Raw genomic sequence first — 52,596 nt, 5'->3', positions numbered from 1 at the left:
TTTCCGCCGGCAGGCAATTACACGATCAGCTTCAATGGCGCGAACCTGACCATCACGCCTGCGGCGCTGAGCGTGACGGCGAATGCGCTTTCCAAGGTTTATGGTGCGGTGGACCCCGCGCTCACCTTCACCCATAGCGGGCTGACGGGCGGGGATGATGCCTCCATCTTCACCGGCGCCTTGGTGCGTGCGGCAGGGGAGACGGTGGCAGGCGGGCCTTACGCCATCACGCAAGGCTCCTTGGCGGCAACGAGCAATTATATTCTCAGCTTCAACGGCGCAAACTTCACCATCACGCCCGCGGCGCTGAGCGTGACGGCGGATGCGCTTTCCAAAATCTATGGTGATGCCGATCCGGCGCTGACCTTCGGCTTTACGGGGCTCACAAATGGGGATGATGCCTCCGTCTTCACCGGGGCGCTTTCCCGGGCGGCCGGCGAGACGGTGGCGGGCGGGCCATACGCCATTACGCAAGGCACGCTTTCCGCAGGCAGCAATTACACCATCAGCTTCAACGGCGCCAATCTCGTCATTACGCCGAAGGTGCTCAGCGTTTCTGTCTCCGCCGATGACAAGGTCTATGACGGAACGGTGGCGGCGACGGGCACGGTGGGCGGCTTGGGCGGCATTGTCGGCGGCGATGATGTTACGGCCTCGGGCTCGGGCAGCTTTGCCTTTAACGATGCCAATGTCGGGGCCGGGAAGGCGGTCAATGTGACGGGCCTCACGCTTTCCGGCGCCGATGCGGGCAACTATACGCTCTCGCCCAATGCGGCAACGAGCGCTTCCATCACGCCTGCGGCACTGTCGGTTTCGGCGGATGCGCTCTCCAAAACTTATGGTGAGGCCGATCCTTCCTTCACCTTCAACTTCGCCGGGTTTGTCGGCGGAGATAACGCCTCGCTCTTTACCGGCGCGCTTGCCCGCGCGGCGGGGGAGACCGTGGCAGGTGGACCTTACGCCATCGGCCAGGGCACGCTTTCGGCAGGCGGCAATTATACGATCAATTTCACCGGCGCCGACTTCACCATCACTCCGGCGGCACTGACCATTACCGCCAATGATGCCCAAAAGGATGAAGGCGATACGCTGCTGCTCAGCGGTTTCAGCGTGGCGGGGCTTGTGGCCGGGGACAGCGTAAGCGGCGTCAGCCTGACGAGCCCCGGGACAGTGGCAAGTGCGGCGCCCGGTACTTATGTCATCACGGCAAGCAATGCGGCAGGCACCGGCCTTTCCAACTACGCCATTACTTATGTGAACGGTCAGCTGACGGTGATCGAGATGCCGCTCGTGCCGTCCAATCCGCTGCCCGGCACGCCGCCGCTTCCCGGCGACATCACGCTGACCTCCTTCCAGCCGGGCACGCTGCAAAATGCTTGGCGGCCGGAAGATCAGCCCATCGGCAAGGGCGAGGGGGCAGGCGGTTTCTGGACGCTGCCGATCCTGCTGCAGCTTGGCGGCTTTGGCGGCGGCGCGGATGATGGCGGCCTCGTGACCGGCTCGATTGGCCAGGGAGACGGCCAGAGCGGCGGCCCGAATGACGGCAGTGACGAAGAGCGCTGGAACCTCTTTACAGGCCAGGCAGGCCGTTTCGGCTCTTACACGAATATCGGGGTGCAGGACCTGCGGCCTCTCCCCGTCACCGGTACCTTTTCCGCAACGACAGAATGATAGGACAGAGTGTGGGGGAGCAGTTGGAAGAAGCCCGCCGGCGGCGTTTGCGTTACATGGTGCCGGTGCTGGCGTTGCTGATGCCGGCCTTTGGCGGCATGGCGCAGGCAGCGGATGAAGATTTCGAGCGGATTGCCCCGCAAGAGGCCCCGCCGCTTGAAGGGGGCGGCACCCTCACGGTGCCCGATGCGCTGGAGGAACCGGATGGCGAGGCAGGCGATGTCATTCTGCCGGCGCTGAAAGGCATTGTGGTTCGTGCGGAGGGAGGCGCGATCGAGGCGGGCGGTGTGGACCGGCCGGGCATCGACGCGGCCTCGCTTGGGCGTGAAGAAGCGGAAGTGCGCACGGCGCTGGAGCCGTTTCTCGGGAAGCCTTTCCATCAAGGCGATATCGGCAAAATCTCGCGGGCTATCGTCACTGTTTACCGCGAAGCCGGGCGGCCTTTCGTCGATGTCTCTTTTCCCCCGCAGGATGTGACGGCGGGCACCGTGCAGGTGCTGGTGACGGAGTTCCGTCTCGGACAGATCGAAGTTGCGGGCAATACCTGGTTTTCGGAAGCGCAATACCGGGACGGGATCGGCATTCGCCCCGGCGCGCCGGTGGAAATCGAACGGCTGAAACAGGGCATCAATCAACTCAATGCCAATCCCTTCCGCCGGGTCGATGCGGTGCTGAAGCCGGGCGCAAGCCCCGGCGCGACGGATATCGCGCTGCAGGCCGAAGACCGCTTTCCCTTGCGTGTTTATGCAAGCTACGACAATACCGGCACGCCGCTGACCGACCGGGACCGCTGGAGCCTTGGCTTCAACTGGGGCAATGCCTTCTGGCTCGGTCATCAGCTTTCCTATCAGGTGACGACCAGCGGCGATCTCTTGCAGGAGCGGGACAGGGGCGCGGGGCAGAGCGACGATCTGCGTTTTGAAGCGCATTCCTTCACCTATACCGCGCCGCTGCCCTGGCTTGATACGCTGCAGCTGTTCGGTTCGCATGTGGAGCAGGTGCCCGATCTCGGTCCCTTTTTCGGGCAAGAGGGGCTTTCCTATCAGCTCAGCGCGCGCTACCGCCACGCGCTGCCGTCGCTTTCCTTTGCAAGCCACAGCGTGAGCCTCGGCTTCGATCATAAATCGACGAATAACAACCTGTCTTTCGGCGGCACACAGATTTTCGCCAATACGACGAATGTCGATCAGTTTCTGTTGAATTATGAAGCAAGCGCGGTGGACCCTTACGGGCAGACGACGCTGGTCAATTCACTCGTCTGGGGGCCGGGCGGTTTCAACAGCCATAACACGGACGATGCGTTTGCCGGGTCCGGCACTGCTTTTGCCGAGGCTTCTTATCTTTATGACACGCTGGAGCTGACCCGCGCGACGCGTCTTCCCAAAGAAGCAAGCTGGGTGCTGCGCGTGAAGGGGCAGATTTCCGATGGCAATCTCTTGCCGAGCGAGCAGCTTGGCGGCGGCGGCGTGGATAGCGTGCGCGGCTATGAAGAGCGGGCGGTGAACCGGGCGCAGGGCATTCTAGTGAGCAATGAGCTGCGCTCGCCGCCCTTTCCGGTTCTGGGCCAGGGGTTCGACTGGGCGGAAGTCCGGATGCAGCTCGTCGGCTTCTGGGATTATGCTTATCTTTCCGACAAAGACCGCCAGCCCAATCTCTCCAAAAGCGTGACGCTGCAAAGTGTGGGGGTGGGTGCGCGCTATGTGCTCGACCGTTATCTGTCGGTGCGTTTCGATTATGGCTGGCAGCTTCGAGAATTGCCGGGCGCGAGCGATGAGGGCCAGCTTGGCACGGTCTCGGTGACGCTAAGCTATTGATCTTCTTTCATCGGGTTTTGTCTTAAGGCGGTCTCCGGGCCGCCTTTTTCGTTTCAGAGGCGGGCTTGAGAAATTGACGGCTGGTGCCAAATCGACATAATGTATGTCATTAGTTTAAGCGCCACGGAAAACGGCCGGGCCTGGAGGGGATGGGATGCGGTTGCTCAATTGGAAAATTCTGGTGCCTGCCGCTTTGGTGGCCGTGCTGGCCGCCGTGGGCTACGCTGAGCGCAAGACCGTGCTGGTAAACGCGATCGGCTTTTACATGCAATGGAAGCGCGATGTGGAGCCGAACCGCACCGTGACATGGGCGCAGGCTGAAGGCGAGACGGCGGCGTCTTCCCGCCCCGCCGGCGAGCAGCCCAATATCGTTCTCATCGTGGCCGACGATCTGGGCTTTAACGATCTCAGCTTTTTCGGCGGCGGGGTAGCGGGCGGCAGCGTGCCGACGCCGCATATCGATTCCATCGCCCGGGAGGGGATGAAGCTTTCCAACGGCTATGCGGGCAATGCAGTCTGCGCGCCTTCGCGGGCCATGATCATGACGGGGCGCTATTCCACGCGCTTTGGCTTCGAGTTTACACCCGTGCCGGACGGCATGCAGCAAGTAATCCGGGTGCTCTCCAGCGGCGACGACAGGCTGCATCCCGTCATTGTGGATGCGGACGTGCCCGAAGCGGATATTCCCTTCGAGCAGCGCGGCATGCCGGCATCGGAAACGACGATCGCCGAAGTGCTGCACGAGGCCGGGTATCAAACGCTGCATATCGGCAAATGGCATTTGGGCCGGACGGAAGGTTTCCGTCCGCGCGATCAAGGTTTCGATGAAAGCTTGATGATGGAGGGCGGGCTTTACCTGCCCGAAGGATCGCCCGATGTCGTCAATTCCAAACAGCCTTTCGATTTCATCGACCAGGCGCTGTGGCAGGTGCTGAATTATTCCGTCAGTTTCAATGACAGCGCGCCTTTCGAGCCGGATGGCTATCTGACGGATTATTTTACCGAAGAAGCGGTCTCCGCGATCAAGGCCAACCGCGACCGGCCTTTCTTTCTCTATCTTGCGCATTGGGGCGTGCATACGCCGCTCCAAGCGGCCAAGGCCGATTATGATGCGCTCTCGCATATCGAGGATCACCGGCTGCGCGTTTATGCGGCGATGGTGCGCGCGCTCGACCGCAGTGTCGGTCAGGTTCTGCAAACCCTCAAAGAGGAGGGACTGGAGGAGAACACGCTCGTGATTTTCACCAGCGATAATGGCGGCGCCGATTATGTGGGCCTGCCGGACATCAACCAGCCCTATCGCGGCTGGAAGCTGACCATGTTCGAAGGGGGCACCCATGTGCCTTTCTTCGCCAAATGGCCGGGGCGGATCGAACCGGGCAGCACCTTGGAAAGCCCGGTCTCCCATCTCGATATTCTGCCGACATCGGCAAGCGTTGCCGGACTGTCCGGCTGGGAGGTGAAACCCATCGACGGGGTCGATCTGCTTCCCTATCTGACCGGCGAGAAAGAGGCGTTCGAGCGCCCGATCTTCTGGCGGGAGGGCTACTATCAGGCCGTCCTGCACCAAGGCTGGAAGATGCATGTCTCGGATAATCCGGACAAGGTCTGGCTGTTCAATCTGCGCGAAGACCCGACCGAACAGAACAATCTGGCGGAAGCGGAGCCTGAAAAAGTTGCCGAACTGAAAGAGATGCTCGCCGCGTTCAATGCGGAGCAGGCCGACCCTTCCTGGCCTTCCGTCAGCGAGCTGCCCGTGCTGATCGACAAGACCGGTGCGGAAAAAGCGGAGCCGGGAGACGAATATATCTATTGGCCGAACTGATCCGGCTTTAAGAGGCCGCGTCCGGCCGGGGTTTTAAGGAGAAATAGAGCGCTGCTGCAACGAGCGGCAGAAGCGCCAGCGTCGCATAGGCTTCGGGCGGGTGATGGCCGGTGCCGGAAGGCTTCAGTACCCAGCTATTGAGCGCGATCAGACTGCGCTCCATCAAGATAATGAGAAAGAAGAACGGCACTAGCGCGCGGTAGCGCAGCGCGACAAGCAGCATGAGCGTGCCATAAGCGATTTGCGTGGCGCCCGCCCAGGCAAAGGTGCCGATAATGACAGGCCCGCCCGCGCTCAGATCGAGCCCGGCAATGGTGCCTGCGCCGCCATCGGGCAAGAAAGCATGGATGAAGCCGGGCACGATCGTTCCTATCGCGAGGAGAGCGAGGAACAGCGGGCAGGCCTTGTGCCCAAGATAGGGAGTGGCGGGAGAGGGAAGGAGTGCGCTCATCTTGTGTTTGCCCTCATGTGCCCGGCTGGCGCAGAAGCAGCAGCGCCATGCTGCCCAGTGCGGCGATAAGGCCAAGCCCCAGCGCCGCCCAGATACGCGGACCGGCCATGAGACTGATCATGGGGGAGGTGGGCACGGAAAACGTGGCGGGAATGGCAGCGACCTTGAACATGTGTCCGTCTTTAAAGGCAGGGTCGGTGACAAGTTCCATCGCATCGCGCCGGCTGCGGTAACGCATCCATCCCATGATCGTCCAGCCGGGATTTTCAGCAACGTTCCAGCTATCCACATGCCCGCCCACAATGCGGGCGGCAATGGCGGGATGGCCCGCGCGCTTGAAAAGCGCTTTGAAGAAAGCGGACGTATAACCGCTCAAGATTTCCTGGGAGGATTTGAGTTCGCCCGTTTGCGGATCGGGGACTTTCCCTTCATGGAGCTTGACGAGATTGAGCATGAAAAACTCGCGCCCGTCATCCTTCTCCAGAAAGCGGCGTAAGACCGCCGGGTCCGTTGTGCCGTTCGGCGTTCCCTCGGTAAGGCGGGACATGTAGTGCTCGACTTCCTCCGGCGTGAGCGGGCCTTGCCAGTTCTGATACCAGCCCAGAAACCCGAGATAGATGAAAAGGGCGGCGGCCCAAAGCCAGAGAATATTCATGTGATCCCCGCGTTTGACGGACGCAATATAATGACATAAATTATGTCAATAAATTATTCCGGTCAAAGAAAACCTCGTTCCTCTCAGGCAAGGTCCGTCCATGAGCATTCGGGAAATCGTTTCTCCCTTTTTCGCCGCCCGCATTGTCAGTGAAAAAAGGCAGGAAGAGGCACGCGCCGCCGCTGAAAAGGCCCGCCGCAAAACAGGGGCGCCTCACGAGGTTTTCTATTTTCATCAGCCGGACGACCCCTATGCGGTGCTTGCCGCGCAGCTTCTGGAAAGCCTGACAGAACGCTTCGACATCAAGCTGACGCCCATGCTGGTGCCGCCGCCTGCCGATAATGACGCGCCGGAGCGTGAGGCATTGGTCAATTATTCGCGCAAGGACGGCGCGCTGCTGGGGCAAAAATACGGACTTTCTTTTGATGATCCGGGCCGCCAGCCGGATGGGGCGCTCACCGCGCTTGCGGGCCGTATTCTGGCCAGCGCTATTGCCAAGGGGCGCTTTCTGGAAGCGGTTTGCGCGACGGACCGCGCGCTTTGGCAGGAAGATACGGGCAAGATCGACGCGCTTGCCGCGACATTCGGCATGGCGGGGGAGGCGGAGACGGCCCGCGCGATGAGAAAAGGGGCCGAGATGCGGAGGCGCCTCGGGCATTATCTCGGCGGGGTGTTCTGCTATGCGGGCGAGCAATATTGGGGCGTGGACCGGCTGCATCATCTGGAAACGCGGCTGCATGGGCTTGGGGCTTATATTGGAGAGGAACCCTTTGCGCCGCTGAAGTCGCCGCCTGCGCTCATGGCTGGGCCGGGTGATGAAGCGGCAGGGCCCACGATCGATTTCTTTCTCTCCTTGCGCAGTCCTTATACGCATGTTGCCGCGCCGCAACTTTTCGCTCTTGCCCGGCATCATAATTGCCCGGTGCGGCTGCGTTTCGTTCTGCCGATGATGATGCGCGGTATTCCCGCTTCTTTTCAAAAGCAGACTTACATCATGCGCGACGCCAAGCGCGAGGCTAAACGGGCGGGGATCGATTTCGGCCGCATCGCCGATCCTTTCGGCAGGCCCTCCGAGCGGGGGCTTGCGCTCATTCCTTATGCGGTGCGGGAAGGAAAAGGCGAGGCTTTCGTTCTTTCCTTTCTCCGCGGTGTCTGGGCGGAGGCGATCCGCTCCGGTTTCAATCGGGGGCTGAAAAAGATCGTGACGCGTGCCGGCCTCGATTGGAAAGAAGCCAAAACCTTTCTTGAGGATGAAAGCTGGCGGGAAGAGGCGGAAGAAAACCGTGAAGAGCTCTTCGCGCACGGGCTTTGGGGCGTGCCGACCTTCGCGGTGGGCGATATTGCCGTGTGGGGGCAAGACAGGCTTTGGGCCGTGGAAGATGAAATCATTCGGCTGAAAGAGAAAACGCGCGTTCAAGGCTGAACGCGCGTTTTCTTGGTCAAGGCCGGGCCGGGGCTTAGCCTTCCCAGATTTCGATATTGTCTTTCCGGCCGACGCGGCGGTTGCTGCGCAGCGTCATGATCTCCGAAAGACCCGTTTCCTCGAGCAGCGCGCTGACGGATTTTCTGTCTTCATCTGCCAGCGCATTGAACGCGTCCTGAATACGCTGCAGCAAATAGAAGCGGTAGGGCATGACGCCGACATCGAATGTCTTGCCCCGCCACTCGAAAGAACATTTGCCGATGGCGCGCACAAGTTTCTCACCGCCCACCGGCGCATTCGCGGGCAAGTCCGGGTTCTCGGCCAGCCAGCCATTCGTAAAGGCGGTGAAGGCGCGGATTTCCGGCAGATAATCCGAGGCGACGCGCTTCAGCAAGGTTTTGAGCGTCGCTGGGATTTCATCGCCGGGCAGAAGTTCTTCCGGGTAATCCAGAAACTCGGACATATCCGCGCCCCAGGCATTCATGCGCTCGGTCCAGCGGAAGAGCGCGGGCGCGCGCCGCTTCATCATCTGGGCGGGGTAGGGATCGCGGCCGAGATGCGCAAAAAGGCTGGCAATGAGCCCGTAGTCTCCAATGGTGGGGGCGCCGCCGAGAAGATAAGGCGTTTGGGAAAAATGCGCGTTCAGTTCTCCCATCAGCTCTTCATAGGCTTCCTCGATGATGGGTATGGTTTCGGGCACAACCCCGAACATGACGGCGGCTGCGCGCATGCGTCCCGTCGATTTGCGGATGATCTCGAGCCGCTTTTCGCGCGGTGCGGAGGGCATGGCGAACAGGCCGAACTGGTCTTCGATGAAATCGAGATTGGTCTCGTCGAAATTCCAGCGGTAATGCATGGCCGGGCGCACCATGCCCTCGCCGCCGAACATCTCGAAGATCAGCGAGGTAATGCGCTGGCGCGGGCTTTCGGGATAGGCGGAATGACGCGCGAGGCCCCGCTTTTCGAACCAGTCGATAATATCCGTGCCGTCCTGAACGATTTCGCCGTCCGGCGTTTCGAGCACGGGAATGATCCAGCGGTGAATAGCGGGCATGATCTTCTCGCCATAGCGCGGATGGCCCGCCGTCAATTCCTCGAAATCGACATGCTGCTTGATCAGGTAGGAGCGGGCTTTGCCGGAATAAAGCGAATGCGGCATGCCGTAAAAGCGGAACTTGGTCATGGAAACTCTTCCGGAAATAAATTCTTTTCGGTCGTTCTAATGGCGTGACCATATGGCATAATATCTGCCAATAAAAGCATTCATCGAATTGAGAAGGACGGGCCGATGGCGGGCAGCGCCGCACAAAAGAGCGAGCCGAAACAGGACGGTCGGCTGAACCGGAGCGTGAAGACGAAAGCGGCGATTGCCGCTGCTTTTGTGGAAATGGTGGATGAAGGCAATCTTGCGCCCACCAGCGAGCAAGTGGCGCTCAGAGCCGGGGTGGGGCACCGGACGGTGTTTCGGCATTTCCAGGAAATGGAATCGCTGTACTCGGCAATAAGGGATGAGATTTTCAAACTGATCGAGCCGATCCTAACGGAGATTTCCACGGACCTGCCGCTCGAAGAACGGATCAAGCTTGTCGTGCGTCAACGCATCCGCTTTTTCAAACGCATCACCATGTTCCGCCGGGCGCTGATTGCGCGCTACTGGACCTCGCCCGCGTTGCAAGAGCTAACCCGGCAGGATGAGAAACTGATGCGCGCCTTACTGCTGAAGGCGCTGCCCGAATGCGCGGCGCTTCCCCAAAAGACCTTCGAGGCGGCGGATCTGCTTTTGTCTTTTGAAAGCTGGACGCGGCTGAAGGAATTGCAGCGCCTTTCCGACGCTAAGGCCCGGGCCGTGATCGAGGAAACGGTAACGGCGCTGATCACCGGCGCACGCTAATAGGGCGCGGAGATTTTTCTGGCTGCCGAGGTTTATAATGGCATAATATATGTCATTATATATGTGAGTGCCCGATATGACGATGAAACACAGGCAAGAGTGTGAAGCAGGCGGTGATGCAGCTGCCTTGCCCATCCTGCATGGCCTTTCCCTTTCTTATTTCACCGGCAAGCTCGAAGCCTATATGCGGGCAAAGGGGCTCGGCTACCGGTTCCGGGAAATGGATATGGCGGCGTTCCGCCGGGCGGCGCGGGCCACCGGCATCGCGCAGATGCCGCAGCTTGAATATCCGGACGGCACCTGGCTCAGTGATACGACACCGATCATCCGGCATTTCGAGGAAATGGGAGAGGGGCCGGCATTCAGCCCCGCCGATCCCGTCACGCGGTTCCTCAGTCTGGCGCTTGAAGATTACGGCGATGAATGGCTTTGGCGGCCTGCGCTTTATTACCGCTGGGCGTTTGATGAGGATGCGCGGCTGATGAGCAGCCAGATTGCGCGCACCATGCTGCGCGATCTGTCGCTGCCTTTCGCCTTGCGGCGGCAGTTTATCCTAAGGCGCCAGCGCAAGGTGTTCCTCAAAGAAGACGGGGTGAATGCGCAAACGGCACCCGCCATCGAAGCGCTCTACAAACGCACTTTGGCCGAGATGGACGGCCTGCTTCAAACGCGCCCCTTCCTTCTTGGCGCGCGCCCTTGCGAAGCGGATTTCGGCTTCTTCGGTTCGATGTTCCGGCATTTCTCGCATGACCCGACGCCCGCCGCGCTGATGCGGGAAAAGGCGCCTTATGTGTTTGCCTGGGTAGCCCGGCTTTGGGCCTACCGACCGGAAGATGCGGAAGGGACGGTTTTGCCCGAGGGTATTCCGGACGGACTGGAGGGCTTGATGGCGGATTTCCGCGATGAATACCTGCCCTATCTCGCAGCGAATAGTGCGGCCTTTGAACGCGGTGCGCGGGACTTGCGCTATGAAGCAGCAGGGACAAGCTGGGCCCTACCGGTCAATCCTTACAGGGTGCACTGTCTTGCAGCTCTTGCCGCGGCGTATCAAGCGCTTTCCGCCGGTGAGAAGGCACAGCTCGAACCGCTCTTACATGAGGGCGCGCGGATTTTGACGGAACATAAAGGCAAGGTGCCGAATGCGCCTGCCGCAAATGCCAAGCCGGCCGACCGGCAGTGGCGCTGAAGGGATGGAAGTCATGAACGGGGAAACGGGCATTGGGAACGTGCGGGCTTTTTGGAAAAAGGGCGCGCTTGCCGCTCTCCTCTGCGCAGCCATGGCAGGGCCGGTTTGGGCGCAGGAAAGCGCAAAGCGCCCGAACATCGTCGTGCTGGTTGCCGATGATGTGGGGTTTTCCGATTTCGGCGTCTATGGCAGCGAAATTGCCACGCCCAATATCGATGCGCTGGCTGGGCGGGGCGTCATGTTTTCCAATTTTCACGTTTCGCCCGTCTGCGCACCGACCCGCGCCATGCTGATGACCGGAGTGGAAAGCCACCGGGCAGGGATCGGCAATCTGCCCGAAACCCTGCCGGAAGCGCATCAAGGGCACCCGGCCTATCTCGGCAGGCTCCGGGACGATGTCGTCACGCTGGCGAGCCTGCTTAAGGAAGCGGGGTACAAAACCTATATGACCGGCAAGTGGCACCTTGGTCATGAGCCCGGTGCGCTGCCCAGCGCACGCGGGTTCGACCGGTCCTTCGCGCTCGATGCATCGGGGGCGGATAATTGGGAACAGAAAAGCTACTTACCACTTTACGATGAGGCGCCCTGGTTCGAGGATGGACGACCGGCCACGCTGCCGGAAGATTTCTATTCCTCGGAATTTTTCGTCGACAAAATGATTTCCTATCTGGAGAAAGACCGGCAGGAAGGCGAGCCATTCTTCTCCTATATCGGTTTTCAAGCCGTCCATATCCCCATTCAGGCGCCGCGTTCCTTTATCGAGAAATATGAAGGCGTCTATGCGGACGGATGGGATGCGCTGCGCGAGGCGCGGTTTCAAGCCGTGATGGAACGCGGCCTTCTGCCGCCCGGCACGAAAATGGGTCCCATGCCCGAAGGGCTTGACGAATGGGAGAGCTTGACGCCTGAAGAACAGCGTTATCTCGCCAAAAGCATGGCGGTGAACGCGGGTATGCTGGAGGCGATGGATTTTCACATCGGCCGGCTCATTGCGCATCTCAAAGAAACGGGCGAATACGAGAACACGATCTTCGTCGTCATGTCGGATAATGGTCCGGAACCGAACGAGCCGACCGAGCATTTCGGCTTCAAGGAATGGTTATGGAGCGCCGGCTATAGCCGGGATTATGAAACGCTGGGTGAGAAAGGTTCCTACGCCTTTATCGGGTCTGAGTTTGCCAGCGCGGCAGCGGCGCCCGGCGCTTTCTTCAAGCTCTATGCAGGCGAGGGCGGGCTGCGCGTACCGCTGATCATCGCGGGTGAAGGGGTGGGCGCTGGCATGTCGGACGCCTTTTCCTTCGTTACCGACCTGACGCCTACGCTGCTCGATCTGGCCGGGGTGGAACCTGCGGCGGAAGTCGGCGGTGTGCCGGTTCAGGAATTTACCGGCCGCTCGCTCGCCCCGCTTTTGAAAGGCGAGGCGCAAAACGTGCGCGGGCCAGGTGAAGCGGTCGGCATCGAGCTTGGCGGCAATGCCGCGCTCTTCCGCGGGGACTATAAGCTGACGCGCAACATGCCGCCGCTGGGCGACCGGGTTTGGCGGCTCTACAATATCAAGGCCGACCCCGGTGAGACGGTGGACCTTGCCGCGGCCGAGCCGCAGCTCTTTGATGCCATGATGCGGGACTATGAGGCCTATGCCGCCCGCGTCGGCGTGCTGGAAGTGCCCGAGGGTTATGAACAGATGAAACGTGTTGCCGAGCTCACCCGTGAAAAGCGGGTGGGGCGGATTTTGCCCTGGGCCGGGCTGGTTGTGCTGCTGCTGGCGGGTGCTGCCGGCGGGGCGGTGTATTATTGGCGCCGGAGGACCCGCAGCTAGAAGGGCCGAGCACACCCTTTTGATCCGCCGGGTTTTTGCTTTTCTGCCATACTGGCCGTCCGGCAAATCTGCTGGGCATGGGCCTTCAGGAGAGCTGAGTGAGAGACGGGGAGCAATGCGATGGCGGAGCGTGTCTTCTTGAAACGGGCCTATGAGGCCCCTGCCAAAAGTGACGGGACGCGGGTACTGGTCGACCGGCTCTGGCCGCGCGGTATTTCCAAAGAGGCGCTGAAAGCCGATCATTGGCTCAAAGAGGTCGCGCCGAGCACGGAGCTGCGCAAGTGGTTCGATCACGACCCGGAAAAATGGGCCGAGATGAAAAAGCGCTACAAGGCGGAGCTGGGCAAAGGCGCGCAGAAAGAAGCGCTTGGCGCGCTGAAGGCACTCGCTAAGGAAGGCCCGCTCACCCTCGTTTATGGCGCCAAGGACGAGCGGTACAATCAAGCGGTCGTTCTGAAAGAACTGTTGACCGGCAAAGCGGACTAATTCGCGTCATTACCGGCTAATCCGCACCATTAAAAGACTGCGGTAGAACGACGCAGCCCCGGCGCACGCGCGCCGCCATTCATCTCCCATACACCCTCATTTTGCCATGTTTGTATGACTTACTCCCTGGGCGGACGAAACGCGTCTTCTTGCTTTTGCCCGCTTTTTTGGCGAATTCGCAGATTGCGCAATTCAGGGATCTTTTCCGGGGCGGCGGCGTTCACTGAAAGCCGGCTCCGGGTATGTTGAAACAATTGTTTCAATTTTAACTGAAATTGATGAGGATAAGGCGTGGTTTTTTAAGACGCTGCCTCTATGCCTGAAAAGGCAAGTTCATGGATTGGTCAGGGTGATGCGTACACAAGCATCTTACAACACCCCGGACTATCTGGATGTACCAGAGAAGCCCTCCGCATCGTCCAAAAGGGACCGGCCCGAACCTCCGGCCCTGGAAGAGGATGAAGGTTACATGCCCGGTCTGATGGCCGGCGGGGTGGTCCTGTGGGGCCTCCTCATTTCGGGCGGCGCAGGTATCTGGCTCTGGATGGCGGGCGCTGAAACGCAAATGGAAGCCGGCTTCGCTCTGGCTGCGACCATTGCCGTGGGCGCCAGCTTGATGGGGCTCTTGTGTTTTCTCTCGGCGATCTGGCTTTTTGCCGGGCAGCGCCGGACACGGGCCCGGCTGGCGGAACTTGAGCGTGACTATAAATCGGCCTCGGCCAGCCTTGCCTCGACCGAAGAATCGCTCTCGATGGAACGGCGCGATCACGAAATGACCTTGCGGGCGGCCCGGCGATTGGCAATGCGGCACGATGCGCTTTTCCATGTCGCGCCTTATCCGGTGCTTGTCGTCGAACCGGGCGCGCGGCGCGTGCTTTTTGCCAATAGGCGGGCAGGCGCTCTTTTCGGGTTGACGCCGACCGAGCTTTCCAAGCGCCGCTTCTCCGTTTTCGTGCCGCAGCCGGCGGACTATGACCGGCTTATGGCATTGCTTGCCAATGGCGGCGATGAGGATGACGGCACTGAGATTGCCATGTGCGATTCAGCTGGCCGCAGCTTCCGCGTGCATGTTTATGCCGTGAATATCGACTATGACGGCCAGCAGGCCATCTACCTGATGATGGAAGATCTGGCCGAAAAACAGCGTCTGGAACAAGCTTTGGAGCGGTCCACCGGCCAGATGCGGGCGCAGCAAGCTGAGCTTTCGGAACTGCGCGAAGAGGTTGACAGTCAGCGGGCTATAATCGACTCGCTCGGCAAGCAAGTGCGCACCCATTCTGCATCGAAATAAATCCGTCGTGCCGCCAGGCGCCGCCGGAGCGCAGGCTCATGCCGCGTTTTGCTGCTCGTCCTGCTTCAGGCTGGCATCGAAACGGTAAAGCGTGGAGCAGTAGGGGCAAACGATATGATCGTCCGAACCCATGTCCAGATAGACATGCGGATGATCGAAGGGGGCGGAAGCGCCCATACATTCGAACTCCCGCGCGCCGATGCGAATTTCGGCAACACCTTCATCATTGGCGAATTTCGGTACGGAGTGGTCGCTGGCCATGGTCGATCCCGTCTTTACGTAAATACAGCCGCAATAAAGCCGCTGGGGGCAGAAGCCGCGCGGCAGCTTCGGTGCGGAGCCCTGCAACGCGTTTCTTGCGGGGCATGAAACGGGCGTAACCTACCGGCCTAAGAGGCGGCTGCCTAGCCCTAAACTGGTGTCCCGCCGGGCGCTTCGGGCGCTTGGGTGCGCGGGGCAGGGCGGCTGTCTGTCTGTTACGCTTCGTTACCCTAAAAACGTTGATGGGAGCCGTGACATTCTGTCATACTTCGCTTCGGCAATATGCCCCGCCAGAAGGGCGCTGCCGGGTGGAGGACCATAGGGAGGAGAGGCATGGCCGAGGCTGCCAGCCGTGAGCGTTCTGATGCGCTGAAAAACTTTACGCTGTTTTCCTATTCTCTGCCGGCAATTCCCATTTCCGCTCTCGGGCTGCCGCTCGTGGTGCACCTGCCGCCTTTCTATGCGAAGGAAATGGGCCTCGGGCTTGCGCTGGTCGGCTTTCTTTTCATGATCGCCCGGTTCTGGGATGTCTTTACCGACCCCGTGCTCGGCATTCTGTCCGACAAATTCGAAACGCGCTGGGGGCGGCGCCGGCACTGGATCGTGCTCTCCGTGCCGATCCTCATGCTTTCCGCCTATATGATCTTCCTGCCGAGCGGGGAGGTGAACGGCGTCTATCTCATGTTCTGGATGTTCATTCTTTATGTGGGATGGACATTGCTGACGATCTCGCACCTATCCTGGGGCGCGGAGCTGACGCCGGCCTATTACGAGCGCAGCCGTGTGCACGGCGCGCGCGAGATCGCGCTTATTCTGGGCATGGTCTTCGTGCTCACCCTGCCGGTCTTTGCGCATCTCATTTTCCCGGAAGAGTCCGAACCCCACGCAGTCACGCTGATGGGGCTTTTTATTATCATCATGCTGCCCCTGACCGTGGCGGTTGCCGTGTTCGGCGTGAAGGAGCGCAAGACGCCGCCGCCCCAGCATGTGCCGTGGAAGCAGGCCGTCAAACTTCTGGCGACGTCCAAGCCGCTGCAGATCATTCTGGCGGTGGATCTCATTTCCGGTATTTCCGGCGGTATCGTGGCCTCGCTTTTCATCTTCCTGGCAAGCGATGCCTTGAAGCTCGGCAGCGCGTCGGATGCGATGCTGCTCGTCTATTTCATTTCGGGTGTGACCTTCATTCCGCTGATCATGATTTTGTCGCGCAAATTCGGTAAGCACAAGTCCGTTGCCTTCTCCGCGCTTTTCAGCGGCGCGACGCTGCCGCTCATTCTGCTTATTCCCGAAGGCAATGTGCCTATGGCCATGGCTTGCTGGATCGCGCTTGGCGTGAACATGGGGGCAGGGCCGTTCCTCTTCCGCTCCATCATGGCCGATGTTGCCGACCATGATGCGGTACAGAGCGGGCAGCAACGCACGGGGCTTTTCTATTCGCTCCTGACCATGACGAACAAAGTGGGCCATGCGGTGGCGATCGGTATCGCCTATGCCGCGCTCGATTTGATCGGTTTTCAGGCGGGCGGGGAAAACTCACCGGAAGTCATTGCCGGCCTTAAAGCCGTTTATGTATGGCCTGCCTTTATCATCGCGCTGGCCTGTGCCTATCTCATCTGGCGTTTTCCCATCGACGAGACGAAGCAATTGGAAAACCGCCGTATCCTGGAAGCGCGGGCGCTCGATGTCGCGGAAGCGGCTATCGGATCGCGTACCGCCGCCACCGTCGATCCGCGGCCGACAGGTGCGCCAGCGGACTAACCCCCAACCAATAAGAAAATGAGTTTTGCGGATGAATGAAGGCCGTCTGTCCAACTGGCGTTTGCTGCTTTATGCAGGTCCCGCCGTTCCCATTGCGGCGCTCGGTGTGCCGATTTCGGTGTTCTTGCCTCAGTTCTATGCAGGTGAAATGGGGCTCGGCCTTGCCACGGTCGGCACGATCTTTCTGATCTGCCGCCTTTGGGATGTGGTGACGGACCCGGTCATGGGCTTCCTGTCCGACAAGTACCCCTCGCGCTGGGGGCGGCGGCGGCACTGGATCGCGCTTTCGGTACCGATCCTTATGCTCTCCGCCTATATGGTCTTCCTGCCTTCAAAGCCCGTCACGCCCTATTATCTCGCGGGCTGGATGATCTTTCTTTATATCGGCTGGACGATGCTCACCATTTCCCACATGTCCTGGGGAGCGGAGCTCGACCGCGACTATAATGAGCGCTCGCGCATTCAAGGTTTCCGCGAAGGGGCGCAGATTGCCGGTGTGCCCATCGTGCTGGTGCTCGTGGCGCTGGTGCAGATCTATCTAAGCACGCCCGACACGGTGGATGCGGACAGGGTGAATTCCATCGGCTGGTTCGTTATCGTGATGCTGCCCATCGCGGTTTTCTTTGCCGTCACCATCACGCCGGAGCGCAACATCAAGCTGCCCGGCGTTCTGTCCGTCAAACAGATGCTGGAGCCGCTTTTGCGCAATGCGCCGCTGCGGCGCGTCACGGCGGCGGATTTCGCTTCCGGCGTTTCCGGCGCCTCGCTCGGCTCGCTCTTCGTTTACATCGTGGAATATGACTGGCGGCTGAAAGAATATATCCCGCTGCTTCTGCTGCTCTATTTCACGGCAGGCGTGCTTTTCGTGCCGGTCGTGGTGCGTCTTGCCCGCGCGCTCGGCAAGCACCGCGCGGCGGTGGCGTCCGGCACGTTCAATGCCTGCCTCGTGCCCCTGGTCTTCCTCATTCCCGACGGCAATATCTGGATTGCGGGTGGCATGCTCTTTTTCCTCGGGGTGAATGCCGGGGCGATGAACCTGCTTTACCGCTCGATCATGGCCGATATCGGCGATCTCGATGAAATCGAAACGGGGGAGCGGCGCACGGGGCTTTTCTATTCGCTCCTCACCCTGACGCAGAAGACCGGCGCGGCGATCGCCGTCGGCGTTGTCTTCTGGCTTCTGGCGCTCGTCGGTTTCGATCCGCAAGGCGACAATCCGCCGGAAGTCGTGAACCGTCTTTCCTATATTTTCGTCGGCATTCCGATGCTGGCCAATGCCAGCGTCGCCTTCTTGATGTGGGGTTTTCCCATCGACGAGAAAAAGCAGAAGGAAATGCGTAAGATCCTGGAAGAGCGCTATCTGGAAGAAGTGGAAAGCGCCCAGCGGCCCATTCCTTGATCGGGCCTATGATCGGGCCTGTGATCGGACTTCGGCGGCAGCGGCTTAACAGCAGCCGCAGCCGCCGATTTCCTGCACGCCGTCCGGGTTGAAGGCGGCGGCGACGGAGCGGGCGGAAAATTCCGCGCTCTTGGCAAAACCTTCTTTCGCTTCTGCCTGCATGGCCTGATCGCTCAAAAAGTCGATGGCGGTCATGGCCAGAGCCTTTGCCCCGTCGATGCAGGCTTTGTCGCCGAGGTCCGAGGCCGCCCAGCGGGCAAACTCCGGATTGTGGATGACGACATGGGCGGGCGCCGAGGCGATCATGGGATGGATGGAGGGTACGCGGTGGCTGACATTGCCCATATCCGTGCTGCCGGCTGAGCCGGTGGGGAGTTTTTCCAGCGGAAAGAAATCCCGCCCCAACATGCGGCTGTTTTCTTCATAGGCCTTGGCGAGCGGCCAGCTCGTTTTCATGTCGAGATAATCCGCCTTCGCCCAGCGGATCTGAACCCCAGCGCCCGACGCCATGCCGCCTGCCTCGAAACAGCCGGTGACGCGCTTTTTCAGCGCGGCAAGTTCCTCGGCATTCGCCGCGCGCACATAGAAGACGGCCTGGGCCACTTCCGGCACGATATTGGGCGCATCGCCCCCTTTGGTGATGATGCCGTGAATGCGCTCGGTCGGGCGGATGTGCTGGCGCAATTGCGCGATTGCCTGATAGGCGGTGATCAGCGCATCGAGCGCGTTGATTCCGGCATGGGGCATGGCGGAGGCATGGGCGCTCTTGCCGTGATAGGTGACCTCCACTTCCGAAATGCAGATGCAGGGCATGGTGGCAAGGTTGATGCCCGCCGGATGCACCATCATGGCGGCATCCAGCCCGTCAAAGGCGCCGAACTGGGCCATCAGTTCCTTGCCGCCGCCTTTTTCCTCCGCCGGCGTGCCGAGATAGCGCACGCGGCCGGGCAGGGCACCGTTCAGCTTGGAAAGGGCAAGCGCCGCGCCAAGGCCGGTGGTGGCGATGATATTATGGCCGCAGGCATGGCCGATGCCGGGCAGAGCGTCATATTCGGAAAGAATGGCGACTTCCGCCCCGCCATTGCCGAAGGCGGAGGCATAGGCGGTTTCAAGGCCGAAGGCTTCCCGCGTCACGGGCAGGCCGTTTTTCTCCAGCGCGCCGGTCAAGGTCTTGGCCGCGTGATGTTCGTGAAAGGCAAGCTCCGGGCGGGCGTGAATGGCATGGCTGATGTCGATCAGCTCCCCGGACATGGCGTCGATCATGTCGCAGACTTGCTTTTTCAGCGCTTTCGTATCAGCCATATGGGTCTCCCTTTTCTTTATCCTAGCGGGAGGCGGCAGCTCTTGCCAGCGGCAGCACAGCGGGCGGTTTCAAGGAGGCGTGATGGAGTATTTTCAATCGGACGGCGTGCGGATCGCCTATCGGGACGAGGGGGCGGGCCCGGCCATCATTCTCGTGCACGGGTTTGCCTCGACGCATCTGGCCAATTGGGTGGAGCCCGGCTGGACGAGCGCGCTTCAGGAAGCCGGCTACCGCACCATCCTTTTCGATCTGCGCGGCCATGGGAGGAGCGGCAAGCTCTACGATCCGGCGGATTACAGCCCCGCGCTCCTTGCCCGCGACCTTGCCGGGCTGATCGAGCATCTGGGCCTCAAACGGCCCCATGTCATGGGCTATTCGCTGGGCGCGATGATCGGCCTGCGCCTTGCCTGCGACGCGCCGCGCCTTTTCGGCTCGCTCATCGCAGGCGGGGTGGGCGCGCGGCTCTTCGAGCCGCCGTCCCATGTCGAGCCCGTTATTGCGGCGATGGAAGCGAATGATCCGGCCAGCATCACGGACCCGGCGGCGCGGGCCTTCCGGATTTTTGCCGATCACAACAAACAGGACCGTAAGGCGCTGGCTGCATGTTTTGCGCGGGCGCGGGAGCCTTTCACGCGCCAGGAACTTTCCCGCGTCGCCGCGCCCGTTCTCGTCATTGCCGGGGAACGGGACGATCTCGCCGGACCGCCCGGCCCGCTGGCGGATGCCATTCCCGGCGGCCAGGCGCATATCGTGCCCCGGCGCGATCATATGCGCACCGTCGGCGATGCGCAGACCAAACGCGCCGTGCTTGGCTTTCTGGAGAAAGCCGTGCGCACTTAACGGGCGGCGAGCGGTGCAAAGCCCAGATGCAGCCCGGCATCGGTGATCAGCGTTTCGCCGGTAATGTGCTCGCCCCCTTCATCGGCAAAGAAGATCACGGCTTTGGCGATGTCTTCGGCCATGCCGGCGCGCTGCAGGGGCGTCGTTTCTTCCTGCTGTTTGACGATGCTGTTGAACTGATTTTCCCCGAAGCGGTCCGAGAACCAGCGTGTGCCGATGAAACCGGGGCAAACCGCATTCACCCGGATTTCCGGGGCGAGCGAGCGGGCAAGCGACAGCGTCATGGTATTGAGCGCGCCTTTGGAGGCGGCATAGGCAACGGACGACCCGATGCCGGTGACCCCTGCGATGGAAGAAATGTTCACCACGCGGCCCATGCCCTGTTTTTTCATGGCAGGCGCGCAGGCGCGGATCATCTGATAGGGCCCCACCACATTGATGCGGTAGATGCTGAGAAAATCATCTGCGTCCAGTGCATCGAGTTTCGCGTGATCGGCAAATTGCGTCGTGCCCGCATTGTTGACGAGCACATCGATGCGGCCCCATTTATCGAGCGCGGCTTTTGCGATGCGCTGGCAGTCTTCGTCATTGCCCACATCGCCCTGGGCGAGAATGGCTTCCGCGCCCTTGGCCTTGCAGGCCTCTACCGTTTCCTTCGCTTCCTTTTCGCTCTTGGTGTAATTGATGACGAGCTTGGAGCCCCGCTCGGCAAGGCCGATGGCGACGGCAGCGCCAAGCCCTGTTGCAGAGCCGGTGACGATGGAAACGGTATTTTCGAGCGACATGGATTTCTCCCCGGATTTTGACTGTGGTTGGCGGCAGTCTAACGGCAAAAGCGGCGCGGCCCTAGCCCTCGCCCGGCTGCAATCCTTTCTGGATGTTGCCGCCATCTACGCTAAACTGCCGGTAAAGAGGGGTGGGGCATGAGAAAGCAGATTTCGGCCATTGCGGCCATCATTGCTGGATGTCTTATCTCGGGCGGCGGGCTTCAGGCCGCGCCCTCAAGCGCTTATTCCGACATCGCGCTCGATAAATGCGCGCTTTTGGAAGCAGAGCCGGAATTCGGCTCCGCGCTTTGGCGCTGCGACGGCATTGCCGGATATGACATTTTCCTGCGCGAGGGAGATTTGCGGTTCTATATCGCCTTCGGACGGGACGGAGCGTTTCCCGGCACACATGGCCAGACGCTTGCCCCCTTCAACCGCCTTGGCGCCAAGCTGGAATGGCGGCTTGATGAGGAGGGGCAGCCTTTTGCCACCATCGTGCGCTATTTCGTCGATCGCGGTTCTCACCAGGCGGCGATCGAGCCCTTGCCAGACGGGCAGGTGCTGGTCGTCTCGAAATTCGAGGAAGGCGAAAGCTGCCATATGGCCTTTATCGATGCGCTGGAAACACCGGACGCTAATATGGTGGCGCGGAACGTGGCCGATGAACGCTCGGCGCATTTCGTTTGCCGGAGCGATGCGCCCGATCTTGAAGGGGTGGTGGGCGAGGATCTGGGGATCCGCTAAGCGGTCCCCAGAGTTTCACCGGAGTTTCATCCTGCAACCGGTCAGGACTGCTCTGCGCCCTGCACGGAATTCATGAATTCCGCCACCGCTTCTTCCATGTTCAAGCTGGCGCCGATCCCATGCATCGGGCCGGACGTCAACCCGCCATCGACGGCAATGGCCTGGCCGGTCACGAATTCGGAGGCATCAGAGGCGAGAAAGAGCGCCGTTTCGGCGATATGCCGGCCGAGCCCCGCCTTCGGAATGGGCTGAATCTTGGCCAGGCGCGGCTTGATGAATTCACCGAACTTGTCGGCCACTTGCGAGCCGAGCCCCATGGCCGAGCCGAAGATGGACGTGGCGATGCCGCCGGGGCAAATGGCATTCGAGCGGATGTTATGCGGCCCCAGCTCGAGCGCTGCCGTGCGGGCAAGATGCGCGACGGCTGCCTTGCAGGCCGAATAAGGCTGCGGCCCGAACCCGGCCTGCAGCCCTGCGACGGAGGCGGTGGAGATGATCGAGCCCGATCCTTGCACCTTCATCACTGGCACGGCGTATTTATAGCCGAGGAACACGCCTTTCAGCAGCACACCTACCGTTTCGTCGAACTCGTCCATATCGATTTGGAAAAGCTCGCCGCGCGCGCCGACATAGCCGGCATTGTTGAACATGCAATCGAGCCGTCCGAATTTCTTCACGGTCTCATTGACGAGATGTTTCATATCCGCTTCGACGGAGACATCCGTGTGGATATAGAGAAAGTCCGGGCCCAGAATTTGGGCCATTTCCTCGCCCAGATGGTCCGTCACATCGGCGGCGACGACCTTCGCGCCTTCTTCGAGGAAAAGCTCCACGGTGCTTTTGCCCATGCCGCTCGCGCCGCCCGTCACGATGGCGACTTTGCCTTTCAGCCGACCTGCCATGTCAAACTCCCTGTCCGTTGTTTCTTGTTTGGACGGGACTCTAGCCGGTCTGGCAACGCTTCTCTAGCGCGATCTCGGAAATGAGGGCTTACTTACCGCGAAAGCGGGGGCGGCGTTTTTCCATGAAGGCGGTGCGCCCTTCCGCATAATCTTCGCTGGCAAAGCAGCGCCCGATCAGCCTGTTGCAATAGGCTACATCGAAATTGCCCGGCGCTTTGCCGATCTCATCGACAATCTGCTTTTCGCTTGCCACGGTCAGCGGCGCATTGTCGGCAATGGAAGCGCAGGTGGCGAGCACATGCTCGCGCAAATCTTCTTTGGAAAAGAGCTGGTTGATGAGGCCCATGGCGAGCGCTTCTTCTGCGCCATAACGTTTGGCGGTGAAGAAGATTTCCTTCGCGCGGGCGGGGCCCACCAGATTGACGAGGCGGCGCGTCTGACCGAGCGGATAGGCAAGGCCGAGGCGCGCGGCGGGAATGCCGAAGGTCGAGCCTTCCGCCGCATAGCGCAGATCGCAGGACAGTGCGATGCCGAGCCCGCCGCCGATGCAATAGCCGTCGATCATGGCGATGGTGGGCTTGGTGCAGACGGCAATGCGCTCGAAAGCGCTTGCCGTCATATCTTCATATTCCTGCACTTTTTCAGGCGAAGAGCGCGTTTCCTCGAACTGGGAAATGTCGGCGCCGGCAACGAAGGCTTTTTCCCCGGCGCCGGTCAGCACGATTACGCGGATGGCGTCATCTTTTTCGAAGGTATCCAGAATTTCCGGCACGGCCTGCCACATATCGGTGCTGACCGCGTTGTGGCGGAGCGGATTGTTGAACACCATCCAGCCGATGGCGCCGTCTTTTTCCGCGATCATACGTTCCGTGCTGCTCGTCATTTCCGCCTCCGCTCCGGGTCACACCATGGCCACCCAGTCCAGACGCGGTTCACGCACCGGCGGGAGAGCCGCCTTCAGGTCGTCCAAGAGCCCGGCTTTGATGTCTTTATAAGCCGGGTCGTCCCAAAGGTTCCGCCATTGATAGGGATCTTCCTTGAGGTCGTAAAGCTCTCCCTCGGTGCCCTCATAGATATTGGTCTTGTTATAAGCGGTGATGATGTAGTGATCGCGGGTGAGTGTGCGGATGGAAACTTCCGTGCCGTCTTTATAAACCGAATCCCATTCGGTGAAGACACGGTCCCGGTTTTGCCGCTCCGCTTCTTCTTCGTTTTTAGGCAGGGTCTTGCCTTGCATCCAGTCCGGCGCGGGCAAGCCGGCGATCTCGCAGAAGGTGGGCGCAAGATCGATCTGGCCGACGGGGCGGTTAACTTGTGCCGGGGCGATGCCCGCCGATTTTGCCGGCTTCCAGATGAAGGGCAGGCGCATCAGGCTTTCCACATGATACGGCCCTTTGAAGAGGAGGCCATAGTCGCCCTGGAATTCGCCGTGATCGGTGGTGAAGATAATGTCGGTATCGTCCGCCCAGCCGCGCTCTTCCAGTTTTGCAAAAACCTTTGCGCAGGCTTCGTCGATCAGCTCGTTTTCGATATGGGTCATGGCGTTAATCTCGCGCACTTGGTCCGGTGTCATATCGCGGGCGGCGAATTCCGGCGGCGCTTCGACATTGGTCACGCGCTCGCCCGTCCAGTACCACATCCAATGCTTGGGCTTGCCTTCTAGAATTTCGCGCATCTTCTCCTTCGAGCCCGGATAGGCCTCGGGCAGGGCAAGATCGCGCCAGTCCACACGGCTGAGCTCACTTTGCGGCGGGTCCCAGGGATGGTGGGGGTCGGGGAAGCTCATCCAGCAGAAAAAATCTTCGTCCGCCTCCAGACTGTCGAGCCAGGCCATGGTGCGCTCGGCCACCCAGTCTGTGTGGTAATGCTCGCGGGAGACGGGGTTATGATGCACCTGGCAAGCGCCGGTGTCGCCGCCGCCTGCCGCATTCACTTCGAATTTTTCATTCAGGTTGCGGTAGAAGCCGCCGATTTCGTCCGGCGCGTTTTTCTTCATCCATTCATTGTAATGGAGAATGAGCGGCGTATGGCTTGAAAGCTCCATATGGTCGAAGCCCCTGTGGGGCCCGTACTCGCCGACCCGCGCCATGCGGTTTTCATAGAATTTCAGATCGAAATCCACGAAGGGTTCGAAATGCGCCTTGCCGATCAGCGCGGTGGCGTAGTTGGCGTTCTCTTTCAGATAGGCGGCGACGGAGGGCGCATCTTCGGGCAGCGGTACGCCGTTCATCCACACGCCGTGCGTGCTGACATATTGACCGGTCAGCATGGTGGAGCGGGCGGGCATGCAGACGACGGACTGGCCATGAGCGCGGGTGTAATTGACGCCCTCTTTGGCGAGTGCGTCGATGGCAGGGGTGCGCGCGACCTTACCGCCATTGCAGCCCAGCGCATCGAAACGCATCTGGTCGGTCGTGATGAAAAGAATTTTGCGGCCCATCTTGTCCTCCCGAAGTCCCGAATTTCCGCCGGGGAGCCTAGCCCCCCAGGGGCTTTCTGGGGACTGCCCGAATTGGGCAGTCAGTCTTTCAGAAAGGCGATGATCTCTTTAAAAGCCCGCCTGTCCTGAAGTAGAAAAAGGTGCCCGCCTTCGAACATTTGAAGCTTTGCTCCGGCAATCCGGCTTTGCATCTTTTCCTGGGTTTCAGGCAGGGCGATGCCGTCATATGTGCCGCCGCAAATAAGCGTCTGGGCGCTGATGGCGCCAAGCCGGTCCCAGGTGTCATGGGCGGCGCGGGCCTCAAGCTGGGCCAGCGCGCCCTCGCCATGGCCGGGCTCGCCTGCATAAGGATCGTCGGCGGCCATGCGCACGAGCTCTTCATATTGTTCGGGATGGGCCTTTGCCCAATTGTCGTCGTGGCGGGTGTCGGAAATGGGGATCATGTGCCGGGCGCGTTCTTCCCCGCTCATGTGAGTGAGCGTGTGGAGAGGGTAGGAGGCGCCGCCGTCCCCGCCCGGCGAGGTGCAGGCAAGGACGAGCTTGTCCACTTTTTCAGGGAAGCGGATGGCAAGTTCCTGGGCCACCATGCCGCCGAAGGAAACACCTATGACATGTGCGCGCTCCCAGCCAGCCGCTTCCATGAGCGCGGCGGCATCCTCGGCATAGTCTTTCATCGAGTAAGGCGCGCGTTGCGATGCTTGCGGTTTCTCGCTCTGGCCGAGGCCGCGCTGGTCATAGGAAAGGGTGGTGAAGGTTTTGGGCAAGGGGCCGTCGAAGAGGTTCGGCTTTTTGCGCAAATCGCCTCCCGTGCCGGAGATGAAGAGGAGGGGCGGTCCTTCACCCTGCCATTCGGCATAGAGCCGAATCGCCTCAAGGGACACGAAACCTGCCGGTGCGATCATCATGAAACCTCCCGAAATGCGCGCTTTTCCGCCCGCTTTTGGGGCAAGTCTAGCACAGGTGCGCCGGTGAGCATTCACGTCCCGTTGACCACGCTGCCTAGTTGAATTCGCGCAGGCGCTGGCCTATGTGATAAACTGATTTATCTTTCAGGCCGCGCGCGGCCACTTGAAGAGAGGGACGGCCATGTCCAGACCTATCGAGCAGGTCGAGAGCTGCGATCCGATTTGGCAGCGCCTTCAGGAAGAAGCCCGCGAAATGGCGGCCAGCGAACCGGTGCTGGCAAGTTACATTTACGGCACCGTGCTCAACCACGATTCCTTCGATGAAATGCTGTCCTTTCATGTGGCGCGGAAACTTTCCAGCGAGGAAGTCTCGGCCATGGTGCTGCGGGAAGTCTTCGAGGATGTGCTGAAGGCTAATCCCGATATTGCGGCAGCTTGCCGGGCGGACATGTCGGCGGTTTTCGACCGGGACCCGGCCTGCCACGCCTATATCCAGCCGCTCTTGTTCTTCAAAGGCTTCAACGCCATTCAGGCGCATCGTTTCGCCCATGAGCTTTGGACGGGCGGGCGCAAGGCCATGGCGCTTTTCATTCAAAGCCGGGTGTCGGAACTTTTCGCGGTGGATATTCACCCTGCCGCCCGTTTCGGCCGCGGCATCATGATGGACCATGCGACGGGTGTCGTCATCGGTGAGACCGCTGTCGTGGGCGATGATGTTTCCATGCTGCATGGGGTCAATCTCGGCGGCACGGGCAAGGAATCCGGCGACCGCCATCCCAAGGTCGGTAACGGTGTGCTGCTCGGCGCGGATGCGAAAATTCTCGGCAACCTCACGATCGGCGACTGCGCGCGCGTCGGCGCAGGCAGCGTCGTGCTGCAGGACGTGCCGGCCAATTGCACGGTAGCAGGCATCCCGGCCAAAGTCGTTGGCTGCGCTGGCTGCGAGCGGCCGTCGCGGGCGATGGATCATGTGATCCGCGAGGAAGACAAGCCGAAAGAAAAATAGGCATGGGCTGAAAGAGCGGGCGGCTTAAGGCAGCCTGTCTTTCATCGCATAAAAGAGCATGCCGGCAACAAGACCCGGGTAGCGCAGCAACGTGCCGCCCGGGAATTTTTGTGTCTTCATACCGGCCAAAAGATCGAAGCGCTCCGCCGTGCCGCTTACGGTTTCGGCAATCAGTTTGCCCGCGAGCGTTGCCACATTGATGCCCTGGCCGGAATAGCCATGGGCAAAAATCCGGTTGGGCGCGAGGCGGCCGAATTGCGGCATGCGGCTCAAGGTAATGGCGAGCGTGCCGCCCCAGGCATAATCGATGCGCACGTCTTTAAGCTGCGGAAAAACGCGCAGCATCGGCTTGCGCACGAAAGCGGCAATGTCTTTGGGAAAATTCGGCGAGTAGTTTTCTCCGCCGCCGAAAAGCAGCCGCCCGTCGGGGGAGAGGCGGTAATAGTCGATTACGAATTTCGTATCCGCCACGGCGACATTGTCGCGGATCAGCGCCTTCGCGCCCTCTGCGCCGAGCGGCTCCGTTGCGATGATGAAATTGTTGATCGGCATGATGTAGCCGTTCACCCGGCTTTCCAGTTTGCCGAGATAACCGTTGCAGGCGATGACGACATGGGAGGCCGTCACCGTGCCATGGGCAGTGCGGATGCGGGCCGGGTCGCTCTCGCTGATGTCGAGCACGCGGCTGTCCTCAAAAATCCGCGCGCCTTTTTCCTTTGCCGCCGCTGCCATGCCCAAAGCGAAATTCAGGGGGTGAAGGTGGGCTGCGCCTTCATCAAGCGCGCCGCCCCAATAGCGCGTGCTCGCCACCATCTCGCGCATTTCCTCGCGCGGCACATAGCGCAGTTTTTCATAGCCATAGGCCTCGCGCATATGCGCGGCTTCTTCTTCGAGATCACCGGCATCCTTGCGTTTCCAGGCGGCGTGCAAAATGCTGGGTGTCAGGTCGCAGTCGATCTTGTAGCGCTCGATGATGGATTTGACGGTGGCAACGGAATCTTGGGCAAGCGCCCAGAGGCGCTGCGCCATGTCCGTGCCGTAGCGTGCCTCAAGCTCGCTTTGATCCTTGCGCAAAGTGGTGCCGAGCTGGCCGCCATTGCGCCCCGACGCGCCCCAGCCGATGCGCTCGGCTTCAAGGACGATGGGCTTATATCCCTTTTCCGCCAAATGCAGCGCGGCGGAAAGGCCGGTATAGCCCGCCCCGATGATGCAGACATCGCAGGTGATGTCCTCTTCAAGGCGGGTAAGCGCCGGCACGCCCTTGGCCGTCGCCGCGTAATAGGAATTGGGATAGGTGCTGGTCATGGGTAAATGATAGACGCGCCGGTGGGTCTCAGGCCAGCGCGCCGGAGGGAGCGGCTGCCGCTCAGCTTATCATTTTAAACGTCAGCGCCTTGTTGCTGTCCGAAAAGGTCTCGTTGAGGTCCATACAGGCTTCCCAAGGCGCGCTGTCGCGGGTGTCTTCAAGCTTCTCTTCGCTTTCCCACTCGGTCAGGAAGGTGACGGTCTTGCCGTCCGTGCCTTCCAGAATGCGCGCGCCGAGATAGCCTTTGGGGGGCGAGCGGTCGAGCTCGCGTTCCTTATAGGCCTTGAGCTGCTGCACGATCGTATCCGGGTCCGATGCTTCATAGGTGATGAGATAGGCGATCGCCATGGGGCACTCCCTGATTTTACCGTTTTGCCTGCCGCGCGCCGCTGCCGGGCGCGGACCAATGTTTGCGCCAGCCTATAGCATGGGCGGGCGTCTCTGTCCTCTTTGAAGCGCTCTAGGGTGCGGCGTTTAAGGGCTGGCCATTGCCTCGTCGCGGCGGCAAGATGCCGCAAAACAACACGAGATAACGGGGAGCTTCCTATGGGACGGTTGAGCGGCAAGGTCGCCATTGTGACGGGCGCGGCAAAAGGCATCGGCGCGGCGACGGCCGAACTTCTGGCCAGCGAAGGCGCCAAGGTTATGTGCACGGATGTGGATGAGGCGGCGGGCCAGGCGCTTGCCGACAAAATCCAGAATGCCGGTCACCTTGCTTCCTTCATGACCCATGACGTGACGAGCGAAGAGGCCTGGGAGAAAGTCACCGCCGAAACGGTGCGCGCCTTCGGCGGGCTGCATGTGCTCGTCAATAATGCGGGCATTGCGCCCGAAGGCCATCCCATCGAGGACATGCCGCTTGAAAGCTGGCGGCGCACGCTCGCCGTCGATCTCGACAGCGTTTTTCTCGGCTGCAAATACGCAATCCGCGCCATGAAGAATTCGGGCGGCGGCTCAATCATCAATATTTCCTCGATCATGGGCCTTGTCGGCACGCCGCGCTCATCCGATTACAATGCCGCGAAGGGCGGGGTGCGGCTGCTCACCAAAGTCGCCGCGCTGGAATGCGCGGAGGCCGGGTACAATATCCGCGTCAATTCCGTGCATCCGGGCTATATCGACACCCCGCTCGTGCGCGGCGTTGTAGAGCGCTCGGAAGAGGCAAGTCCCAATGAAATGCTGGGTCTTCTCTCGATGCTGCATCCCATCGGGCGGCTCGGCACGGCCATGGAAATCGGCAAGGCGATCCTCTTCCTCGCCTCGGATGACTCCTCGTTCGTCACGGGCTCGGAGCTTGTCGTCGATGGCGGCTATACGGCCCGCTAAGCCGAGACATCTCAGCGTAGAAAATTCGCAGCGGCGTTTTTCAGCAGCGCTTCGGCATCGCCTGCAATCTTCCGGGTGATCTCCTCGGCAGGCCGGCTTTGGGTCACAAGGTCCACGGCCTCGCCGATGATAATGGCGGCGGTGTCGAAATCGCCCTTTGCGGCTGCCTCCGCGTAGCGTTCGCCTTCCTGCGCGGCTGCCTTTTCAAGGCCTGCCATGTTGCCGATCCATTTTTCCGAGAAGCTGTTTTTCAGCGTCCGCATGGTCCATTCGCGCGGCCAGGCAATGCCGCGGGCAATGTCGAAAACGGAGCTGCGCTGCGTGTCATCGCCGCTCGCGCCAAGCGCCTGCTCTTTTGCCTTGGCGTGGGAGAGCGCTTCGGGCGCGGCGTAAAAAGCGCTGCCGCACACCGCGCCGCAGGCTCCCAGCATCAAGGCGGCGGCAAGTCCGCGCCCGTCGCCGATACCGCCCGCCGCAATAACGGGCACGTCCACCGCATCGGCAATGGCGGGCACGAGCGGAAAAGTGGCGCGCTTGGCGCCGTGCCCGCCCGCTTCCGTTCCCTGCGCGACGATGAAGTCCGCCCCGGCCTTGGCGGCGCGTTTGGCCTGAGCCAGCGTTTGCACCTGGGCAATGAGCGGGATGCCGCGCTCTTTCACTTGCGGGGCAAAAGGTTCGATCTCTCCGAAGGACAGGAAGATGGCTTTCGGCGCATGATCGAGCGCAAGGGGCAGGAGATGCGGTTTCTGCGCCAGCACCCAAGTGATGAAGCCGACACCGACTTTCTCGTTTCCTGCCTTGGCAAGTTCCCCGCGCAGCCAGTCTTCTTCCATATAGCCCACGCCGATAAACCCAAGCCCGCCCGCCCGGCTGACGGCGGCGGCAAGTTCCCCGCCGCTTACCCCGGCCATCGGGGCAAGCAGCAGCGGAATGTCGATGCCGAACTTTTCAGTAAGCGCGCTGACAAGGGCCATGGGATTTATCCTTTTAAGAGGAAGTTAGGGTCTTGCGGTATTCTTCCACCGGCAGGCCGCCGATGCCCCAATCTTCCATCTCCACTTCATTGATGACGACGACCGTCGTTGCCGGGTTCTTGTTCAGCACTTTGACGAGCAGATCCGTCGCGCCTTTGATCAGTTCTGCTTTCTGCGCCGGGGTCACGCCTTCGCGGGTGATTTTGATATTCACATAGGGCATGGGTGTTCCTCTCTTCAAGCTTCTGCCGTTTCGGGCAGGATATCGTAATGGAAAATCTTCGAGATGATCTGCCATTTCCCGTCGGTGCGGATCAATGTCAGAAAATCGGTGAAATATTTGGGGCCGATCGCGCATTTTACATGCGCAAAGGCGGTATAAGGACCGGCAAACTCGATGGCTTCGATACTGTCGCGCCGCGGCTCGCCCCCGCTTGCAGGTGACGGGCGCTTTGCGACGATGGGCAGATATTCATCCATCCGCAAGTAAAGAAGCGGGGCCTCGGTGGCGCAGGCATAATGCGCCTTGGTGTGAAACACACCGGCCAGCTTTTCCGCGTCGCTGTAATAAAGACCGTCGAAATAATCCTGCAGCGTCTGAACGATGTCGCCAAAGGCTGCCGTGGCATGCGCGGGATGCATGGGATGCCTCTTTAGTAAAGGAGAGGGAAGGGGCCGGCCGGTTTGCGCCGGCCAGCCAGCCGTTTCGTGCTCAAGCGGCGAGAAGGCCTTCCGCCTTCAATGCGTCCTGTACGGCAGGAAGTGCCGAAACGCGGCTCATATAGCCAGCGATATGCGGCCATTTGCCAAGATCGAGACCGATGAAGTTGCTCCAATTGGTCACGACGAAGAAATAGCTGTCGGCCACGGTAAATGTGCCGCCCGTAAGGTAAGCGCGGCCATCGCTCAGCACCGTCTCGAAATAATTCAGCTTCTTTTCGATATTGGCGAGCGCGGCGGGCTTGACTTCATCGGAAATTGGCGCCGCGGCGAAGAAGGGGCCGTAAGCCTTGTGAAGTTCGGAGGCGACATAGTTCAGGTGTTCTTGAACACGCAGCCGCTCCAGCGTGCCGGGCCGCGGGGCAAGGCCGCTCTCCGGCTTCTGATCGCCGATGAACTGCAGAACGGCGGGGGCTTCGGTCAGCACTTCGCCGCCTGCGATTTCCAGCGCCGGGACATACCCTTTCGGCGTCACGGCGAGATAATCGGCGCCGCTTTCCGTGATCTTTTTCTGGGTGTCGACTTTTTCCAGGGTGAAGTCGAGTCCTGCCATCCGCAGAGCGATATGAGGGGCGAGCGAGCAGGCGCCGGGTTTGTAGTAGAGCTTCATCTTGTGTCCCTTGCATTGGGGTGAGCGATGCGCTCTAGCTAGGCAGTAGGCTTTCTATTGTAAATGTACTATCCTTTGGAAACTTTCAGAATCGAGTTTCCATTGGGTAACGAGTTTCCGGCAGCCGATCCTCTGCAGACAGCTTGAAAGCGCGCCCATGCCCCTGAAAATCCGTAAGAACAAAAGCCCGCAGCCGCCCGAAGCCTGTCCGCTTACGGAATGCATGTCGATCATCGGCGGCGCTTGGACGGTGAATGTGATCTGGAGCCTGCGCGCAGGTCCGCGCCGGTTCAGCGAGCTTAGGCTCGACATTCCTCCTGTCTCTCCCAAAGTGCTCACCACAAGGCTGCGCGAGCTTGAAGCGCGCGGGGTGGTGCGCCGCGACGTGAAACCGACCTCGCCGCCTTCGGTGGAATATGAACTGACAGAACTTGGCGCCGAACTGGTGCCGGCGATCGAGGCGATTGTCGATGTCGGCCATAAACTCAAGCAGCAAGCTTGAAGCGATTCGCGTCCGCGCGGTTTAATGGCGCTTCTTTATGGGCGGCGGCGTTTGTGCAATGCGCGAATGGATGCCGGCAGAGAGTAAAAAAACTCACTCATGCGCTTGAATGGCCGTGTGCTGCGGCACTCTTTGCTCACGGCTCGGTGATAAGTCTCAACAGACGGTTGTTCCGGCTGCGTCAATATGGTCTTCTTTGGCGCCGGTTCCTGCGGTTACTCCCAAAGGTTGCATCGGCGGCGCAGGCTCGTTAGAACCTGCGCCTTGCCTTTGATAGGCGGGTGTTTTCATTTGTTTCAGTGAGTTGGGGATCGTTTTGGACAAGCAAGAAGTTAAACGTCTCGAGAAATATTTGCGCGATACGTTCCGCCTGGACACGATCCATGTGTCGGCTCGCCCGCAGAAATCCGACTCTGTGGAAGTGAGCATCGGCGATGAATTTATCGGCGTGATCTTTCGTGACGAAGATGAAGGCGAAGTTTCCTACGCCTTTCAAATGGCGATCCTCGATATCGACCTGCCCGAAAATATTTAAGAATGCATCTGAGCCTGCGCTCCGCTTAAGAAGCGGGCGCCGCTTGGCGGGGCTTTTCAGAAAAGCTGTCCACCAGCGTCTGGATGTTCCGGTCGATCGCCGCCCAGTTTTTTAACCGGGCGCGCTTGTAGCGGTAGGTCAGCACGAGCCCGCTCGGCAGCACTTTCGTGCGTGAGCAGGAGGGGCTGAAAATCACCGGTGTTTCACGGAAGCAGAGCAGCAGCAGCATTTCTCCCTGCTCGTCCGTGGCGAGGAAAAGATCCTGGTCGCGGTAGCCCGAGCCTTCGGCAAAGGCGTAATGCTCCCGCCCGTTCATCACTTCCTTGGGCTCTTCCCCGGAAAAATAGCGGCTATAGACGGCGGCAAAGCGCTGGTCTTCGGGCAGCGTCATGTCGCCGGCTTTCAGGCTGAAAAGGACGACGCGGGAATTCGGGCTGTTATCCTCGAAAAGGGCGCGCTCTTCAGGGCTGAAGGGCGTGAGATCCGGCAGGAGGGCGTGGAGGGCCAGCTCTTCCTGCGTGCCGCCGCGCTGGGCCGGGTAGCGGGTGAAGTGCGAGGGCACATAGAGCGTCTTGCCGCCCACGCTCACCTCGACAATCTCGTCGCTCGCCGTCGCCTTGGGGCTGAGGCCGAGCAACTCGTTGGCGGAGGGGCCGAAATAGTAATAGAGGAAGATTACCGACAGGCCGAGAATGGCAAGGGCGGCAACAAGCGGAATGAGCCAGGCGGGGCGTTCCTTTACGGCTGCATCCATGTGACCACTCGCTTCCTTCCTTGAACGGGCTGACTTTCTGGCGGGCAGGCTGTCCGGCGAGGCCGGACCCTCGATCCCTTAAAGCCGGCGCATCTTAGCCGTCCCTCCGGGCAACTTGAAGGGAGCCCGGCGTTCCCTTTTGAGACAGATTGGCCGCGTTTGGCCCGCCTGCTGCGCAGAACGGCACAATGAGGCGGGGCCGGGATCGGCCGCTGTCTCTCCTCCGTTCCGGCGCATTTCACTATAACTGCCTGATTTTTCTTAATTTTTCGTCGCCAGATCCCTGTTTCCGCGAAAATGGGGACCGCGGACGCGTGTTGGTACGCGCCTTGCGCCCGCGTTGGCATGATCACGTTCGTTCTCAAAGTGATGATGTTGCTGGGGTTTGTCGCCTATGCGGGCGGGCCTACGGATGCTGTTTTGGTCTGGTCTGGGGCCAGCACGGCGCCGGTTTCCCCTTGCATCGCCGATTCTGCGCGCTGCGCCATGGCCAAGGCGGAAGTTTTGCCGCTCGACGGCCGGATCATGGCGCCGCCCGGGGCCGATCTGGCGCAACTGGAAGGTGCGGGCCACCCGCTTCGGCCGGCGCTGGCCGATGAGTTTGCGGTGGTGAACCGGGGGGCAGAGTGGGATGGCGGCCAAAGTGCCGGCCAGAATTCCGGTCAGAATTCCGGTCAGGGCGGCCCGCTCTTTGAGAACGCGGCGGAAAACGAGGCAAAGCCGTAAGGCGCTGGCTGCGGGGCAGCCATGGGAGCAGGGATAATGCACGAGTTGATGGTGTTCTTTTTGACGTTGGTAACCGGCTATGTGGCTGCCGGGTTGACGGGCAGTTTCTACCGGCTGGTAACCAATAAGCCGGCCAGCTTTCAGATGTGGCAGGAATCGACGGCGGGGCTCGTCATGGGGGTGTGCACCCTGGTTTTCGCCGGACCGACGGTCATCCTGCGTAATGCGATGCGCGCTCAGGTCATCGAAAACCGCCCGCCGTTCTGGCTCCTTCTGAGCACGCTGATCGCGTCTTTCTGGAGCTTTCTGGTCGGTATTTTCATTCTGTCCCTGGTGTTGGCTTAAGAAATCAGGGTGACGTAAGTATCTGTTTTTATTATGTGTTTCTTTTGTAGGGGGGGTCGGCAAGCCTTTGGTAAACATGCCGAATCTGACTACTTGACTATTTGTCAGTAAGTTCCTATCTATAACATGTGCAATGCAGCACGGATGCTGCGATGCAAAACAAAGATAGGACGCCCCCCATGCGCTCAACGCTTTGGAACATTCTTTCTGTCACCGCTATCGTGCTGATCGCGGCCGGGTTTGAATTCGGTCTTCTGGCTGCGCGCGACGCGTTTTTCTGTGCCTTTGCTGTGCTGGCCATTTATACCGGCCATCAGCTGATCGCATTTGAGAACCAGCCTTTCGGCAATGCCGTTGCGGCGCTTTTCACGAAACCGGAAGGGCGCCGTGCCCGGACCGATTATCTTTCCTTCGTGGGATCGGCTGCGCTGGGCACGCTCGTTGTGGTTCAGGCGTTGACTTATCTCTGATTTTTGAGGAATTGCGTCTTCTTCATGTGAAGGAAGACGGAACAAGTAGTGGGGACAGCTCCCGGTATATGCCGGTGGAGCCTTCTTGAAAAAGAGGTGGTCCCGAACTGACCAAGCCCGCGGCATTCGTGCCGCGGGCTTTTGTTTTAGGGGGGGGCCCCGTGTTGCCCGTCAGGCCTCGCGCGTGATGGCCCGCCGGTTGCGGATCCCCCGCACGCCGCGGCGCAGCCCCATGCCGCCCAGCCAAGTTGCAATGCCCGCGACAAGCGCCCAGGCCCAGGAGAGCAGCCAGAGCACGAAATTCGCCAATGTCTTGAAGGCGCGCAGGCTTGTCTTGCCCGTCAGCTCGATGATACCGCGCGTCTTCGGCCCGAGCGTCTTGCTCATGCGGGTGATGCGGGCAAGGTCGCCGCTGTTTTCCACATAGCGCATCAGACGGATGGTTTCGGCGGGACCTGCCGCGCGCTGCAGCGCGCTGACGTCGCTGACAACGGGCGTGAGCTTGGCGAAGGAAACATTGTCCGCATACTCCCCAACCGCCCGCCGCGTGGCGGAAAGATCGCCAAGGCTTGTCGTTTGCAGCGTTTCCTTCAGCTTCTTGAAATTGACCGCTTCGGAAAGCAGCCGGCGCAGCTCGCTTGCAAAGCTCGCGGTGAGCGTACCGGCTTTCTTGGCGACCTTTAAAAGCGAGAGCCCGGCCTTTGCAGGCAAAGCGGCGCCGCCCGAGCCGACAGTCGCAGCCGTTGCCGCAACGCCTGCAACCGAGAGCCCGAGAATGAGGGTCGAATAGTCTTCACCGCGCACCATTTTTTCGCCTTCCCCCGCAATGTCGCGCACATCGCCGATGACCGTGAGATCCGAGGTGAGCGCGCCCATGAAGCTCGCCGTATCGCTGCCGCGTCCATAGACGAAACCTTCGAAGAAGGAACCGCCGGTGCGGCGGATATTGTTCGTCAGCGAATTGGCGTCATCGAGCGCGGCGCGTGTTTCATCGGAAAGGGGAATGGAGGCGTAATCGGCGATCTCCGCATAAAGCTGCGCATCGGCGTAGTCGTCTTCTTCAAGCGCAGCGGCGATGCGTGCCTCGATCTCTTCGGGGCTCACCGTCGCGCGAAGTTCGGCCTGGATAAGCGGGCCTGCCGGGATCCAGTCTTCCTCGACATATGGATCGAGCCAGCCTTGCTGGTATGCAAAGAAGAACGCTGCCGGTAAGCCGATGAAAAGCAGAACGACCGTATTGAAGAGCCGCATGGAACCCCCGTTTCCCTTTGGCTGGGCGCGTGCCTAAGGGCGCGCGCAAGCAGACACATAGAGTGCTTGAGCGCCCGCCCCGATGCAACCGGCATGGTTAATGCGCGGGGCTTAGCCGACTTTGCCGCCGCCTTTGCGCGTAATGACGACAATGGACGGGCGGGGCGGCATTGCCGGGTCGAAATCCGGCCAGCGCGTTGCCGGGTCCGCATAAGTCGACGGGCGGCCATGGGGCGCATAATCCTCCGCACCGTCGGCGCCTGGATGCTGCACGGCAAGGAAAAGCGCTTCGCCGTCCGCGGTAAAGCGGGGCCCGCACATTTCAGCGCCCACCGGCACGCGGAAGAACATGCGCCCGAGCCCGCGCGTTTCGCCTTCCGTGCTGAGCGCCCAGAGCCCGTCGGCGCTGCCGGAGGCTTTTGGCCAGCCTTTGCCCTGATCGGTCGCGACCCAGAGGCGGCCCTGCGGATCGACTTCCAGATTGTCCGGGCAGGCGAACCAGCCATTGGCGCTGGTCTTTTCGTTGAAGGCGGCGCCTATCTCAGGTTTGGCTGGATTGCCCGCTTTCACTAGCAGGTCCCAGGTGAACTTTCGTGCGCTGTGATCGCCGCCCTCCGGCGTGATTTCGACGATCTGGCCCCAGATATTGTGGGCGCGTGGATTGACGGCGTCCGTTGCTTCTTCCCCGCGTTTGGAATTATTGGTGAGCGCGGCATAGACGCGGCCCGTCTTCGGGTTGGGCTGCACGTCTTCGGGCCGGTCGAGCGGTGTTGCATCCAAAATGTCGGCGGCACGGCGCGTTTCGATCAGCACATCCGCCTGGCTCTCAAAACCGTTCGAGGCGTCGAGGCCGTTCTCACCGAAGACAAGCGGCAACCATTCGCCGCTGCCATCTTCTGCAAAGCGGGCGACATAGAGCGTGCCCTCGCTCAGCAGGTTCATGTTTGCCCGTCTGTTGCCGGGATCGACTGCCGCAGCGCTGATGAATTTATAAAGATATTCAAAGCGCTGATCGTCGCCGGAATAGATGACGACGCGGCCATCTTCCGCAAGCACGGTTTCGCAGCCTTCATGTTTGAAGCGCCCAAGGGCGGTGTGTTTAACAGGTGTGGAGGCCGGGTCATAAGGATCGACTTCGACGATCCAGCCGAAGCGGTTCGCTTCGTTCGGTTCCTTGTTGATGTCGAAGCGCTCATCGGCAATGAACCAGGGATAAAACCCGCCCGGTATGCCGACGCGTTCGTAATTGCGTTTTTCGGGATGCTCATCGAGGCTGCCTGCGAAATAGCCGTGGAAATTTTCTTCGGCCATCAGATAGGTTCCCCAGGGCGTCATGCCGCCGGCGCAATTGTTGAGCGTGCCGGTGACTTTGCGCCCGCTTGGATCGGCAGATGTCTTCAGGCGCGCATGGCCTGCGGCAGGGCCGTCCAGCATCATTTCCGTTTTAAGCGCGCTGATGCGGCGGTTGAAAGGGCTATCGGTGACGGGCGCCCATTTGCCGTCCGTCTTTTTCACCTCGACGATCGTGCCGCCATGCGCTGCCATGGAAATGCGCGCCATCTGCGGCGTATAGGCAAGGCGCGGGTCGGCCGCTTCGCTGAGCGCGCGGTGCATCAGCGGATCGTTCGTGAACTCGTGATTGACGCAGAGCAGGGCATGGGGGCTTTCTTCATCGCCGAAAGGCAGCGGGGTCAGGCCCAGAAAGTCGTTATTATAACCGAACTGTTTAAGCTGAGCGGCGGGGCTCTGGTTTTCCGGATCGAAGGGCGGGGAATCGGCAAAGAGCGGATCACCCCAGCGCAAAAGAATATCCGCGTCATGACCCGGCGCGACGTGATGGGTTTCATCGACACCGTGGGCGATTTCGTCGAAATTGAAACCGGGAATGCCCGCTTCCCCTTCCTCGCTGCAGCCGGCAAGCGCGCCCGAGACGCCGAGCGCCAGCACCGCGCTCGATGTGCCTTGCAGGAAAGACCGGCGGCTGAAACGCGCCGCTGCGATGTCGCTAAAGGGGCGCGCCATGGGGCGCGGAACGGGCCGGTCCTCACTGCGTTCATATTTTTCCAAGGCAAGAAAATTTTCGTTGCTGGCGCGGGTGCGGGAAGTGTCGCTCATGGCCTCGGTTCTGCCTCTCAAATCTGACGGGTGCGTTTCTTCCATCCTATTGCGCGCAGACGGCAAATCCATGACAGATTTATCTTTTCCGTGGCATAGTCCGGCCAGCAAGAAGAACCGGCAACGGCAAAAGCACGGCGCGCTCCGCGCGGCGTTTCAAGGAGGCATTCATGGCGATTTATAAGCTGGGAGACGTCACCCCCATCCTGCCCGGAGAGGGACAATACTGGGTCGCGCCCGATGCGCAGGTGATGGGCAATATCGAACTCAAGCATCAGGCGAGTGTCTGGTTCGGCGCGGTGCTGCGCGGGGATAATGAGCGCATCACCATTGGCGAGAATTCCAACGTGCAGGATGCTTCCGTGCTGCACACGGATATGGGCTATCCGCTGACGCTCGGCAAGAACGTCACGATCGGCCATAAAGTGATGCTGCATGGCTGTACGATCGGCGACAATTCGCTGATCGGCATCGGCTCGATTATTTTGAACGGCGCGAAGATCGGTAAGAACTGCCTGATCGGCGCGAACTCTCTCATCACCGAGAACAAGGAAATTCCGGACAACTCCGTCGTCATGGGCTCGCCGGGCAAGATCGTGCGGCAATTGTCCGAAGAAGAAGGCGGCGCATTGAAACTGTCCGCCGATCATTATGTGGAAAACTGGAAGCGCTATGCGGCGGGGCTGAAGCCGGCCCGATGACCGGTTAACGGGTTCTTTCGCCCGCTGCCTTATAATGGATAGTGGAAGCGGCCCGGTCTTTCTTGTGCCGGTCCAAAAGTGATGCGTTGGGGAGTGGGGACGTGCAAGCTCGTGGCTGTGATTTTGCCTGGCAGGGGCGCTGGGGGCGGATTCTGACCTGTCTCATCCTCCCGGTTTTCGTGCTGTTTTCCGCCGAAGCCGAGGCCCGCTCTTTCAGCGGTGTTTATACGGGCCTTGCCGAAGCTGAAGGCTACCGCCTCACGGTGACGGAGGTAGATGCCCGCATTGCAGGGCAATTGCGTCCGCCCGGTCAATCCGCTTTCGCATTAAACGGGCATAGAACCGGCGCCGCCGCCCAAGGGCTTTTGAAGCGCGGCGCGGAGACCTTCTATTTTCATATGGAAGAGCGCCCGCTCGGGCTGCAATTCCTGCTTATCCCGGCGGGACCCGATGACGAGCCTGACATCGCTGAGGCGGTGGAAATGTCTTTTTTGAAAGAGGGACTGCGCCTGCCGGATGCGCCGGAGGAAAAGCAGAAAGAAGAAGAGGTGCCGGCGCCCGTTACCTCCCAGCCATTGCCCAAGGACATTCTCGGATTTCTGGAAGCCTTCCGCCGTCTTGAGCCGAAGGAACTCGCGCAAGTTTATGGCGGCCTGTCGGGGGGCGAGCGCGATCTCGTGCAGCTTTTCGATCATGTGGCCGCCGAGCTTTTATGGCGTATCTGTACGGGCGCGCCCCCGCATGAAGGGTTCTCCGCGCGTCAATTGGAGGTACTTTTGGAGCGCCAGCAGACAGGCTGCGAAGAGTATCTTGTGCTGGTCGGCAAGGTGCGCGATGCGGGGCTGACCGGCGAGTTTGTGCGCAAGGTGAATTTCCAGCTCGATATTCTGCGTGAGACGGTGCGCTGCGACAGGGGCGAGGAAGCTGGCCCGCGCTGCATCGATATCGGCGCCATGCGCGCACCGCTGATTGCCCGCTGGCGCCCGGCCAAATCCATCATGGAGCGTCTGGCTGGCGATGCGCCCCCGGTGCGCAGCGAAGGGAACGGGCCTCATGCCGCGCCGGTTGCCGTCCTGCCGCAGGAAAATCCGGCCCGTGAGGCGGGAGAAGAAAATGCGCTGCTGCCGCTTGCCCGGCCCGGCGCGGAAGAGGCATCGGAACCCGCGCCTGCGCCGCTGCCATTGACGGCAGGCGGGCTCAGGCTGCCCTTGGCGCGCCCTTGAAGCCGCAGCAAAAATAAGAAGAAATCAGGTTGGTTTGCGCCAGACGCGGCGGACCTTGGCGTCCATCTCCGGCCCGAAATTGAACCAGGCGATCCGGTCCGATGTGGCATCGGAAATGAAAAGCTGATCCATGCGGCCGATATGCTGGCTGAGCTGGTTGAGCAGGCCGGGCGCGGATGTCTTGGCGCTCAGCACCCAGGCATTGCTGGCGATCTTCATGGCGGGACCCGCGGACATCAGTGCCCGTTCGAGTTCCGGTCCATGGTGCGATTTGATTTCGGCGATGATGACGAAATTATTCGTCTCGGGCCGTTTGCGCCGGTCGACCTGGCCTTTGGCAGGACCGTAGGCGGGGCGGTCATCGCCGGTATCGGCGGCTCTGCGGTTCGCGCGCCGGTCGGGCTGTGTGCTGGCCTGAAGGCCAGCTTCCGCACCAGTCTGCGCACCCGGCTGCGCGGGCGCGCTGCCGAAGTGAACGGCGAAGACGCTCACATCCTTGGCGAATTTCCAGTCCTCGCTGCCTGCAGGCGCGATAACGCTTTGCGCCACGATCCGGCCTTCGCCGATATACCGCTCCATGGCGTCTTGCGAATAGGGACCGTAGATCTGGTCGCCATATTTCAGTGTCCAGAAGGTCTTTGTTTCGCTCGCCGCTTGCGGCTGCCCGGATTGTTCTTCGGCGGCCGGAGCGGCGGCTTCCGCAGAAGCTGGGCTTGCGGTGCCGGTTTCGCCTGCAGCCTCCGGCCGGACATCGCCAGCGGGCGCGGCCGTCTCTGCCATGTCGGGTTCTGCCTGGTTGATCTGGGCGCTCATCCCCTGTGTGCCTTGATTCGAAACGGATTTGTGGCGGCTTTTCACCACAAGGCAACTTAACGGCAGAATGCTTAATGGAGGCTTACCCCGGGCTGCCGCAGCGTCCGATTACGAGAATTTGAAGTCTTGGGCGCGGGACAGGCCCCTGGCTTGTTCTTGGGCGCCGCGCGCGGCAAATTGGAAGAAATAAAGCGCTGTTCGGGTAAGGCGGGCGGCTAACAGGGAGCAACAGATGGCTGATTATGAATTCTGCTCGGTGGAGCGCGAGGGGCACCTTTTGATCGTGACGATGAACCGTCCCGACCGCATGAACTCGCTGCACCCGCCGGCCAATTTCGAGCTGGAAAAAGTCTTCAACGATTTTGCCGCCGATCCCGACCTTTGGGTGGCGATCATCACCGGGGCAGGCGAGCGCGCTTTTTCGGCAGGCAACGATCTGAAATACCAGGCCGAAGGCAACAAGCTGGAAGTGCCGGCCACGGGCTTTGCCGGGCTCACCGCGCGCTATGATCTCAACAAGCCGGTCATTGCCGCGGTAAACGGCGTTGCCATGGGTGGCGGCTTTGAAATCGCGCTGGCCTGCGATCTCATCATCGCCTCCGACAAGGCGAACTTCGCACTGCCCGAGCCCAAAGTTGGCCTCGCTGCGCTGGCGGGCGGTCTCCACCGGCTGCCGCGCCAGATCGGCCTGAAGCAGGCCATGGGTATGATTCTGACGGGGCGCGTTGTGGGCGCGGAAGAAGGGCGCCAGCTCGGTTTCGTCAATGAAGTCGTGCCCGCCGATCAGCTTCTTGAGGCGGCCAAGCGCTGGGCCGGGCTGATCATGGAATGCTCGCCCATGTCGATCAAAGCCTCGAAAGAGAGCGTTTATAAAGGGCTCGACGAAGCCAATCTTGAAAAGGCGGTGAACGGAAAATATCCCGCCGTCGCGGCTCTTTTCAAAAGCGAAGATCTTATCGAAGGCCCGCGCGCCTTTGCCGAAAAGCGCAAACCCCAATGGAAGGGCCGGTAACAGCCGGTTCCTTCCGCTTTCACTTTCTCAGGGCTTGAAACTGTGCCAGCCGGCCCCGCCTCGCGACGGGACCGGCCTCGACAGGACCAGGCCCAAGGGGGGTGAAAGGGCCTGATCGGGGGGATCGTGGGGCAGGCGGAGCCTGCCCGATCTCCTAATTCACGCTCTGCTTCAAGACGCCTTCTTCAAGCGGCTTTTGCAGGTTTGAGGTGCCTTCCGGCGCTGCGGCAGGCTTTTGCAGAGCCGGGCGCTTCGGCACCTCGGCGCTGGCAAGGCGGATTTCCGCTTCCCGTTCGGGGTCGAGATTGACCCACATGTAAGGATGGGTGCGGGACTGGCGTTTCACCCAGCTATAGGGCGTGTCTTTCCAGAGCACGATATTGGCGGCCTGATTGTCGAGCGCGTAATCGCCCTTGTCGGTGACGGCGGTGAGGACGGCATGACCGGCCCCGTTCCATTCCTTCACCACCGAGAGCAGCAGCGCATCCGCAGGCCAGCCGCGCTCGATCAGCAATTTACGCTTGAGCAGGGCGTAGTCTTCGCAGTCGCCGCCTTCTTCACCCGGATAGGCCCACCATTCGGCACGGCTATAAAGGTCGATATCTTCGACCGGCCGGATGGCTTTGTTGACGTAATCGTTCACCTCGTTGAGCTCGCGCCATTTTTCGGGCGTCAGCTCGACGCTGGAGGGCGTCTGGGTGCCGGTTTCGCACTCCGCGGCATGGCGCAGGCAAAATCCGATATAGCCGAAGGGGGGAACGACCTGAGAGCCCGCTTCCATGGAAACGGGTTGAAGGGCTCCGGCCGGCGCCAAAGGCTTACCGGCTTTGAGCCCGGACGTCGCATCCGGCGCAATAGTCTGGCACCCCACCAGATACAGCACCAATGCGACGCTGATAACTAAACGCATCAAGAACATTGTACTTACCCCGATCTTTCGATCCTGTATTGGGTAAGTTACACGTCTCGAGTTTCTATATTTCCAAAATTGGAGTATGTATTTGAGATAAGTTCAGCGAGTATTTATATATACTTTTATTATCTCTTATTTTTATTTGTATTCAATTTTCAGATTTCTTTTCGAATAATTTGAGGCAATTTCGTCTGGTCCTCCCGGGCGGGCGCAAAGAAAAACGGGAGACGGCGGTGCCATCTCCCGTTTCAAACCGCTTCAGCGTGCGCTCTTATCCGCCGATGATTTTCCAGGTGCCGTCACCCTGGCGGCAGGCCGTGCCGGTCGCCTGTTCCGGCTGGCCGTCGATATAGATCGTCTGCTCGAACTCGCGGCAATTGCGCCCGCCCTCACCTTGGTAGGTGCTGACCGGCGTCACCGTGCCCCAATGTCCGCTATCGGGGTTGCGCCAGGTGGCGCTCTGGCCTGAAGGGTAGCGCTCCAGCGAAGACTGGGTGGTGTCGTACATATAGGACTGGTCCTGGCAGGTCAGATTGCGCGCGGCCTGATTGCCCGCAAAGCCGCCCAGCAAGGCGCCGCCGATCGTGGCGGCTGTCTTGCCCGAACCGCTGCCGATTTTCGAGCCGAGAAAACCGCCGAGCGCCGCCCCGGCAAGCCCGCCGAGTACGCCTTCGGTGCTGTCCACGGCGCACTCGGCCCGCGCCGGCGCGGCTTGGGCAAAAGCCAGGCCCGCGGCAAGCAGGCCGATGGTCAGAAAGCGAAAATGCATGAACCGCCTCATTTTCCGTTCTCCTGCGAACAGAGGCTAATGCGCCCCATCAAAGCTCGAAGAATCGGCGCTGAGTGTGTCTTCAATATGGCGAACGGTGGGGCCATGGGCTTTGCGTTTGGAGCCTGAAAAAGCAGCCCGGGGCAGCGCGCCCATGGCTTCGGCCTTTGCGGCGGCGGTGCTCATTAGCGCGTCCGGGGCAGCGGTTTCATCAAGGAAACCGGCGGCAACCGCGCTTTCAGGATCGAAGATGCGCGCATGGACGGTGGCCTGGTCGAACAGCGGCGCGGGCACGCGGTCGCGGGCGAAATGCAGCAGGAAAAGCGGTGTTGTCATGCCGATCGCCACTTCATTGAGCCCGATCTTGAATGTGCCTTCCGCCCCGATCCGGTAATCGGAGGCAAGCAGCAAAAGCCCGCCCGCGGCCAGCGCATGGCCGGTGCAGGCGGTGATGACGGGCAGAGGGTACATATAAAGGCGGGTGAGAAGTTTGGCGCCGGAGCCCACCAGTTCCTGCACGGCTAGCGGCCCGCCGCTCATGACCGACAGATCGAAGCCCGCGCAGAAGCGGCCTTCACGCCCGGAGAGCAGAATGGCGCTTGCTTCTTTTTCGGCTTTGTCGAGCGCGCCGTTCAGCGCGCCGATCATCTCATGGCCAAGCGCGTTGGCGCGCCCGTCATCCATGCGGATTTCGGCAACGCCGTTCCTCACTTCGTAGCTCAGCAGATTGTCTGACATGGGTTCCGCCCCGTTTTTGATTCTCTGACGGGGCAGTTTAACGGCCACCGCGCAGGGCGGATAGCGGGGCGTCCCTGCATCCTTGCGGCCTGTTTTGCTAATTTGGCGCGATTATTCGGTCAGATGCGAGGCGTCGGTCGGCAGCTCGGTTGCCAGATTGTCGAAATGCACGCCGATCCCTTCCGGCGTGTGACGCACGACGCGGCCGGTCATGCGGCCCACCTGCACACGCGAATCGATGGGCGGGCGCAGATCGGTTTTCAAATGCGCCCCGCTCAGCGACATGTCGAGCACGCGGCATTCGGTGCGCTCACCATTGGGCAGGATCAGGCGGGAAGCTGCGCCAAGGCCCGATTCCTTCGGCGTGATGCGCGGGAACTGGCGTTGGCTTTCGGCAGAGGCGGCAGGCAGGCGCTGGTTTTCGAACAGCCAGCGGATACGTTCGGCAACCCGTTCGCGCCGCGGCGTCACCAGATGGATTTCGACGCAAAACCCGCCATTGATCATCCGCACGACCTTGCCTTCAAAACGGCCCAGATCGTTGAGATAGATGATGACCTTGTCGTCGAGATTCGCCGGAGCGGGGGTTGAAAGCGCGATGCCGACCAAAGAGATGTCGAGCACGCTGCAGGTGAACTCCTCGCCAGCCGGCGTCATCAGCCGGCCGTCGACGGAAAGCTCTTTACGCTCCGCACGGCGGCGATCTTCGTTCAATTTCTTCTCCTGCATGACAGGCGCGCCCCTTTGAACTGCCGATTCTGCATGGTGTTCTTTGCCGTTTATCCTAGGACAGGAAAGTTAATGAGTTGCTTCAGTTCCGCGCGGCATTGCTGGCCTAAACACTTCTTTTCGCGCTATAAGACTAAAGCGGTTAACCTTACTTAGGACAACCCAGGACCAAAGAACAAGCCGTTTCGAGCGGCGCAATGGGGCCGCAGGGCGCGGCCGAAGATGAGGGCATGATGCGGGGCACGGCACAAAACACGGTGAAAAACGGTTTCCGGGGGAAGGCAATCTATTCGGTGCTCGCTTCATCAGGAGCGGCGCTTAAATATGCCGCGTTTCTTTTTCTCGGTCTGGCCGTCGCGGCTTGTTCCTCGAGCCTTTATGACGATGCGCTGGAGACGGTGCCGGGCGGCACCGCTTTTCAGCAGGCGCTTTATCGTTCCTATCTCAATCTGGCGACGGCCCGTGACGGGCAAGGCGCGGATGAGCAGGCCGAGTTCTATGCCGCCAAGGCGCTGGAAGCGGCGGGCGGCGTCGATGTCGAGCCTTTGGCGGCGATTGCCAGCGTGGCCGAGACGGCCGATGCGCGCCAGCGCCTGACGGCGGCCTTCAATCTCGGCGCCAAGGAAGCCGAGCCCGACATGGCTGCGGTGGCGCAGACCGCTTATGATTGCTGGGTGCATGAGATCGCCATGGATTCGGGCGCCGCGCCTGCCTTTGAATGCCGGGGCCGCTTCCTTTCCTATATCAGCCGCCTTGAAACGGCCCTTGCTCCGGCCCCCGCGCCGGTCGCGCAGGCGCCTCAGCCGGCGAATTTCACCGTCTATTTCGGCTTCGATGAATGGTCGCTTTCCGCCGAGGCGCTGGAAGTGCTCAACACCGTCATCGAGACGGCGCGCGCGGGCGGCCATGGCCTTATCCGTGCGGAAGGGCATACGGACACTTCGGGCCCGGCCTCATATAATGACGGGCTTTCCGTGCGCCGTGCGGAAATCGTGAAAACGGTGCTGGTGGAAATGGGCGCGCTGCCCGAAGCGATCGAGACGATCGGCTATGGGGAAACCCGGCCGGCCGTCGCGACAGGGGACGGGGTCCGCGAGCCCTTGAACCGGCGCACCCTGGTCACGCTGATCCCATAAAAGCTTAAAAGGGCCATCGCGCCCGCTTTGGCAAAGATGACGCTTGCGTCATCTTTGCTGACATATCACAATTCGGCAAAATCAGAACAAAGGCCAAATGGCCGAGCCTAAATGGCTGCGCAGGGAGTGAGTTGCCGGAACAAGGCCGCCGCATCTGCCTTTGCCAGGGAAGCTGTGGAGAAGGGAAGCTTATGACACGTTACGATTACATCATTGTCGGGGCCGGCAGCGCCGGCTGCGTTCTGGCCAACCGCCTGTCCGCCGATCCGAGCAAGAAAGTGCTGCTTCTGGAAGCTGGCGGCAAGGACAAGAGCGTCCTCTTTCATATGCCTGCAGGCGTGGGCAAGCTGATCGGCAATGAATTCGCCAATTGGTATTACTGGACCGAAGGCCAGCCTCATCTGAACAACCGCAAGCTTTACTGGCCGCGCGGCAAGGTGCTGGGCGGTTCGTCCTCCATCAACGGCATGATCTATATCCGCGGCCATGCGCGCGACTATGACATGTGGCGCCAGATGGGCCTTGAGGGCTGGGGCTTTTCCGATGTGCTGCCCTATTTCCGCCGCTCGGAAGGCAATGAGAACGGCAATGACACGTTCCATGGCGGCGACGGGCCGCTCGGCGTTTCCAATGGGCGCAGCCCCAACGTGCTTTTCGATGCCTTCGTCGAGGCGGGCAAGCAGGCGGGCCATCCTTATACGGATGACTTCAACGGCCCGCAGCAGGAAGGCGTCGGTCCCTACCAGCACACGATCAAGAACGGCCAGCGCTGCAGCGCGGCCAAGGGCTATCTTGTGCCTGCGCTCGGCCGTCCCAATCTGACGGTGGAAGTGGAAGCGCTGACCTCGCGCATCCTCTTTGAAGGCAACAAGGCCGTCGGCGTTGAATATGTGCAGAAGAAGCAGACGCAGAAAGCTTATGCCGATGCGGAAGTCATTCTGTGCGGCGGCGCAATCAACTCGCCTCAGACGCTCATGCTCTCAGGCATCGGCAAGGCCGATTACCTGCGCAAATTCGGCATCGATGTCGTGGCCGATCTGCCAGGTGTCGGGCAGAACCTGCAGGACCACCTCGATTGCACGGTGATCCAGGAATGCCCGGAGCCTGTCACGCTGCATAGCCAGGTTTCGAACCCGCTCAAGCAGCTGATGACGGGTATGCAATATGTCTTCTTCAAGTCGGGTGTCGGCACCTCGAACGGGCTTGAGTCCGGCGGCTTCCTGAAGACGCGCAAGGAACTGGAAGTGCCGGATGTGCAGATCCATTTCGTGGCCGCCTTCATGCGCGATCATGCGCGGATCAAGTCCGACCGCCATGCTTATACGACGCATATCTGCCAGCTGCGCCCCGAAAGCCGCGGCTTTATCGGGCTGAAGAGCGTCGATCCTTCCCAGGCGCCGCTCATCCAGCCGAACTATCTGGAAGCGGAAGCCGACCGCATCGTGATGCGCGAAGGCGTGAAGATGGTGCGCGAGATTTTGGCGCAGAAGGCGATGGACCCTTACCGGGGCGCGGAATTCTGGCCGGGTGAAGACGTCAAAACCGACGAGCAGATCGATGCCTGGATCCGCGAGACGGCCGAGACGATCTATCATCCCGTCGGCACCGCCAAGATGGGCAAGGACAACATGGCTGTGGTGGACGAGCGCTGCCGCGTGCACGGGCTGGAAAACCTGCGCGTCGTCGATGCCTCCGTCATGCCGACGCTGGTGGGCGGCAATACCAACGCCCCGACCATCATGATCGCGGAGAAGATTTCCGACGACATGCTGGGCAAGGCGCCGCTGCCGCCGGAAAATGTCATGATTGCCGAGGACCGCGAGGTCGCGTAAGCACCGGTAAGACAGGTCAAAAGAAAGCGGGCCCTTGCAAAAGGGCCCGCTTTTGTTTGGGGGAACGTTTCGTTCAGGCGGAACGGGCAAGCGCTGCCGGGCTGCGCGCGCCGCTGCGGGCCATGGCCCAGGCTTCACCTGCCGCCCACATGGCGATACCGAACAGCAGCACGTCTTTGATCAGGAAGCCGGCCGTATCCTCGCTAATGCCTGGCGTGGTGAAGAGAAAGCTAACCGTCACGACGAGCGAACCGGCCGCGCCCAGGCAGCCGATGGCGGCAGCGCGGGGCAGGAAACGGCGGGCGAAGATTGCAAGGGCGATGGCAAGTTCCACCACGCCGATCACATTTGAAGCGCCCTGCGCGCCGAAACCGGCATGCAGCCAGGAAAGGAACGGGCTGTGAATGAGCAGCGGCTCAATGGCCGCGGCTTCCTCAGGGGTGAACTTGTAAAGGCCGAAGGCGAAGAAAATCAGGCCGAGCCCGTAATAGGCGACGGCGCGGCCGATCTTTTCCGCATAGCCGAAATAGGCGGCAAGCTGGGTGTCGTTCATGTGGGGTCTCCTCCTCTGGGCGCTTTGGGGTTGGGCTCAATGCGGGGCGCCGGCCGCTTCAAGCTCTTCATAGGTGCGGTGGACGGGGCAGGCGTCATGGCCGCACATGCCGTCATCGCACAGGCGGCACATGCGCCCGGCGCTGACAGCGTCCACGGTCAGCGCTGCAAGTAATTTATCCAGCAACGGCAAGAGGGCTTTGCGTTCTGTTTTTGTCAGCCCGCCCAGAACGGCGCTGAGCGCCTCTTCGCGCGCGGCGAGAATGGTTTTGCGCATGCGCTGACCTTTATCCGTCAGCTCCAGCGCCACCTCGCGCCTATCCTCGCCAGGGCGGCGGGTGAGAAAGCCTTGAGCGGCCAGCTTCTCCGTCAGGCGCACGGTTGCCGAATGGCTGAGGTCGAGCAGGGTGCTTGCCTCTGACACCGTGCCGCCGGGGTAAAGACCGAGCGAAACGATGAGTGCGCAGGACGACGCGCTGAGCCCCGTCAGGCCGGTGGCGGTTTTGATCTGCGCGTCGCTTGCGGCAAGGGCCAGCGCGCCAAGGCGGTTGGTGAGCTGTTTCTCTGTCATGGGGTTATTATATGCATGATGCATATAATAAGAAGACACCCGCCCATCACTCTCCCGTGAGCCACAAAAAACGGGCCCCTCGAAAGGGGCCCGTTCATTTGGTGGAACAGAGGAAGAAATCAGGATTCGAAGACTTTTCCCGGTACCGTGCCGGTATTCGGAACTTCGGATTTGATCAGGCGCAGATAGGGCCGCTCTGCATTGAGGCGCTGGCGGCGCGCGGCAAGGCTCGGAATACCGGCATGAATGCGCGGCGGAACCTGCCGGGCAATGCGCGGGGCGAGCGCTGCGGCGGTGGATTTGGGCATTTGCTCCGGATCGATGAGCTGAATGCGGTCGATCCACTGGCGGGTCAGCATTTGATCGCCGAGCCAGGCCGGATTTTCCAGCGGCACGGCGGCGCCGATGATGCGGGTGAGGGCGCCATTGTCCTGAGCCAGCGGCAGCAGCACCATTTCGAAAGAGACCTGGCGGCCTTCGCCCGTCTCGGCGGTATATTCCAGCACACCGGCAGCCGCGCTGCCCGTCACGTCATTGAGCAGATGTGTCATATTGGTATGGCACTCGTCCTGCCAGAGGCCGAGCATGTTCTGGCGGCGGAATTCGGTGCCATAGGCATTGCAAAGGCCGGTCCCGGCAAGGCGGAAGCGGAAGGACCAATGGTCCTGGCGTTCCAGAATGAACACGTAAGGAAGCAGCCGCTTGATGTCGCGCGGCTCGATTTCGCTGCGGCGCGGCGCGGGGCGGTCTCCCCGGATCGCGTTCCAATATTCAACAAGTGCCTGTGTCGTGTGATGCTGCATTACTCTGCCCTCTGAACCCGTTCCGCTTGCCGGCCGGGTTCCCCCCAAGAGGAGCCAAGCCGGCACGTTAATCCAGTTTTGTGACGCTGTCGCGTCCCGGCCCCGCGAAACGGGGAAAATGTGTGTCCTCTGTTCCCTTTCGAGCTCTCTTGCGTGCCGTGCCGGAACACTTTCGGGACGCAAGCAGCGCTCTTGGGCGGGAGGGAGCAGAAAGCGTGCCAGAGGAAGGGGGGAGGGGGATAAATGCCTCAAAAAACTGAACGCGCCAGTTTGCTCTTCTCTTGGAGGGCATGGGGAAAGGTTAACGCGCCTGCCCGCGCATAGGAGAGAAGAGTAAGAGGGCTGCGGCGCGGACCCGGCAAGTGGCACGGCTCCTGCGATGGCAGGGCACAAGGAAATGAAACGCGCCGAAATGCGCCAAAATAGCTCTTAGTGCCGTTATGGAGTGCCGTTATGGGACACAAAGTTAAGAATTTGTTCATCGCGATGAGCGTGGCGGCGGGTGCCACGGCCATGGATGCGGCTGTTCCGAGCCCCGCTTCGGCAGGCAACCCGGCCGATTATTGCCCGGACCAGCCCTGCGTCCCCGATACGCCCTGCGGGCCGCATAAGCCCCCGCATCATGGCGGCGGCAAGAAGGTGATCATCAACAAGAGCTATACGAAGAAGATCACCATCAACAAGAACACCACGACGACGAACACGAACATCCATAACGATAACCGCGTCTTCAATATCAATGTGGACCGCGGTGCGCGGAACAAGACGGTTTTCGTCGGCGGCAGCACCACTTTCATCGAAGCGCCCAAAACGGTGACCCCGCTCGGCCAGCTCACCGTGGTTGTTCCGAATGCGGTGGAAAAACTGCGCAAGCCCGTCAAGGGTGTGTGCCAGGATGCCAAGGGGCTTGAAGAAGCCGCGCGCATGAGCGTGCCGAACAAGATCATCGAGGCAGGCTCTTATGTGGGCGAGGTCTTCCACTGCCTTGCCGGGGACATGATGGTAGTGACGCTCGGCCGCTTCCTGGAAGATGGTACGACCACGGATTATCAGGGCGGCTACACGTTCGAATGCCAGGTGGGCAACAGCCTGCATGTGGGCGAAGACGGGCGCGTTGCTTGCGGCCCGGCCTCGGACCTTGCGTTCAACAGCGGCGCTGCCCCCCGCGCCCGTTTTGCGGAAATCATTCTGCAGAAAACCACCGGCGGCCCGCAGATGAGCCAGGTGGGCGACACTTCGGGGCTTTATCTTTCCGGCGGCGTCGGCAACTGATCTTTTCTCTTTCTTGACGGCACCTTGAAGCCGCGGCGTCTTTGCACCGACGCCGCGGTTTTTTGTGCGCGGGCGTGAAGGAGCGGGCTGCGCCTGCATTTGCCGCCGCTGCCGCATGGACCCCGGCTCTGGGGCCGGGGTGACGCTCCTATAGGAGGCCACGTGGTGTCCCTTAACTGCGGGTTGCTCTGTGTGGGGGGCCTCTGTATCGCACCACCTCACAATTCTCCGTAGCTGTCACCCCGGGCTTGACCCGGGGTCCATGAGGCAGTGCGGTTTTAAGGCGAACAGAGATGATCCCTCTCACCTCACCAGCTCATCAAAAAGATCCAGCCAGTCCGGGTTACGATCCTCGATCATGGCGATCTTGTAATCCCGCCGCCAACGCTTGATACGTTTCTCCGCCCGTATCGCCTCTTCAATATCAGGCGTCGCCTCGAACCAGACGAGCTGCTTTACGCCGTAGCATTTCGTAAAGCCGTCCGCTGCCTCGCTTTTATGTTCATGCACCCGGCGCAGGAGGTCATTCGTCACGCCCACATAGAGCGTGCCTCGTCTGCGATTAGCGAGGATGTAGACATAGTAATCGGTCATGGCTTCGGAGTATGCCGCCTGTGGACCCCGGGACAAGCCCGGGGTGACAGCCTCTATATGGAACTATGGCCTTGCCAAAACCGGGGGCCTTGCCTCGGCTCGAACCTGAGAGCATACCGCCTCGCTACTCTTCGCAACCGTCACCCCGGCCCCCGAGCCGGGGTCCACACAGCGGTGCGATTTTAAGAGAACGGGAAGTAAGCCCCTTGATCTCACTAGTTTATAGTGTGGATCAAGCGATGCGCGGTTGGGCCCTCGATCATGCCGAGAAAACGGACTGGAATGCCTGGCCGCGAACCTCCTGAAAGCCGAATTGAAGCGGAAGGGTGTGATCTATGCTCAGCTTGTCGGGAAGTTGACTGAAATAGAGGTTGCAGAGAGGGAAGTTAACGTCCGTAATAAGCTTTCTCGGGGCAAATTTACGGCGGCTTTTTTCTGCAATGTCTAAGCGCGATTGGCTGTTCTTC

At 60.7% G+C, this 52,596-nt stretch carries 56 protein-coding genes (1 of these 56 only partly in view); 28 read left to right on the top strand and 28 right to left on the bottom strand.

All coding sequences use genetic code 11. The features are described from left to right. From M2A_RS18200 to M2A_RS12960, 3 genes are all read left to right on the top strand, one after another. A partial coding sequence (locus M2A_RS18200; protein ID WP_045448308.1) for an MBG domain-containing protein occupies nucleotides 1-1,671 on the top strand: 1,671 nt, incomplete at its 5' end. Nucleotides 1,672-1,682: 11 nt separating this feature from the next. After that, nucleotides 1,683-3,485: a ShlB/FhaC/HecB family hemolysin secretion/activation protein gene (locus tag M2A_RS12965; RefSeq protein ID WP_197052930.1), complete on the top strand. Its 1,803-nt coding sequence runs from the start codon at nucleotides 1,683-1,685 to the stop codon at nucleotides 3,483-3,485. Nucleotides 3,486-3,639: 154 nt separating this feature from the next. Then, nucleotides 3,640-5,310, top strand: a complete 1,671-nt coding sequence (locus M2A_RS12960) for a sulfatase (RefSeq protein ID WP_045448305.1) — start codon at nucleotides 3,640-3,642, stop codon at nucleotides 5,308-5,310. A 7-nt stretch (nucleotides 5,311-5,317) separates the two neighbouring features. On the opposite strand, the gene M2A_RS17495 is transcribed toward M2A_RS12960, so the two are convergent. Together M2A_RS17495 and M2A_RS12950 are read right to left on the bottom strand one after the other, a co-directional pair. Further along, nucleotides 5,318-5,761, bottom strand: a complete 444-nt coding sequence (locus tag M2A_RS17495) for a hypothetical protein (protein ID WP_156101764.1) — start codon at nucleotides 5,759-5,761, stop codon at nucleotides 5,318-5,320. Nucleotides 5,762-5,774: 13 nt separating this feature from the next. Then, the gene (locus M2A_RS12950; protein ID WP_045448303.1) at nucleotides 5,775-6,416 is read right to left on the bottom strand and encodes a hypothetical protein; all 642 of its coding nucleotides are present in this window, start codon (nucleotides 6,414-6,416) and stop codon (nucleotides 5,775-5,777) included. A 100-nt stretch (nucleotides 6,417-6,516) separates the two neighbouring features. Here M2A_RS12950 and M2A_RS12945 point away from each other — a divergent pair, with 100 nt between their 5' ends. Next, a complete protein-coding gene (locus M2A_RS12945; protein ID WP_045448301.1) occupies nucleotides 6,517-7,839 on the top strand; it encodes a DsbA family protein in 1,323 nt (440 codons plus the stop codon). A 34-nt stretch (nucleotides 7,840-7,873) separates the two neighbouring features. On the opposite strand, the gene M2A_RS12940 is transcribed toward M2A_RS12945, so the two are convergent. Continuing rightward, entirely contained in the window at nucleotides 7,874-9,022 is a 1,149-nt protein-coding gene (locus M2A_RS12940) for a glutathione S-transferase C-terminal domain-containing protein (protein WP_045448299.1), read from the bottom strand. A gap of 105 nt (nucleotides 9,023-9,127) precedes the next feature. On the opposite strand from M2A_RS12940, the gene M2A_RS12935 reads away from it, so the two are divergent. The 5 genes from M2A_RS12935 to M2A_RS12915 all read left to right on the top strand — a co-directional run bounded on the left by M2A_RS12935 (nucleotide 9,128) and on the right by M2A_RS12915 (nucleotide 14,512). Further along, entirely contained in the window at nucleotides 9,128-9,730 is a 603-nt protein-coding gene (locus M2A_RS12935) for a TetR/AcrR family transcriptional regulator (RefSeq protein ID WP_045448297.1), read from the top strand. Nucleotides 9,731-9,812: 82 nt separating this feature from the next. Further along, entirely contained in the window at nucleotides 9,813-10,916 is a 1,104-nt protein-coding gene (locus tag M2A_RS12930) for a glutathione S-transferase family protein (RefSeq protein WP_197052929.1), read from the top strand. Between the two features lie 13 nt (nucleotides 10,917-10,929). Beyond that, nucleotides 10,930-12,735, top strand: coding sequence for an arylsulfatase (locus tag M2A_RS12925; protein WP_052379473.1), 1,806 nt, complete (start codon nucleotides 10,930-10,932; stop codon nucleotides 12,733-12,735). Nucleotides 12,736-12,855: 120 nt separating this feature from the next. Then, a complete protein-coding gene (locus tag M2A_RS12920; protein ID WP_045448296.1) occupies nucleotides 12,856-13,221 on the top strand; it encodes a DUF488 domain-containing protein in 366 nt (121 codons plus the stop codon). 352 nt (nucleotides 13,222-13,573) lie between these two features. Next, nucleotides 13,574-14,512: a PAS domain S-box protein gene (locus tag M2A_RS12915; protein WP_081875614.1), complete on the top strand. Its 939-nt coding sequence runs from the start codon at nucleotides 13,574-13,576 to the stop codon at nucleotides 14,510-14,512. Nucleotides 14,513-14,548: 36 nt separating this feature from the next. Here the strand turns inward: M2A_RS12915 and M2A_RS12910 are convergent, their stop codons facing one another. Further along, complete coding sequence (locus M2A_RS12910) at nucleotides 14,549-14,773, bottom strand: zinc-finger domain-containing protein (protein WP_045448344.1); 225 nt, start codon at nucleotides 14,771-14,773, stop codon at nucleotides 14,549-14,551. Nucleotides 14,774-15,106: 333 nt separating this feature from the next. Here M2A_RS12910 and M2A_RS12905 point away from each other — a divergent pair, with 333 nt between their 5' ends. Further along, nucleotides 15,107-16,531, top strand: a complete 1,425-nt coding sequence (locus M2A_RS12905) for an MFS transporter (RefSeq protein WP_045448291.1) — start codon at nucleotides 15,107-15,109, stop codon at nucleotides 16,529-16,531. A gap of 31 nt (nucleotides 16,532-16,562) precedes the next feature. After that, entirely contained in the window at nucleotides 16,563-17,930 is a 1,368-nt protein-coding gene (locus tag M2A_RS12900) for an MFS transporter (protein ID WP_045448290.1), read from the top strand. Nucleotides 17,931-17,975: 45 nt separating this feature from the next. Here the strand turns inward: M2A_RS12900 and M2A_RS12895 are convergent, their stop codons facing one another. After that, nucleotides 17,976-19,232 carry a M20 family metallopeptidase gene (locus M2A_RS12895; RefSeq protein ID WP_045448288.1) on the bottom strand — a complete coding sequence of 419 codons (1,257 nt, stop codon included), beginning with the start codon at nucleotides 19,230-19,232 and terminating at the stop codon, nucleotides 17,976-17,978. An 82-nt stretch (nucleotides 19,233-19,314) separates the two neighbouring features. On the opposite strand from M2A_RS12895, the gene M2A_RS12890 reads away from it, so the two are divergent. After that, the gene (locus tag M2A_RS12890) at nucleotides 19,315-20,073 is read left to right on the top strand and encodes an alpha/beta fold hydrolase (RefSeq protein ID WP_045448286.1); all 759 of its coding nucleotides are present in this window, start codon (nucleotides 19,315-19,317) and stop codon (nucleotides 20,071-20,073) included. Here the strand turns inward: M2A_RS12890 and M2A_RS12885 are convergent. After that, nucleotides 20,070-20,858 (bottom strand): SDR family NAD(P)-dependent oxidoreductase, encoded by a 789-nt coding sequence (locus M2A_RS12885; protein ID WP_045448283.1) that lies wholly within the window; start codon nucleotides 20,856-20,858, stop codon nucleotides 20,070-20,072. The genes M2A_RS12890 and M2A_RS12885 overlap by 4 nt on opposite strands. 138 nt (nucleotides 20,859-20,996) lie before the next feature. Between M2A_RS12885 and M2A_RS17490 the strand changes: the two genes are divergently transcribed. Continuing rightward, complete coding sequence (locus M2A_RS17490) at nucleotides 20,997-21,584, top strand: hypothetical protein (protein WP_052379469.1); 588 nt, start codon at nucleotides 20,997-20,999, stop codon at nucleotides 21,582-21,584. A 41-nt stretch (nucleotides 21,585-21,625) separates the two neighbouring features. Here M2A_RS17490 and M2A_RS12875 read toward each other — a convergent pair whose 3' ends face one another. From M2A_RS12875 to M2A_RS12860, 4 genes are all read right to left on the bottom strand, one after another. Next, nucleotides 21,626-22,486 (bottom strand): SDR family oxidoreductase, encoded by an 861-nt coding sequence (locus M2A_RS12875; RefSeq protein ID WP_045448281.1) that lies wholly within the window; start codon nucleotides 22,484-22,486, stop codon nucleotides 21,626-21,628. Between the two features lie 88 nt (nucleotides 22,487-22,574). Beyond that, on the bottom strand, nucleotides 22,575-23,369 hold the full coding sequence (locus M2A_RS12870) for an enoyl-CoA hydratase (RefSeq protein WP_045448279.1): 795 nt from the start codon (nucleotides 23,367-23,369) through the stop codon (nucleotides 22,575-22,577). An 18-nt stretch (nucleotides 23,370-23,387) separates the two neighbouring features. Next, nucleotides 23,388-24,926, bottom strand: a complete 1,539-nt coding sequence (locus M2A_RS12865) for a sulfatase family protein (protein WP_045448277.1) — start codon at nucleotides 24,924-24,926, stop codon at nucleotides 23,388-23,390. A gap of 80 nt (nucleotides 24,927-25,006) precedes the next feature. Continuing rightward, nucleotides 25,007-25,831, bottom strand: coding sequence for an alpha/beta fold hydrolase (locus tag M2A_RS12860; protein WP_052379468.1), 825 nt, complete (start codon nucleotides 25,829-25,831; stop codon nucleotides 25,007-25,009). A gap of 181 nt (nucleotides 25,832-26,012) precedes the next feature. Here M2A_RS12860 and cysE point away from each other — a divergent pair, with 181 nt between their 5' ends. Beyond that, nucleotides 26,013-26,837, top strand: coding sequence for a serine O-acetyltransferase (gene cysE, locus M2A_RS12855; protein WP_045448274.1), 825 nt, complete (start codon nucleotides 26,013-26,015; stop codon nucleotides 26,835-26,837). A gap of 24 nt (nucleotides 26,838-26,861) precedes the next feature. Here the strand turns inward: cysE and M2A_RS12850 are convergent, their stop codons facing one another. Continuing rightward, complete coding sequence (locus M2A_RS12850) at nucleotides 26,862-28,142, bottom strand: NAD(P)/FAD-dependent oxidoreductase (protein ID WP_045448271.1); 1,281 nt, start codon at nucleotides 28,140-28,142, stop codon at nucleotides 26,862-26,864. Nucleotides 28,143-28,203: 61 nt separating this feature from the next. Further along, complete coding sequence (locus tag M2A_RS12845) at nucleotides 28,204-28,491, bottom strand: antibiotic biosynthesis monooxygenase (RefSeq protein ID WP_045448269.1); 288 nt, start codon at nucleotides 28,489-28,491, stop codon at nucleotides 28,204-28,206. 198 nt (nucleotides 28,492-28,689) lie between these two features. Here M2A_RS12845 and M2A_RS12840 point away from each other — a divergent pair, with 198 nt between their 5' ends. Beyond that, a complete protein-coding gene (locus tag M2A_RS12840) occupies nucleotides 28,690-29,469 on the top strand; it encodes a glucose 1-dehydrogenase (RefSeq protein WP_045448266.1) in 780 nt (259 codons plus the stop codon). 11 nt (nucleotides 29,470-29,480) lie between these two features. Here the strand turns inward: M2A_RS12840 and M2A_RS12835 are convergent, their stop codons facing one another. The 4 genes from M2A_RS12835 to gstA all read right to left on the bottom strand — a co-directional run bounded on the left by M2A_RS12835 (nucleotide 29,481) and on the right by gstA (nucleotide 31,773). Then, nucleotides 29,481-30,443 carry an NAD(P)H-dependent flavin oxidoreductase gene (locus M2A_RS12835; RefSeq protein WP_045448263.1) on the bottom strand — a complete coding sequence of 321 codons (963 nt, stop codon included), beginning with the start codon at nucleotides 30,441-30,443 and terminating at the stop codon, nucleotides 29,481-29,483. Between the two features lie 13 nt (nucleotides 30,444-30,456). Beyond that, on the bottom strand, nucleotides 30,457-30,666 hold the full coding sequence (locus tag M2A_RS12830) for a tautomerase family protein (protein ID WP_045448260.1): 210 nt from the start codon (nucleotides 30,664-30,666) through the stop codon (nucleotides 30,457-30,459). 14 nt (nucleotides 30,667-30,680) lie between these two features. Further along, on the bottom strand, nucleotides 30,681-31,085 hold the full coding sequence (locus M2A_RS12825) for a nuclear transport factor 2 family protein (protein WP_045448259.1): 405 nt from the start codon (nucleotides 31,083-31,085) through the stop codon (nucleotides 30,681-30,683). Between the two features lie 70 nt (nucleotides 31,086-31,155). Next, nucleotides 31,156-31,773, bottom strand: a complete 618-nt coding sequence (gene gstA, locus M2A_RS12820) for a glutathione transferase GstA (RefSeq protein ID WP_045448257.1) — start codon at nucleotides 31,771-31,773, stop codon at nucleotides 31,156-31,158. Between the two features lie 157 nt (nucleotides 31,774-31,930). On the opposite strand from gstA, the gene M2A_RS12815 reads away from it, so the two are divergent. After that, nucleotides 31,931-32,275, top strand: coding sequence for a winged helix-turn-helix transcriptional regulator (locus M2A_RS12815; protein WP_121879569.1), 345 nt, complete (start codon nucleotides 31,931-31,933; stop codon nucleotides 32,273-32,275). A gap of 316 nt (nucleotides 32,276-32,591) precedes the next feature. Then, complete coding sequence (locus M2A_RS12810) at nucleotides 32,592-32,810, top strand: DUF3126 family protein (protein ID WP_045448340.1); 219 nt, start codon at nucleotides 32,592-32,594, stop codon at nucleotides 32,808-32,810. Between the two features lie 25 nt (nucleotides 32,811-32,835). Here M2A_RS12810 and M2A_RS12805 read toward each other — a convergent pair whose 3' ends face one another. Further along, nucleotides 32,836-33,564: a hypothetical protein gene (locus M2A_RS12805; protein WP_045448251.1), complete on the bottom strand. Its 729-nt coding sequence runs from the start codon at nucleotides 33,562-33,564 to the stop codon at nucleotides 32,836-32,838. A gap of 486 nt (nucleotides 33,565-34,050) precedes the next feature. Between M2A_RS12805 and M2A_RS18045 the strand changes: the two genes are divergently transcribed. From M2A_RS18045 to M2A_RS12790, 3 genes are all read left to right on the top strand, one after another. Next, on the top strand, nucleotides 34,051-34,290 hold the full coding sequence (locus M2A_RS18045; protein ID WP_156101762.1) for a hypothetical protein: 240 nt from the start codon (nucleotides 34,051-34,053) through the stop codon (nucleotides 34,288-34,290). Nucleotides 34,291-34,326: 36 nt separating this feature from the next. Beyond that, a complete protein-coding gene (locus tag M2A_RS12795) occupies nucleotides 34,327-34,635 on the top strand; it encodes a DUF6949 family protein (protein WP_045448244.1) in 309 nt (102 codons plus the stop codon). A gap of 179 nt (nucleotides 34,636-34,814) precedes the next feature. After that, complete coding sequence (locus tag M2A_RS12790; protein ID WP_045448241.1) at nucleotides 34,815-35,105, top strand: hypothetical protein; 291 nt, start codon at nucleotides 34,815-34,817, stop codon at nucleotides 35,103-35,105. 171 nt (nucleotides 35,106-35,276) lie between these two features. Here M2A_RS12790 and M2A_RS12785 read toward each other — a convergent pair whose 3' ends face one another. Further along, on the bottom strand, nucleotides 35,277-36,356 hold the full coding sequence (locus M2A_RS12785; RefSeq protein ID WP_045448238.1) for a hypothetical protein: 1,080 nt from the start codon (nucleotides 36,354-36,356) through the stop codon (nucleotides 35,277-35,279). Between the two features lie 111 nt (nucleotides 36,357-36,467). Continuing rightward, entirely contained in the window at nucleotides 36,468-38,471 is a 2,004-nt protein-coding gene (locus tag M2A_RS12780) for a PhoX family protein (protein WP_045448223.1), read from the bottom strand. A gap of 170 nt (nucleotides 38,472-38,641) precedes the next feature. On the opposite strand from M2A_RS12780, the gene M2A_RS12775 reads away from it, so the two are divergent. Together M2A_RS12775 and M2A_RS12770 are read left to right on the top strand one after the other, a co-directional pair. Next, nucleotides 38,642-39,172 carry a gamma carbonic anhydrase family protein gene (locus tag M2A_RS12775; RefSeq protein ID WP_045448202.1) on the top strand — a complete coding sequence of 177 codons (531 nt, stop codon included), beginning with the start codon at nucleotides 38,642-38,644 and terminating at the stop codon, nucleotides 39,170-39,172. 101 nt (nucleotides 39,173-39,273) lie between these two features. Continuing rightward, a complete protein-coding gene (locus M2A_RS12770; RefSeq protein ID WP_156101761.1) occupies nucleotides 39,274-40,395 on the top strand; it encodes a hypothetical protein in 1,122 nt (373 codons plus the stop codon). Nucleotides 40,396-40,419: 24 nt separating this feature from the next. Here the strand turns inward: M2A_RS12770 and M2A_RS12765 are convergent, their stop codons facing one another. Next, on the bottom strand, nucleotides 40,420-41,208 hold the full coding sequence (locus tag M2A_RS12765; RefSeq protein WP_045448198.1) for a GYF domain-containing protein: 789 nt from the start codon (nucleotides 41,206-41,208) through the stop codon (nucleotides 40,420-40,422). Between the two features lie 232 nt (nucleotides 41,209-41,440). On the opposite strand from M2A_RS12765, the gene M2A_RS12760 reads away from it, so the two are divergent. Then, nucleotides 41,441-42,220 carry an enoyl-CoA hydratase-related protein gene (locus M2A_RS12760; protein ID WP_045448196.1) on the top strand — a complete coding sequence of 260 codons (780 nt, stop codon included), beginning with the start codon at nucleotides 41,441-41,443 and terminating at the stop codon, nucleotides 42,218-42,220. Nucleotides 42,221-42,374: 154 nt separating this feature from the next. Here the strand turns inward: M2A_RS12760 and M2A_RS12755 are convergent, their stop codons facing one another. From M2A_RS12755 to M2A_RS12740, 4 genes are all read right to left on the bottom strand, one after another. Further along, complete coding sequence (locus tag M2A_RS12755) at nucleotides 42,375-43,139, bottom strand: transglutaminase-like cysteine peptidase (protein WP_081875613.1); 765 nt, start codon at nucleotides 43,137-43,139, stop codon at nucleotides 42,375-42,377. A gap of 265 nt (nucleotides 43,140-43,404) precedes the next feature. Continuing rightward, nucleotides 43,405-43,902, bottom strand: a complete 498-nt coding sequence (locus M2A_RS12750) for an RT0821/Lpp0805 family surface protein (RefSeq protein WP_052379466.1) — start codon at nucleotides 43,900-43,902, stop codon at nucleotides 43,405-43,407. Between the two features lie 36 nt (nucleotides 43,903-43,938). After that, on the bottom strand, nucleotides 43,939-44,640 hold the full coding sequence (locus M2A_RS12745; RefSeq protein WP_045448195.1) for a crotonase/enoyl-CoA hydratase family protein: 702 nt from the start codon (nucleotides 44,638-44,640) through the stop codon (nucleotides 43,939-43,941). Nucleotides 44,641-44,751: 111 nt separating this feature from the next. Then, a complete protein-coding gene (locus M2A_RS12740; RefSeq protein WP_158597165.1) occupies nucleotides 44,752-45,354 on the bottom strand; it encodes a PilZ domain-containing protein in 603 nt (200 codons plus the stop codon). A 245-nt stretch (nucleotides 45,355-45,599) separates the two neighbouring features. On the opposite strand from M2A_RS12740, the gene M2A_RS18385 reads away from it, so the two are divergent. Together M2A_RS18385 and M2A_RS12730 are read left to right on the top strand one after the other, a co-directional pair. After that, nucleotides 45,600-46,505, top strand: coding sequence for an OmpA family protein (locus M2A_RS18385; protein WP_244444454.1), 906 nt, complete (start codon nucleotides 45,600-45,602; stop codon nucleotides 46,503-46,505). A 191-nt stretch (nucleotides 46,506-46,696) separates the two neighbouring features. After that, nucleotides 46,697-48,337 (top strand): choline dehydrogenase, encoded by a 1,641-nt coding sequence (locus M2A_RS12730; protein WP_045448190.1) that lies wholly within the window; start codon nucleotides 46,697-46,699, stop codon nucleotides 48,335-48,337. Nucleotides 48,338-48,410: 73 nt separating this feature from the next. On the opposite strand, the gene M2A_RS12725 is transcribed toward M2A_RS12730, so the two are convergent. The 3 genes from M2A_RS12725 to M2A_RS12715 all read right to left on the bottom strand — a co-directional run bounded on the left by M2A_RS12725 (nucleotide 48,411) and on the right by M2A_RS12715 (nucleotide 50,263). Then, on the bottom strand, nucleotides 48,411-48,890 hold the full coding sequence (locus M2A_RS12725; RefSeq protein WP_045448188.1) for a DUF417 family protein: 480 nt from the start codon (nucleotides 48,888-48,890) through the stop codon (nucleotides 48,411-48,413). Nucleotides 48,891-48,926: 36 nt separating this feature from the next. Further along, entirely contained in the window at nucleotides 48,927-49,460 is a 534-nt protein-coding gene (locus M2A_RS12720) for a MarR family winged helix-turn-helix transcriptional regulator (protein ID WP_045448333.1), read from the bottom strand. 119 nt (nucleotides 49,461-49,579) lie between these two features. After that, nucleotides 49,580-50,263 carry a PAS domain-containing protein gene (locus M2A_RS12715; protein ID WP_052379464.1) on the bottom strand — a complete coding sequence of 228 codons (684 nt, stop codon included), beginning with the start codon at nucleotides 50,261-50,263 and terminating at the stop codon, nucleotides 49,580-49,582. A gap of 453 nt (nucleotides 50,264-50,716) precedes the next feature. Between M2A_RS12715 and M2A_RS12710 the strand changes: the two genes are divergently transcribed. Then, complete coding sequence (locus tag M2A_RS12710; protein ID WP_156101759.1) at nucleotides 50,717-51,535, top strand: hypothetical protein; 819 nt, start codon at nucleotides 50,717-50,719, stop codon at nucleotides 51,533-51,535. A gap of 303 nt (nucleotides 51,536-51,838) precedes the next feature. On the opposite strand, the gene M2A_RS12705 is transcribed toward M2A_RS12710, so the two are convergent. Next, on the bottom strand, nucleotides 51,839-52,129 hold the full coding sequence (locus M2A_RS12705) for a GIY-YIG nuclease family protein (protein ID WP_045448183.1): 291 nt from the start codon (nucleotides 52,127-52,129) through the stop codon (nucleotides 51,839-51,841). Nucleotides 52,130-52,457: 328 nt separating this feature from the next. Here M2A_RS12705 and M2A_RS18380 point away from each other — a divergent pair, with 328 nt between their 5' ends. Beyond that, nucleotides 52,458-52,577 carry a DUF6471 domain-containing protein gene (locus M2A_RS18380; RefSeq protein WP_244444453.1) on the top strand — a complete coding sequence of 40 codons (120 nt, stop codon included), beginning with the start codon at nucleotides 52,458-52,460 and terminating at the stop codon, nucleotides 52,575-52,577. Beyond that, nucleotides 52,570-52,596, top strand: partial view of a hypothetical protein gene (locus M2A_RS18040; protein ID WP_156101758.1) — the 5' portion only. 807 nt of this gene lie beyond the right edge of the window; 27 of the gene's 834 nt are visible here — the first part of the coding sequence; it begins with the start codon at nucleotides 52,570-52,572; its stop codon lies off the right edge, out of view. Before M2A_RS18380 ends, M2A_RS18040 begins: the two co-directional genes overlap by 8 nt.

Origin of the sequence: Tepidicaulis marinus (genome assembly GCF_000739695.1) — a bacterium.
Classification (GTDB): domain Bacteria; phylum Pseudomonadota; class Alphaproteobacteria; order Parvibaculales; family Parvibaculaceae; genus Tepidicaulis; species Tepidicaulis marinus.
This window is presented reverse-complemented; position numbering and strand designations above follow the sequence as displayed.

Excerpts from the sequence above, each read along its gene's own strand:
- M2A_RS12960 (WP_045448305.1), top strand. The coding sequence starts at position 3,640 with ATGCGGTTGCTCAATTGGAAAATTCTGGTGCCTGCCGCTTTGGTGGCC.
- M2A_RS17495 (WP_156101764.1), bottom strand. The coding sequence starts at position 5,761 with ATGAGCGCACTCCTTCCCTCTCCCGCCACTCCCTATCTTGGGCACAAG.
- M2A_RS12950 (WP_045448303.1), bottom strand. The coding sequence starts at position 6,416 with ATGAATATTCTCTGGCTTTGGGCCGCCGCCCTTTTCATCTATCTCGGG.
- M2A_RS12945 (WP_045448301.1), top strand. The coding sequence starts at position 6,517 with ATGAGCATTCGGGAAATCGTTTCTCCCTTTTTCGCCGCCCGCATTGTC.
- M2A_RS12940 (WP_045448299.1), bottom strand. The coding sequence starts at position 9,022 with ATGACCAAGTTCCGCTTTTACGGCATGCCGCATTCGCTTTATTCCGGC.
- M2A_RS12935 (WP_045448297.1), top strand. The coding sequence starts at position 9,128 with ATGGCGGGCAGCGCCGCACAAAAGAGCGAGCCGAAACAGGACGGTCGG.
- M2A_RS12930 (WP_197052929.1), top strand. The coding sequence starts at position 9,813 with ATGAAACACAGGCAAGAGTGTGAAGCAGGCGGTGATGCAGCTGCCTTG.
- M2A_RS12925 (WP_052379473.1), top strand. The coding sequence starts at position 10,930 with ATGAACGGGGAAACGGGCATTGGGAACGTGCGGGCTTTTTGGAAAAAG.
- M2A_RS12920 (WP_045448296.1), top strand. The coding sequence starts at position 12,856 with ATGGCGGAGCGTGTCTTCTTGAAACGGGCCTATGAGGCCCCTGCCAAA.
- M2A_RS12915 (WP_081875614.1), top strand. The coding sequence starts at position 13,574 with ATGCGTACACAAGCATCTTACAACACCCCGGACTATCTGGATGTACCA.
- M2A_RS12910 (WP_045448344.1), bottom strand. The coding sequence starts at position 14,773 with ATGGCCAGCGACCACTCCGTACCGAAATTCGCCAATGATGAAGGTGTT.
- M2A_RS12905 (WP_045448291.1), top strand. The coding sequence starts at position 15,107 with ATGGCCGAGGCTGCCAGCCGTGAGCGTTCTGATGCGCTGAAAAACTTT.
- M2A_RS12900 (WP_045448290.1), top strand. The coding sequence starts at position 16,563 with ATGAATGAAGGCCGTCTGTCCAACTGGCGTTTGCTGCTTTATGCAGGT.
- M2A_RS12895 (WP_045448288.1), bottom strand. The coding sequence starts at position 19,232 with ATGGCTGATACGAAAGCGCTGAAAAAGCAAGTCTGCGACATGATCGAC.
- M2A_RS12890 (WP_045448286.1), top strand. The coding sequence starts at position 19,315 with ATGGAGTATTTTCAATCGGACGGCGTGCGGATCGCCTATCGGGACGAG.
- M2A_RS12885 (WP_045448283.1), bottom strand. The coding sequence starts at position 20,858 with ATGTCGCTCGAAAATACCGTTTCCATCGTCACCGGCTCTGCAACAGGG.
- M2A_RS17490 (WP_052379469.1), top strand. The coding sequence starts at position 20,997 with ATGAGAAAGCAGATTTCGGCCATTGCGGCCATCATTGCTGGATGTCTT.
- M2A_RS12875 (WP_045448281.1), bottom strand. The coding sequence starts at position 22,486 with ATGGCAGGTCGGCTGAAAGGCAAAGTCGCCATCGTGACGGGCGGCGCG.
- M2A_RS12870 (WP_045448279.1), bottom strand. The coding sequence starts at position 23,369 with ATGACGAGCAGCACGGAACGTATGATCGCGGAAAAAGACGGCGCCATC.
- M2A_RS12865 (WP_045448277.1), bottom strand. The coding sequence starts at position 24,926 with ATGGGCCGCAAAATTCTTTTCATCACGACCGACCAGATGCGTTTCGAT.
- M2A_RS12860 (WP_052379468.1), bottom strand. The coding sequence starts at position 25,831 with ATGATGATCGCACCGGCAGGTTTCGTGTCCCTTGAGGCGATTCGGCTC.
- cysE (WP_045448274.1), top strand. The coding sequence starts at position 26,013 with ATGTCCAGACCTATCGAGCAGGTCGAGAGCTGCGATCCGATTTGGCAG.
- M2A_RS12850 (WP_045448271.1), bottom strand. The coding sequence starts at position 28,142 with ATGACCAGCACCTATCCCAATTCCTATTACGCGGCGACGGCCAAGGGC.
- M2A_RS12845 (WP_045448269.1), bottom strand. The coding sequence starts at position 28,491 with ATGGCGATCGCCTATCTCATCACCTATGAAGCATCGGACCCGGATACG.
- M2A_RS12840 (WP_045448266.1), top strand. The coding sequence starts at position 28,690 with ATGGGACGGTTGAGCGGCAAGGTCGCCATTGTGACGGGCGCGGCAAAA.
- M2A_RS12835 (WP_045448263.1), bottom strand. The coding sequence starts at position 30,443 with ATGGCCCTTGTCAGCGCGCTTACTGAAAAGTTCGGCATCGACATTCCG.
- M2A_RS12830 (WP_045448260.1), bottom strand. The coding sequence starts at position 30,666 with ATGCCCTATGTGAATATCAAAATCACCCGCGAAGGCGTGACCCCGGCG.
- M2A_RS12825 (WP_045448259.1), bottom strand. The coding sequence starts at position 31,085 with ATGCATCCCGCGCATGCCACGGCAGCCTTTGGCGACATCGTTCAGACG.
- gstA (WP_045448257.1), bottom strand. The coding sequence starts at position 31,773 with ATGAAGCTCTACTACAAACCCGGCGCCTGCTCGCTCGCCCCTCATATC.
- M2A_RS12815 (WP_121879569.1), top strand. The coding sequence starts at position 31,931 with ATGCCCCTGAAAATCCGTAAGAACAAAAGCCCGCAGCCGCCCGAAGCC.
- M2A_RS12805 (WP_045448251.1), bottom strand. The coding sequence starts at position 33,564 with ATGGATGCAGCCGTAAAGGAACGCCCCGCCTGGCTCATTCCGCTTGTT.
- M2A_RS18045 (WP_156101762.1), top strand. The coding sequence starts at position 34,051 with ATGGCCAAGGCGGAAGTTTTGCCGCTCGACGGCCGGATCATGGCGCCG.
- M2A_RS12795 (WP_045448244.1), top strand. The coding sequence starts at position 34,327 with ATGCACGAGTTGATGGTGTTCTTTTTGACGTTGGTAACCGGCTATGTG.
- M2A_RS12790 (WP_045448241.1), top strand. The coding sequence starts at position 34,815 with ATGCGCTCAACGCTTTGGAACATTCTTTCTGTCACCGCTATCGTGCTG.
- M2A_RS12785 (WP_045448238.1), bottom strand. The coding sequence starts at position 36,356 with ATGCGGCTCTTCAATACGGTCGTTCTGCTTTTCATCGGCTTACCGGCA.
- M2A_RS12780 (WP_045448223.1), bottom strand. The coding sequence starts at position 38,471 with ATGAGCGACACTTCCCGCACCCGCGCCAGCAACGAAAATTTTCTTGCC.
- M2A_RS12775 (WP_045448202.1), top strand. The coding sequence starts at position 38,642 with ATGGCGATTTATAAGCTGGGAGACGTCACCCCCATCCTGCCCGGAGAG.
- M2A_RS12765 (WP_045448198.1), bottom strand. The coding sequence starts at position 41,208 with ATGAGCGCCCAGATCAACCAGGCAGAACCCGACATGGCAGAGACGGCC.
- M2A_RS12760 (WP_045448196.1), top strand. The coding sequence starts at position 41,441 with ATGGCTGATTATGAATTCTGCTCGGTGGAGCGCGAGGGGCACCTTTTG.
- M2A_RS12755 (WP_081875613.1), bottom strand. The coding sequence starts at position 43,139 with ATGTTCTTGATGCGTTTAGTTATCAGCGTCGCATTGGTGCTGTATCTG.
- M2A_RS12750 (WP_052379466.1), bottom strand. The coding sequence starts at position 43,902 with ATGCATTTTCGCTTTCTGACCATCGGCCTGCTTGCCGCGGGCCTGGCT.
- M2A_RS12745 (WP_045448195.1), bottom strand. The coding sequence starts at position 44,640 with ATGTCAGACAATCTGCTGAGCTACGAAGTGAGGAACGGCGTTGCCGAA.
- M2A_RS18385 (WP_244444454.1), top strand. The coding sequence starts at position 45,600 with ATGATGCGGGGCACGGCACAAAACACGGTGAAAAACGGTTTCCGGGGG.
- M2A_RS12730 (WP_045448190.1), top strand. The coding sequence starts at position 46,697 with ATGACACGTTACGATTACATCATTGTCGGGGCCGGCAGCGCCGGCTGC.
- M2A_RS12725 (WP_045448188.1), bottom strand. The coding sequence starts at position 48,890 with ATGAACGACACCCAGCTTGCCGCCTATTTCGGCTATGCGGAAAAGATC.
- M2A_RS12720 (WP_045448333.1), bottom strand. The coding sequence starts at position 49,460 with ATGACAGAGAAACAGCTCACCAACCGCCTTGGCGCGCTGGCCCTTGCC.
- M2A_RS12715 (WP_052379464.1), bottom strand. The coding sequence starts at position 50,263 with ATGCAGCATCACACGACACAGGCACTTGTTGAATATTGGAACGCGATC.
- M2A_RS12710 (WP_156101759.1), top strand. The coding sequence starts at position 50,717 with ATGGGACACAAAGTTAAGAATTTGTTCATCGCGATGAGCGTGGCGGCG.
- M2A_RS12705 (WP_045448183.1), bottom strand. The coding sequence starts at position 52,129 with ATGACCGATTACTATGTCTACATCCTCGCTAATCGCAGACGAGGCACG.